The sequence below is a fragment of the Streptomyces sp. NPDC051211 genome (assembly GCF_040689505.1).
GTDB lineage: Bacteria > Actinomycetota > Actinomycetes > Streptomycetales > Streptomycetaceae > Streptomyces.
In genome coordinates this window covers 1-53,953 of record NZ_JBFBAV010000045.1, presented here as the reverse complement: position 1 = coordinate 53,953, position 53,953 = coordinate 1, and the positions used below count along the sequence as shown (strand labels likewise).

Sequence of the window (53,953 nt, the reverse complement as noted above, 5' to 3'; positions counted from 1 at the left end):
GCCCGAATCCCGTGCTGACCAGCAAGCCCGCGTCTGGCGCAAACGAGTGGCATCAGCGCCTCTACGACCGCGCCGTGTTCGGAGGCCTCATCCCCTGAACTTGACGGCATAGCAACGTGAGGTGTCTGGGTGCGCAGGCCGGTGGCCGGGGGCTCGGCGGGGGAGCGGGGGGTGAGTTCCTTGACCGCGCAGGCCAAGGCCTCGCTCTGGTGGGGGCGCAGCGGCGGGGGAGCGGTGCGGGTATCGGTCATGGGCTCGCCTTGCTCTCGGGTTCCGGGCCCTGGGGCCGGGTGGTTTTGTTCACGAGTTCCGGTTCTGGCTCTCTTTCCGTGAAGCGTGCACTGTGGGTGACGGTTGGAGGCCATCCTGGCCGCCGGGAAGTTGCCTGAAAATCATCAGTGGCGATCTTGGATGGGCTCAGAGTTCGGGTCCATGAAGGAGACGGTGCTCCGGCTGGAGGAGCTGCTGTTCCCGTCGATCGCGGATATCGCGGTGCTGTCGGTCGAGGTGAACGATGAGGCGGTACTGATAGAGGCCCGGTGCACGATGGCCGGGGCCGACTGCGTTGGGTGCAGAGGCTGGTCGGAGCGGGTTCACAGCTCCTACCTGCGGTTTCCTGCTGATGTGCCCAGTGCGGGGAAGCGGGTTCGGCTGTGTCTGCGGGTCCGCCGATTCATCTGCGGGAACGCGTTGTGCGAACGGCGGACGTTCGTTGAGCAGGTGGCCGGGCTGACCCGGCGGTACGGCCGGTGGACCGAGCGGCTGCGGTCGACACTGGCTGCGGTCGGCCTCGCACTCGCTGGCCGGGCGGGCGCCCGCATGGCCGGTGTCTTCGGAGTGGCAGTCAGCCGCAGCACTGTGCTTCGGCTGGTCGAGGACCTTCCTGATCCCGAAGCACCGGTGCCGCGGGTGGTCGGCGTCGACGAGTACGCGACGCGCAAGGGCCGCTTCTACGGGACCGTTCTGGTCGACGTCGAAACCCGGCGCCCGGTCGGCCTGCTGCCCGATCGGGAATCTTCCAGCCTGGCCGAGTGGCTGGCTGAACGCCCCAGCGTTGAGGTCGTCTGCCGCGACCGTGCTCCGTTCTTCGCGGAAGGAGCCACGATTGGGGCGCCCCAGGCGATTCAAGTCGCAGACAGGTGGCACTTGTGGCACAACCTGAGCGAGGCGGCGGAGCGTTGCGTCGCCAAGCACCGCAGTTGCCTTGGGGTCCTGGCTCGCGAGCCAGCCGAGTCCGCAGTCGCGGCTTCACCGCCCGAGACGACCGGCTCGCCATGGCCAACAGGGCATCGGTTCGCTGACCGCATTCGGGACAGGCATGCCATCGTCCACACGCTGCTGGCGGCGGGCCACAGCCGACGCTCCATCGGCCGCCAACTCCACATGACCCACCGCACCGTCAAGCGCCTCGCCGACGCCGTTGCTCCCGAAGACCTCTTCCAGGGGCAGTGGCAAAATCGCCCCACAGTCCTCGACGAGTACAAGCCCTACCTGGACGACCGCTGGAACCAGGGATGCACCAACGCCTGGGCGTTGTGGGAGGAGATCGTGCCGTTCGGCTACAAGGGCAGCTACCAGCGAGTTCGCGCCTACCTGCGGGAGAAACGCCTCTCACCTGGACCGGTTTCCGCCAGGCCGCCGACCCCTCGAACTGTCTCCGGGTGGATTCTGCGACACCCCGAAAGCCTCACGGAGAGCGAACAATTGCGGCTCAAGGCTGTGCTGGCCCACTGCAGGGAGCTGGACGCCCTCACCGGGCACGTCCGGTCCTTCGCCCAGATGCTCACCGAGCGCGAGGGCGAGCGATTGCCGGAGTGGCTCGATGCCGTCCGGCAAGACGACCTGCCCACCCTCCACACCCTCGCCGCAGGCATCGACCGCGACCGGGACGGCGTCATCGCTGGCCTCACCCTGCCCTGGAGTTCCGGCGTGGTCGAAGGACACGTCAACCGGATCAAGATGCTCAAACGCCAGATGTTCGGCCGAGCCGGCTTCGATCTCCTCCGCAAGCGTGTCCTGCTCTACACGTAGGGCAACGCTTGCGAGCCTGCCGCGGGTGCTGGCAGACGAGCCTCAGGTCGCCATGTGTCGGGTGAGCTCGCGTGACTTCTGCTGCAGTGCCGCTGTCCACTCCTTTGCATGGGGATCCGAAGCCGTCTTGAGATAGCCGCTCTCGGCGCGCTCGGCCGCCTGCCAGTTCACCTCGAAGTTCGCTTTCTCAGCCAAGGCCAGCACCGTGGCAACGAACCCTTCGGACAGGGTGGCCATGACGGCGTGCCTGGTTTTGCTATGCCAGGCGAGCAGGGCGTCGACGAACGCTGCGAATGCGATGGGGTCGATCTGACACTCGTCAGCTTCCATGGGGCCGATGCCGGATGGCACACCCACTTCGGCTTGATAGGCGGTGACCTGGCTCATGAATAGCCGAGACGCCCCGTTGGACGGGTTCCACAGGGTTTGGTCGCCCAAGTCGTAGTACTGGCTCACGTCAGCCTCTCACTGCTGGTCATAGGGGGTCGACGTTACGGTCAGCCAGCCCTCCACGGAAAGTGAGCCAGAGCCCGTTCTCGTGAACAGAGCCAGCCGGGAGGCGGTCGGGTTGGAGGAGCGGTGGGCGTGGTCGGGGCAGAGGTCGCGGCCGTCGCGCAGCCTGCGCCATCCGCGTGTGCGCAGCCAGGCGCGGAGCGCCCGGTGGTGGGGCATCGGGACCGGCGAGTGCCATTCCCGGTCGCACTCGTCGCCGGTCTCGTCGGTGAAGTCGCACCGGATGGTCGGGATGCTTCCGGCGGTCAAGGCCGTGCGTCCCTGGCGGCCCAGATGGCGTACTCCTGGCGGACGTAGCCGCGGGGGTCGGCCGTCCAGGCGGGGTCATCGGTGGTGCGGGGTCCGGTGGTCGTGCCGTTCGCGGCGTCGAAGGCGATGAGCTTGTCCACGATCGTGCGGAGCGAGGTCTGTACTTTGCCGTCGGCGGGGTCGGCGCCCAGGGTCTGCCGGTCGGTCAGGGCCGCGTGGCGCAGCAGCCAGTCGCGGACGCTGATCCTGCCCGCGCGGCGCAGGCGCAGGATCTCCTCGGTCTCCTCCTGGAGGTTGGGGGCGCTGATGTAGGCGGTGTCGGCAGAGAGCGGGGAGTCGGTCATCTACTGCTCCTTTCGGTCGGGGTTCGCGGGCGCGGTGCGGGTCAGGTGCGGGTGTTGCGTGAGCGCCGGACGACGTCGCAGGTGCAGGCGCCGCCGTGAACCATGGCGTGCAGCTCCGGCAGGGCCAGCCGTGGACCTTTTCCGGGGCCCCGCCCGTGCGGAACGCGGTGCGGGTGCTCCGCCACCGCGATTATGCATTCTCGTTGGATGCATTTCAATAGAATGCATCCAGGTTGGGTGGTGGCCTCTCGTGACTGGCGCGCCACGCCCAGCAGACAGACCTCCCCGCGCTACAGTCCTCGCGGCTGGACGCGCACCGCCCACCGCCACGGACCTGGTGACCACGCCACCGGTCAGTGAACGGCCCAGGTCTTTCGAGGCCCGCGACCCGACCCGGCGTTCTCAAGTCGGTGTTCAGCGTGGGAAGGCCGGCGACCAGGGAATCCGATGCCAAAGCACCAGAGCACGGCGCGTGCCCGCGAAACCCAGAAGGCCACAGGCGGGAAGTACACAAAGCTGCTGCGCGCGCAGTCTGCGCCCCCATCGCTCGGCGGACCGTACGCCCCGAGGAATCCGAGAGGTATGCCGAGTACCTCGCTGCACTCCGCGATCGGATCTCCCTGAACTGGCACGAGCCTGCCTCTACGAGCTGCTTGCCACCTCGGAGTACTGCCACGACGACCTGTACGCGCAGGTGGATGACTGGGCCATCGCCGACGGTGTCGGCATGCACGTCCACGCGGTGGACATCGCGCTCCTGCTCCTGGAAGAACTCGGGTGGATTCGGAAGGTTGACGGTGAGCTGCACCGGCTGGTTCTTCCGCAGGAGGACTTGGACTTCTGGGACCGGGAGCTCGCGACGTTTCAACCTGCCGTTTCCAACCCGCAGAAGTACGCCCAGAAGCTGCTCCAGCTGGAAGAGGATCCGGCCCGCTGAAGACCACGCCCCCGGAGCGGGCGCTCCGGGGGCAGGCGAAGCCCTTCTAGTCCTGGGGCTTCCAGGCTCGGATTTCCAGGCCGACGATCGGTGTGCCGGGCTCGATCTTGTGGGTGTCAACGAGCCATTTCTGCACGGCGGCCGCGACGTCGCCGCCGGCCGCGTCGACGAGGGCCTTGAACTCGGCGCCGTCGAACCCTTCCTCGCCCGAACCCGGGCCGCCGCGGTTGTCGGCGTAGGCCCGCTCTTCGGTTCCGTCGCGGCGCTGGACCACGTTGCGGCGGACGCCGGGGGAGTCAGCCCGGCGGCCAGCATCGTGCTTGAAGGCGCCCTTGCGGGCCCTGACGGTGAAGGCGATCTTCCCGCCGTTGGCGGCCGCGTCGTCCACCACCGGCCGCAGCCGGCTCGCGCCGGAGGCGATGTGCTGCTTGCCGGCCTTGGCCAGGGACGAGGACCAGGCCTTGACCGGCTTGCCGTCGGCGCCGATGACCGGCTTGCCCTTGGCGTCCTTGACCGTCCACTCGGCACGCACCCTCGTCTTGCCGCGCACGCGGGCCTTGTAGCCCTCGCGGTTGAGCCGCGGCTTCACGTGCCCGGCGGCCAAGGCCTTCAGGCTCGCGATGTCCCGCGGGCCGCCGGCCTGCACCTCCTGGACCACGGCTCGCAGCGCCTCCACCATCGACGCGCCCTTGTTCTTGGTGAAGAACTGCGAGACCAGGCTGGGGTTGCGGCCTAGGATCTCGCCGACCTGCTTCCGGCTGAACCCGGCCCGCTCCAGCTCCGAGGTCAGCCGGGCGGCCTCATTGCGCTGGGCGCCCCGGCCGCCCGCGGGCTTCCTCCTACGCGGCGTCACGCGGCCGCCTCCTCGTCCTCGTCGTCACACTCGTGGTCGGAGTACACCGGGCTGTCGTCCTCGAACAGGCCGTCGCCCTCCTCGCCACAGCCATGGCAGTGCCACTCCGCGCTCCACACCACCGCGCCCTCCCGGCCGCAGTCGTGCCCGGAGTCGACGGTGTCCTCGTCCTCCCACTGGGCCTCGCCCGAGGCACCACAGGCCGGGTGCTCCCATTGCCCGCCCCACACCACGTCGGCGCTCACATGCCCTCCGATTCGTAGGCCTGGCGGCCCAGCTCCTGAAGGACGTAGAAGTCCTCGTCCGTGCGGGGGGTGGTCTGCTCCCAGGCCATGCGGCCTTTGAGCAGGTAGTCGCCCGGCTCACCGCCATACGGCCAGTCGACCGGCGCCGAGGTGTAGATGGCGTCGGTCCGGAACGCCAGGATGCTTCCCGGCGGGAGGTGGAGTGCGCCGGCCTTTAGCGGCTTTCCGGTCTCCGGGTCCTTCGAGCTGGTGCTCACCGACAGCAGGGCCGCCCGGGCTGCCGACCACACCCCGGCCGCCCACTCCGGGTGGGCGTACTGGTCTCGCCCGAACCCCTGATTGCGCTCCCAGGTGACGTGGGTGTCCGTGATGCCCGTCAGCCGCGCACCTTCCGGCAGCTCGGGAACTTCGCCGCTGGCGCCCAGCTCCAGCGAGCCGGTCGTGATCCGTGGCCGTTGCGCGAACGTGCCGATGCCGTACAGCAGGATGCTGCGCACCGCACGGGAGGCCAGAGCGCAGGCCTTCTTCTGCTGCTCGTCGCCGTGGTGCTCGGCGATGGCCCGCAGGGAACGCCAGGCCTTCTGCAGCTTGGTGCTCCAGCTCTTGAGCGGGTCGCCGGACTCCCAGAGCAGGCCGTCGAGGATCTCGATCCGCCACGGCGCGATCGGGTTGCGGAGCGCGAGGTTGACCTCGGCGCCGCCCGCCCAGGTGGTGAAGGTCCGGCCGCCCTCGTATGGGTAGTGCCAGGACCGTTCCCCGGGCGCCGGGGCCGGGAGCAGCCCGACGTGGTTCCAGTCCTTCGGGATCGTCACCCGCACTTGCCAGTGCGACGGCGCGAACAGCGCGTTCGTCTGCTCCTTCTCGGTCATGGCCGCGAACCGGGCGGCGGTGATCCGCTGCGGCACGCCGACCCCGCTTGCCCAGGTGTGCTTGGCGTACGCGAAGGTGCGGTCGACCTCGTACCAGCCGGGCACCCGCTCCGGCACGCGCGGCGGCGTGATCAGCTCGGTGCGGCCCTGCCCGGCGGTGGCGTGCAGTAGCCCTCGGATCTCCTGCGACATGACAGGGAAGCCCTCCGCCCACTTCGCGCCGGCCTTCATCGGGATGGTCCGCGACCACAGGTCCCGCCCGGTCTGCGACGGCGACCCCATGAGGACCACGTCCTCGAAGTGCGGTCGCAGCGCCTTCCACAGCTCGACGAACGCGGCGCGCACCGTCGCCGGGTCAGCGCCCTCGGGGTCGAACCACTCGCCGACCGACCGGATCTCGATGTGCTGGTCGCCGCGCTGCCAGCGACCCACCGGGTTGCGCGGGTGGACCAGGTGGCCGGCCTGCCGGTCCTTGCCACGCGAGGACTCCACCGTCCAGCCCTCCGGGAGCGGGCCGTTCAACCACGCGGCTACGGCGTCCTTCAGGAAGTCGTGCCGCTCGCTGGACTGGTGCCACGGGTCACCCGCAGTGACGTAGATCCGCTCGACGGAGGCAGTGTTGGGCACGGCGTAGACGGCGGTCAGGATCTGCGACACCGTGGCCTGGCCCAGGTCGAGGCGGACCGTGCCGCCCTGCCACACCAGCACGCCAGTGGCGGTGTCGAGGAAGGCCATCTGCCGTACGGCCTGCCGGAAGTTCGGCCGCTTCGACGCCAGACCGGGCTCGGCGTGGAACCACCGGCCCCCCTCGGTTCCTTCGGGAATGGAGGGCAGGACGCGCTCGGCGCCTTCGGTCTCAGCGCCGGTCGGCGGCGCAGTGGCCTCGGCCTGCCCGGGTTCGCCGAGCACCTCCAGGTCGAAGGCGCCCTCGGCGGTCGCTGCGCGGAGGCGTGCAAGAGCTCCGGCCCGGTCAGCGGCCTGGGGCTCCTCCGAGGCTGATACCACAGCCGTTTCCTTGATCGGCTCTGCGGGCGTCTGAGCGGTCGGCTGGTCCACGGCGGCGGATTCGGTCACGGGGACCTCTACCGGCGCCTCAGGGGCGCCCTGAGGGGCCAGAGAGGGCACCAGCGCCACGATGTCGATCACCGCGAGACCGGCTGCCGTCGCGATCCGGTCCGAGGTGGCCTTCTCGTAGACGCCGAGTTGCCGGATTTTCTCGGCCCGGCGGTCGCGCAGCTTGCCGACCTTGGCCTGCAGCTGGGCCAGCTCGCGCTCCAGCGGCTTGAGTTCGTCACGTACGGCCCGCAGCTCACTGAGGCCGGCCGAGTACTTCTTGTTGTCCATCAGGTCCCCCTCAGGTGTTGGCCATGTCGACGAAACGCGACAGGTAGAGCTGCTGCGCCACGGTGATCGTCGCGGTCGGCCCGTTGCGGTGCTTACCCACGATGATGTCGACCTCGCCAGCCCGCGGGCTTTCCTTCTCGTACGCGTCATCGCGGTACAGCAGGATGACCATGTCCGCGTCCTGCTCGATCGAGCCGGACTCACGCAGATCCGAGACCTGGGGCCTCTTGTCCGCCCGCATCTCCGGCCCCCGGTTGAGCTGCGACAGCAGGATGATCGGCAAGTGGAGCTCCTTTGCCAGCAGCTTGAGGCTCCGCGAGATATGGCTGACCTCCTGCTCCCGGCTGTCGTGCCGCTTGCCACCGCTCTCGGTCAGCTGCAAGTAGTCGATGATGATCTCTGCTAGGTCGGGGACCCGAGCCTTGAGGCGCCGGCATTTCGCTTGGATCTCGGCCAGGGAGCGCGCGCATTCGTTGATGTACATCGGTGCCTCGCTGTACCGCTTTGCCGCGACCGCGAGCCGGCCCCATCCCGCCTCGTCGAGCGTGCCCGAGCGGATGTGGTGGAGGGCGACGTCGCCTTCAGCTGACAGGCATCGCATGTTGAGCTCGTCGATGCTCATCTCCAGCGTGATGAAGGCCGCTGGGCGGCCGGCGCCAGGGATGGGCTGGCGGTTCTTCCCGCGCGGCATCGTGCAGGCGCGCGCAAAGTCCATGGCCAGGGTGGACTTGCCCATGCCGGGACGGGCGGCCACCACGATGATCTGTCCTGGCTGGAAGCCGTTCGTCAGCGAGTCGAGGTCGCTGAAGCCGGTTGTGACGCCGCTGAGCTCGCCGCCGGACTCGGCGGCCTGGATCATGTCGAGCGTGCCTTCGAGGGTGTCGCTCGGGGTGAAGAAGTCGTCCTGGCGGTCGCGGCCTTCGGTTACTGCGGCGATTTCCGCAGCGGCGGCCGCGGTGATCTCGTCGAGCTCGCCGACGCCCTCGTAACCCATCTGGACAATCCTCGTGCCCGCGGTCACCAGCCTGCGCAGGACGGCCCTCTCGCGGACGATCTCGGCGTAGTACTCGGCGTTCGCGGCCGTCGGAACTGACTGCACCAGGGTGTGCAGGTAGGAGGCACCGCCGACTTTCGCGAGCTCGCCGGACTTCTGAAGGGCGTCGCCGAGGGTGAGGGGGTCGACCGGATCGCCCTTGGCCATCACCTCAAGGATCGCCCTGTAGATCGCCTGGTGAGCGGGGCGGTAGAAGTCGTCGGCTGCCAGCAGGTTGGACACGTCGGTGATGGCGGTCTTCGAAAGGATCATGCTGCCGAGGACCGACTGCTCCGCGTCGAGGTCCTGGGGCGGAAGTCTTTCGAAGGCCTGGCGGTCGGGCTGGCTCCGGGCGGAGCGGAAGGTGGGCTCGATGTACGGCTCGGCCTCCGCCGGCGCCGCGGGGGGTGGGACACTGGTCATGGATCTCTTCCTGTCAGGTAGTGGTCTGGAGCGGCGGCCGGTTCTTCGCGGGAGCGGCCGCCGCCGCCATGTTCGCGGTTGGGTCAGACAGCCGGCCGTCGCAGGCCGGAGAGGATCGTGGCGACCTTGTCCGGCATCGGGACCGGCACGAAGTCGGGGCCTTCGGCCACAGCCGCGCGGGGCCTGGGTACGTCCTTGCGGGCAAGTCGTCGGGGGAGGTCCTCGATGCGTGCCTTGAGCACCTTCGTGGGACGCTTCACGCCCTCGGGGTTCTGAGTGAGCTCCGCGGTCAGGAAGTCGTCCAGCTCCCAGCCCTGATCGGCAACGACTTCAGCCAGCAGGGGAGCGAGGCTTCGAGCCGTCACCCGTCCTGCGGTCCAGGGGCGCGGCAGCGTCTGCAGAAACTGCGACGCGGCCTCCACCTGCTCGGCCGAGGGGGTGGGCTTTGTCGTGGTCTCCCCCTCCTCCTCCCGCGCCGCAGGCGCCACACCATCCGCACCTGTACCGAGGGGGTAGGGGGAGGAGGTATTTACCTCCTCCGGGGGGTGTGGGGGGGAGCCCGTTCCACTTCCGGTGTTCGCGGACGTGGGCTGACCTGCGGAAACGAACGATCCTCCACGTCCGCGAACAGCGCTTCCGCGAACACCGGAAGAACCCTTGTTTCCGCGAACACCGGAAGTGGTCTGACCTGCGGGAACAGGAGTTTCCGCGAACACCGGAAGTTTGGTCCCCGGCTCCTCGGCGGAGGCCTCGGGGGAGTAGTCCGGGTTGTCCTCGAAGTGCTCGAAGACCTCGTACGAGGTCAGCCCCCGGTACCCCTTGCCCTTTGGGTTGGGGATGGTCGTGCGGCGGATGAAGCGCGCCTCGATGAGCCGGGCGAAGGACTCGTAGACGGCGTCCCGGCCCACGAGCTCGGTGCCGCTCTTCGCCGACCGCACACCGGCCTCGCGGACCGACCGGACGATCCCGGGCACCGTGACCTGGAGGCCGCTGTTGATTGCGAAGAGGACGTGAAGGAAGACGACGTAGTCCAGCTGGTGCGTCAGGCGGCCGCTGAAGGCCACGGCCCGCTGAACGGTGACCGCGCGCGCCGGGGCCTGGCCCCGGACGATGGTGGCCGCGAGGTCGAAGTCGGGGCGCTCGCTCATGCCGTCACCGACTTGCGGCGGCGGCCAGCTACAGGCAGCACGGTACGAAGGCGGACCTCCACCCACGTGGCGGCGGTCGGAGGGTAGTTCGGGTTCACTGCACTCCTCCTGAAGGATGTTGTGCCGTGAACTCTCCACATGTGGGCTTGCCCGAAGGCTTGCCCGCTGCTCGGAAGGCCCAGGTGACGGGCTTGCCCATTCCCGCGCCGCGTGGGCAGGCCTGCACCGGGCAAGCCAGAGTGCGCCGCAGCAGGCGCGGGCGGGCCGGAGGGCCGGTGGGTTGGGCGGGGTGCAGCCGCCGCGGCGGCCTTGTTCAGGTGTGACACATACGGTCCCTTGTTCAGGGAGCCGTGGATCAGCTGATCAACTGTGTGACTCAGGCCACTGGGCAAGCCTGTCTGGGCTTGCCCGGGAGTCGTTGTCTATGCTGTTGGGTAGGTGACCGACGGGCCTGATGGTCCAGGCACCCAGCGCGGTCACCGCGCTGAACCACGACTCCGGATGCTTGCCGGCTGGGGAGTCGCTTGACGGCCGTCCTGTGCAACCAGGGCGGCCGTCCTCTTTTTCTACGGTGAACGTTTTCTACGGTGAACGGCTCATCTCGGGTTCTCCTTAGGGTCTAGACCGGTGCGGACTCTGCGCCGGCCTGGGCGCTGCCGTCGCGCTCGATGTCGTAGCCGATCTCGAAGAGCTCGGCCGACATCCGGGTGTCGTTGATCTCTACCACCTGGCCGGTCGAGGACCGGGTAACGCGGACGACGCGCAGCAGCGGAACGCCGACGTCGGCCGGGAGGCCAAGCGACTCTGCCTCCTCCGGGGACGGCATCCGGGCGGACACCGCTTCCTTCCAGGCGAGCGGGGCGTGCCCCATCTCTTCGAGCCGGTCGTAGATGCCTCCCAGGCCCGTGTCGCTCTCGGTGAGCTGCGTACCTCGGGCGAGGTCGGCTGGCAGGTAGCTGGTCGCGAGCTGCATCGCGGCCCGGGTGTCAGGGTCGCCCATGATCCGGTCCCGGATGAGGACCTCCGAGCCGACGCTGAGCCCCATGGTGGCGGCAAGGTCCACGGGGACCACCCCCCACCTCACGGTGGGCGTTTCCAGCGCGACCCAGTTCTGGGCGGCGGGATCGAAGTAGTACCCGATCTCGTCCCGGTAGACCTGCCGTGACCTCGTGATTCGACGCTTCTCCGGACGCTCACGCACGATCGTCCCTCTCCGCCGGACAGCGACGACCAGCCCTTCCTGCTCCAGCAGCTGGATCGCGCTGCGGACGGTCTGGTAGCCAGCCCCGTACTGCTCCTGAAGCTCGGTCAGCATGGGCAGCTTGTCTCCCGGCTGATACCGCCCATCAGAGATCTGCTGCCGGAGCGCAGCAGCGATCTCGCGGTACGAAACGGGCATTCAGGCCGCCTTTCTAAGCATCCAACGCCATCACTATATAGCTATCTCTAATGGCGCGTCAGTCTTGACGCGCGGCATGCGGGGGTGGTCTCATCATTACCGATAGCTCTAACCGGGGGTACCGGGAGGGCTACTCATGGTTTGGCTACCCGTGCATTCAACGACGGCACCGCCATGCCAAAAACGGCCCTCCGGGTGGTCTTGGCAGAGACCCGGAGAGCCGCGCACAGGCCGTCCACGTCTGAGGAGAACGACCCGTGAACACCATCTTCGCAGCCAGCAGCCGTACGACCCACTCGCAGGGGCTGGAACAGGTCGAGGTCCTGCACCAGCTGCAGCTGCTGACCGGCGTGAGGCCGGTCGACTGGCTGGCCCCGCTGAACGAGTCGGCCGAACAGCAGTCAGAGCGCCTGGAGTTCCAGGCCGACGTGATCCTCGGCATCGCCGAGCACGACCCGAAGACCGCCGCCCACGTCGCCGAGCTGATCCGCCGGCTGACGGGCGAGCCCGAGGCGAAGAAGACCGACCGCGTCTTCGGCCCGGTCCCCGCGGACTCCGGCCCGGACCGCCCCGCCTCCATCCCCATCCCGCTCACCGTCGCGCTCGTGTCCTCCGTCCGGAAGGGCAAGTCGGTGCCGGCGGCCGTCTTCACCGCGCGGGAGGTGCAGGTCGCATGAGCACCAGCACCCCGCGCGGCCTGCCTCTGAAGGTCCAGGCCCTGGTGACGACGTGGTCCATCACCGCGTTCATCCTCTTCGGCGCCGGCTGGCTCCTGGGCCTGGAGGCGACCTGGTGGCAGCGCGTACTGCTCGCGCTCCCGGTCGCCGGACTCGCCTACCTCGACAGCCGCGGCCACACGCCCATCGTCGAGATCCGGGCCCGCCTGACCCGGCTCCTCGCCGAACTCGGCGCGATCCAGCTCCCCCTGGCTGTGGCCGGCGGCGCCTGGCTCCTCGGCCTCACCCCCGGCGTGGCCGAGCGCATCGGCGTCTGCCTGGTCATCGCCCTCGTCGCCGCCCTGTACCGCTACGCCCCGCACGCGGCCGCCCCGACCGCCGGAGGTGCCCCGTGAGCCTCACCGACTTCCGTACCGCCCGCCGCGAGGACAACGCCGCCGAGGCCGAGCAGGCCCGCCTGGCCGCAGAACTCCGGGCCCGTCTCGACCTGCAGGCCCAGCAGCAGGCCTTCGAGCAGGAACGGGCTCGCGCCGCCGATGAGCAGGAGGCCAGGGACCGCGAGGCCAAGCGCATCCGCGAGGCCAAGGAGGCCGACGCCGCCGCGAAGCTCGCGAAGGAGAAGGCCGACCAGGCCGCGAAGGCGGCGGCCGACAAGGAGAAGCGGCGGGAGAAGGCACGGCGCCGCAAGGAGGCCCGCGAGCGGTTCGCCGCCCGGCTCAACGCCGCCCCGGCGTGGCTGGCCGAACACCTCGACCTGGCCGCCGCGCTGGCCGTCATGGCCTGCAGCATCGTGCCGGCCCTTATCTCGCAGGCCGCCTCACTGACCGGCACGGGCATCCTGATCGAGATGGGCTGGGTGGGCTACCTCCTGGTCACTCTGCTCCCGGTGATGCTGGAGTGCTCCGCCTGGGCCGCCACGGCCGGCGAGGCCAAGGCCATGCAGCAGGGCCGCTCGCCGTGGCCGTACCGGATCGCGATCTACACCTTCGCGGGCCTGGCAGCCTGGATCAACTGGCTGCACGGCCAGCAGGTCGGCGGGGACAAGTACGGGACCATCCTGGGCGCCGTCCTGGCCGCGTCTTCGATCATCCCGATCGCCGTCTGGCAGCTGGTCCAGCTCGGCCGGCACCAGGAAGCCCGGGCGCGGCTGAAGGCCGAGCGGGCCCGGCGCAAGGACGTGAAGGCCACCCGCAAGCAGCGCGAGGATCTGCTGCCGAAGGTGTGGGCGACGGCGAAGACGCTGCGTGCCATCGCCGGGCACGAACTCCTCTCTGAGGACGAGGCCTGGCACGCCGCGTACGGCGTGCACGAAGGCACCGGTGCGGACCTGCCCGAGGAGCTGCTGCGGCACCTGTCGGCGGAGATGCTCGGGCTGCGTGTGGACGCGGAAGGCCGTCTCGCGGAGGTTCTGGAAGAGCTCGCGGACGCACGCCGCATGCGCCTCACCGCTTCCGCGAAGGTGTCCGCAGTGGCGGCCGAGAACGTCTCTGGCGAGCCCGTGAAGCCGGTCGCGGAAGAGCCTGTAACCCTCCCTACGCGGGTGTTTGCCGGAACCCGCGAGGGACTCGTAGAGGGCCCGGCGAACGCTTTCCGGTGGAATGGATCTTCGCAGGTCAACACGTCCGTCCCCCCGTCCACGCGCACATCCGCGCGGAAGCGCGAGGCCGCTGCTGCGGGCTCGAAGCGGCAGTCCGTGACGGCCTCCGTGCGGAGGCTCTCGCCGGCCGCCCGGCGCGCTGCCGCGGAAACCGCGAAGAACTACGACGCGACCGAGAACGCCGCGATCGAGGAGTGGATCCGCAGCGAGATCCGCGACGGCCGGAGCCCCAACGCCAAGGGGGTCACCGCGGAGACCAAGCGACGCCGTGCGGAAGTCCACGGCAGCAAGGTCATCGAGCCGGGCAAGTCCTGGGTCTACGACCGCCTCGCCAAGGCCAAGGCGAGCCGTGTCAACCCGGACGTTCCGGGGAGCCGGTGATGCCGCGCACCAGCCCCCGCTACGACGACCCGAAGGGCGAGGAGTTCGGCATACCGACCTGGCCCTGGAAGCTCGGCCCCGACCCCGAGGTCATGGCCACCTACCGACAGCTGCGGGCCCGCGGGCTGCGCCCGGGCGGCCAGCCCGTGGCCGGCCAGCTCGGGTGGACCCGCCAGGGCAACCCGAGGTTCGCCGCCCTCTACCTGGTCGAGCTGGCCAAGCCGAAGCGGCCGATGACGGAGGCGCGATGGGCCGCGATCCGCAAGGCGGTGGCAGCCCGCAGGGTCTGCCCCGAGTGCCACACCGAGAAGGACTACGAGATCCCCAAGCGCTACGGGGTCTGCAACGACTGCCCCGGCGGCGCGAACGCCGCCTGACCCGAACACCTTCCCCCAGAGCGCAGGGCGGGGCCCGCCGGTCTCAACCGACCAAAGCGATGCCCGGCTTCCCTACCCCGCGCTCACCCCCAGACAGGAGGCGTGAACAGCATGACCGAGATCGACATCAACCCGAAAGTCGACGACCCCCGGCTGTGGGCCAAGGTCGGCCAGGCCATGGACCGCAAAGTGCTGTGGGAGGCCGCCGAGCTGGTCGTCTCCACCCAGTTCGGCTCCCGGTCCATGCTCCAGCGCAAGCTGCGCATCCCGTGGGACCTGACGGGCCGGATGATGGATGCGCTGGAGGCCCTCGGCGTCGTCGGCCCCGACCAGGGAGCCCAGGCCCGCGACGTGAAGATCAAGCTCGTCGAGGACCTGGAGCCCGTCTACGAGAACCTCTACGGCGACGACGGCATCGACTTCGCTGCGCTGCTGCACCTGGACGGCCAGGCGTCGGCCTCCATCCCGGCCCAGCCGACGGACCTTTCGGACGACGACGAAGACGTTGACGACGACGCGGACGACGAGCCGGCACCAGAGCACAGCCGGCCGATCGAAGTCACCGTCTACACCCCCCAGGAGTGGGAGCTGCGCGAAGACCCGGAGGGCGACCGCCCCTGGATCAACCCGCAGCTGCGCACCAAGGAGGGCCGCAAGGCCCGCTACGCCTACCTGCGCCGGCAGGCCCGCCGCCGGGTGCGGAAGGCCGCCGCCCGCCAGCTCACAGTACACGGAGTCATTCCCCGGGCCCTGCGCGGAGAGAGGCGGGTGCGCTCATGGGTCATCGGCATGGAAGGGCGCAAGGCCGCCGCCGATGAGCGCCTGGCGCTCGCCGCCGTCAAGACCGCCGACCGCGGCGCCCGCCGCGCGCAGTTCGCGCTCCGGAACGGCGAGGCGAAGCAGGCCCAGGCGGCCAAGCTCCAGATGGAGGCCGGCAAGCAACTGGTTGTCGCGCAGAACGCGAGGAAGAGCGCCAAGCGTGCGGTCGCCTTCCGGGCCGGCGTCACCTACGGCCCGCTGGCCCTGGCCGACGCGGCCGCCTACGGCTTCGCCGACGTCTGGGGCTTCCTCGGCGCCCTGGTGCTCAACCTCGTCGGCGGCTCACTGCTGGGCCGCGACGTCGAGGTCAGCGAGGAGGAGCTGGAGCGGCTGGAGCGGATCGAAGCCGGAGCCCCGCAGCAGGTCAGCGTGGGCATGACGCCGCGCATGTTCGAGCAGATGATGCGCCAGGCCCTCACCGAGGACCTGAAGCTCACCCTCTCGGCACTGCGGGTCGACCCCCACGCGTGGGGGTTCGAGATCCACGTCTGGCTGGAGCGGATGACCCCGGAGAAGATCTCCAACGGGCTGGACACGCTGGAGGCATGCCTTCCCGGCGTGCGCACCGGCAGCGTGCTGCTCCAGCAGTCCGCGGAATCCCGGAACTACTGCGTGATCCGCGTACCGGGCCCCAGCCCCTGGCAGGCCGTTCCCGAACTGCCCGTCCGGGAACCCCAGTCCGTTTCCACCGACGACCTCCACAAAGCGCAGATCGGCGGCGACATGGCAGGGCGGCCCCTGGCCCTGCCGATGTGCCGGACCAACGTCAACGTCGTCGGCAAAAGCCGGTCGGGGAAGTCCACGATTCTGCGGGCCATCCTGGACGTGCTCACCGCGACCGAGGACCAGATCATCATCGGCATCGACCTGGGCGGCGCCGGCAGTGGCTTCGGCGGGCTCCGGCACGCCATGCACGTGGTGGCCACCACCCCCGCGGAGGCCAAGGCAGTGCTCCAGTGGGGGCTGGACATCGGGAAGGGCCGCCCCGGCCTCTTTGACCGCCTGGGCATGGGCGAGAACTGGGTCACCTCCGGCCGGCGGCCCGGCGTCAAGTTCATCGTGGACGAGTTCCCCGCGCTGGTCCGCGAGAGCCGGAAGGGCTACTACGACGAGGACCTCAAGCGGCAGGTCCCCTGGGACCTGGACGGCATGCTCGCCGAGATGGCGATTACCTGCCTCAAGAGCGACGTCACCATGGTCATCGCCGGACAGGGCGTCACGAAGGAGAAGGTCAAGGACAACACCTGGCTCACGGAGCTGGCCGTCCAGGTGCTGGCTGCCTGCGACAAGGACGACGTCGTGCAGATCCTCGGCGAAGGCATGCTCGCCCAGGGGTGGCGCGCCGACCGGCTCGTACCTGCCATGGGCAAGCAGATCAACGACGCTTCCGTGGTGTACGTGATGGCGGGCAGCGCCTACTGCGAGCCAATCCCGTACCGCGGCTGCTACGCCGACCCCGACGAGCTGCTGCGCCGCGGCCGGGCCCGGGCCCAGGCCGGGTTGGTCGATATCGACCCCGAGTCCGCGAAGCTCAGCCGCATTTCGCTGCGGAGCCTGATGGAGACCAGTGCCCAGAACTACGCCGCCGGGGGTCAGGAGCAGGGCGCCGTCCCCCAGCTGATCGCCTCCATCCGCGAGGTCTTCCGAGCGGCCGGGGACCCGAGCGGCCTCCAGCTGGAGGAGATCGCGGCCGGCCTCGCCCAGCACGACGCCGACCGCTGGGACCTGGAAGCGTTCGACGGGGAGGGCGCCGCGGACCAGGAGGCCGCCCGCGCTGTCGCGCTGAAGGCGGCGATCAAGGCGGTGCTCGCCCCCGGCGGCAAGTCCTGGACGACCGACAGCTACCGGCGCCCGGGGGAGAAGAGCACGGTCAAGGGCTACTGCCTGCGCCACCTGAAGAAGATCACCGGCGAGGACGCAAGCGCCACCTGAGCCCAGGAACACCTCAGGAACACGCAGGTCAGCGCGCCGGAACAGGATGAGAACAGGGACGGAACACCTCACGGGACCGGTGGCGGTGTTCCCCTCCCCGCGTCTGTTCCCGCCGTGTTCCGGTCCCCTGACCTGCACGTTCCTCCTCGTTCCCGGCTGTTCCCCGCCCGAAAGATCCCGAGGAGTCCGTAATGATCGACCCGTCCCGCACCCACAACCCGGACGTCGGCTACTACCGCATCACCGCCGAGCGCCGCTTCAACTACCTCCAGCGCGACCCCGACCACACCATCCGCGTCGTGTGGCAGGCCCTGCCCGTCGCCTGCCCGATGTGCGGCGCCGACACCGGCCTGACCCTCGTCCTCGAACGCAGCGCGCAGCCCGTGGTCGAGGTGCTCTGCCCGGCCCGGCACGAGTGGTCCGAGCACCTCATCGACCCTGGCCACTTCACCGCCTGGGCCGACATGCGCTGGACCACCCCCAACTGGGACATGTTCTGGATCGTGGAGGCCGGGTTCGGCGAGGAGCCGCTCCCGCCCATCGACCTCGTCGAAGAGGTCCCCAAGGCCGCGCGGATCGTCACCAAGATCCTCGTCCGCGAGGCGAAGAAGCGTGTCCGCCGCCAGGTCCGCCGCCGCGTCCGCAAGGTGAAGAAGAAGGCCCTCAACGTCGCCTACTCCCCGGTCGCGGCCCTCATCCGCACCGCATGGGCCATGCAGGCCGGCGTCCCGCAGGAGGAGCCCGCGCCGGCCGAGGAGAAGGGCAAGCAGGCCCCGGGGCCGAAGATCCCCTCCCTCGCCAAGTACCGGGCCGCGTACGGCATGCCCGCGCCGGCCAAGGGGCCGGCGTGCCTGGTCTGCGAGGACAAGGGGCGGATCGTCGCGCCGGGCCTGGACATCAGGTGCACCGAGTGCGAGGGACCGGCCGCGGCGGCCCTGGCCGCCGCCGAGCGCAAGGCGGCCCGGGCCCGCGCAGGCGGCCGTACCCCCGCGGGTTCGAAGGCCCGGCCCGGCCGTGAGGAGGCGGCCGCGGGCGCCGGGCGGCCCGCAGCGGGCAACTCCCGTCCCGACAGCGGCTTGACCAGATCTGACGCGTAGGCGGGGATCCCCGCGAATCTCTAAGTGCATTCTCTTGAAATGCATTCTGTGAGAATGCATACTTGAGTCATCGTAAGGCCCACCGGGCCCGCGAGAAAGCCTGCTCCTCCACGCCCGTAACCGGCCGGGAACGCTCGGCCCGACACGACGGAGAGACCATGACCACCATCAGCGCCGGAGACCTCGAAGGGTCGTCACGGAGGCCCGCGCCTACCAGCACTCGCACTTCACCGGCGCCTCGGCTGACCGCTTCAACCGGCTCGTCTTCACCTTCCGGCCCTTCACCGGCGCCGAGGAGGAGCCCCAGCGGCCGCTCTACGCCTGGAAGGACGAGAGTCTCACGCCCGAGTCCCGCGCGTTCATCGACGCCCAGTACGACGAGGTGATCTTCCTCTGGCGCCAGGCCGCGTTCACCGCCGCCCTCAAGCACGCCACCAGCGGCGCCGAAGCCCAGTGGGACGCCTACGCCCAGGCCCTCGCCGCCATGGAGGAGATCTTCACCTCCATGGACAGCAAGCCCGACACGTACTGGCGGGCCACCGTCTCCCAGCTGGTCACCGCCCAGAAGACGGCGCTCGACGCCGCGATCACCTGGGACCACACGGGGCGGGCCATCGCCACTGTGAACGACCAGTTCCGCTACGGCGCCTTCTCCCGCGCCGAGATGTACGAGGCCGCCGGGATCGACGCCAGCCGGTGGGTCATCGGTGACACCTACGACTACGAGGCCTTCCGCGGCGGGCCGGTCACCCGCGAGCTCCAGAAGCGCATCGACGCGCAGCGCGAGCACCTGCGGACCGCCGCCAGCCTCTTCGGTGACCGCGACCCGGCCTGACCACCCCACCCGGGGCGGCTGCCAGGTCGCCAACTCAGCCGCCCGCCCCGGGACCTCCCAACCGCCCAACACCAGCAGCCCGAAGGAGCCCTTCGTGACCCACACCCTGGTCCACCCCGCCGAGACCGCCCGTCCCAAGTCCCTGGAGCACCGCCCGGTCCGGGCCGCGCGCACCCGGCGCGCCAGCGTCAAGGCCCTGTCCGCCGTCACCCGCTACGACGGCATCGTCATGGTGGCAGGCACCTTCACCCTCGGATTCGACGCCATCGTCAACAACGACGGCCCGCTCGCAAACCTGAGCGCCCCAGGAGCCGTCCTCGCCGCGCTCGCCCTCATCGGCGCCCTCTACGTCATCGACGCCGCCGCCAACGAGCTCATCGACTGGATCAACCCGGACCGCTGGGACGGCGACAGCACCTACGCCCTGGCTGAGGAGCTCGGCCAGATCCGCGGCGACATCGACTCCGGTGCCGACCCGGAGGAGATCGAGCACAGCCTGCGCACCAGCGGACTGCTGGAGACGGTCGGCACGCTCACGCGCAGGCTCGCCGTGGCCTTCGCCGAGCAGGGGGAGGAGGACCGGGCTCAGCGCCTGTTCGCTTCCACCCTCCACCTGCGCAAGGCAGACGAGGTGCTCGGGCACGGGCAGGCCGGTGACGAGCTGGCCGGCGACGCCCGCGAGGATCTGCAGTAGAGGCGCCCCGGGGACGGCGGCCAGGTCGCCAAACTCAGCCCGCCGTCCCCGGGTCTCCCAACCCGCTCCAACCGGAGCAGGAGGGCCGGACCCATCGTCCCTCACCACCGCGAGGAGCCCAAATGACCCCCCGCCCCGACACCGACCCCAGCACCGCAGAAGACATCAAGGCCGCCGTCCAGATCGCCCAGACAGCACGCGACAACGCCGTACTCGCCGCCGAGAAGGAGTTCTGGCAGCGGATGGGCGAGCTCAGCAAGAGCTACCACGGCGCCCAGCAGGACGTCGCCGACGCGATGGGCCGCAAGCGCGACTACGTCTACAAGAACGTGCGGAAGTACGCCGCCTGATCCACCGCCTCCGGGGCCGGCCGCCAGGTCGCCAAAACTCAGCCGGCCGCCCCCGGAGCTCCCAACCTCACCGTCCCGCAGCAGGCAGGAAGGCTTCGCCATGCCCGCATCCGCAGCACCCGCCACCTTCGGCACCCAGGCTCCCGACGCGAGCACTCGCCGCCTGGCCGACGAGGTCGAAGCCTGGCTCAAGAAGATCACCCCGGCCGCGGCACCCGCCCCGGCCCCTGAACAGCCCGAACCCGCCGCCGGGTTCGACATCCCGGCCCTGGTGGCCGCCGGCCTCGCCGAGGTCGAGCGCAGCGAACGGGCCACGGCCGCCGCCCAGGCCGCCGCCCGTCCCTCCCTGCTCGACCGGATCACCCGCCGCCACCATCGGCCGGCCACCTGCGCGAGCCTGCACATCCGCCGCGCCGCGGCCGTGCTGGCCACCGGCGGCTGGTGCCGCGGGGAACTCCGCGACGCCACCGGCCGCCACTGCATCCTCGGCGCCCTCATGGCCGCGCCGGCCGACGCCGACACCACCAACCGCTCCCACATCTACATCCGTTCCGCGATGGCAGAACCGGCCGCGTACGCCCAGCCCACGGCTGCCTACCGGGCCCGCATGGAGGCGCAGTGGCGCAGCGAGGGCCGCGACCCGCGGGCCCTGAGCCGCCAGTTCGACATCGCCGTGAACAACAACATCGCGGTACCGACCGTCGGCGCTGTCCTCGACCTTCTGCAGCGAGCCGCCGAGCTCGCCGAGCGCGCCGGGGACTAACGGCAGGGGGAACCACTAGACGAAGTGATGAATAAAAGGTATAGTTTTCTTGTCGGGTTCGGGTCGTCCTCCCGCCCGCTCCCCGAACTCACTCCCCGGAAGGGACCGTCATGCTGCGCATCTCCACCCAACGCTTCCTCTTCGGAGGCGGCCGCCTCAGCAGGTACGCCAAGACCATCGCCCCCGACGCCGAGAAGCTCGTCCGCGACAAGTTCGGCTCCATGCCGGCCGTCCACCTGGTCCTCAACGGCGACACCAGCCAGCTGGACCACCTGGTGAACATCGCGGAGGCTCAGCTCCTGACCGGCATCAACCCCACGCAGGTCAACACCGTCAGCCGCTCCGACCGCCACTCCCGCCGGTCCTTCGGCCAGACCTCCATCGACCGCGGCGGAGTGCTGATCGTCCTGCAGATCCCCAACATGCGGCACGAGCGCGACGTCCGCGAAACCCTCGTGCACGAGCTCGTCCACGCCCACCAGCTCGGCGACCGCTCCGCCCGCGAGCTCCACCTCAAGTACCTCAAGCACGTCTGGGGCCGGCAGCCCATGAAGGACAACACCCTCACCGCCTACGAGCTGCTGATCGAGCAGCGCGAAGTCGAGGCCTACGGCGCCGAGGACCTGGCCGCCCAGCTCTGAACCCGACAGGAGGACCGCCATGAAGATCCGACTTCCCTGGCCCAGCCGCGCGGACCGCCGCCTCTGGCGCGCCGCCACCACCTTCTCCGACCTCGCCGAGCTGACCGCCCGCTGGCTCGAAGGCGACATCCGCTCCTGTGCCGGGAAAATGCCGAACTACGGGCCCGACGAAGAGACCCTGCCCCTCATCCCCTGCCTGGCCGCCGCGAACCGCGCCGGATTCCTCACCGACGACTCCCAGCCCGGCCACGACGCCGCCGACTACGCCGGCAACCTGTGGGAGCAGCGCGCCGCCGTCACCGGATTCGTCGCCGACCCCGAGATCCTCACCCGCCTCGTCGACTTCGCCGAGCAGGCCGGCCTCGACCTGCTCGTCCGGTTCCAGGACGACGGCCACCACCCCGGCATGGTCGTCTCCCGCGTCAACGGCCTGGACTACACCCGGTACGGCCGAACCCTCACCCGCTCCGAGCTCCGGCACTCCTGGCACGCCCGCCTCGTCGGCGACACCGCCTTCGACACCCTGGCCCGCGCCGCCCAGCTCACCATCGCCGACACCGCCTTCGAGCCCAGCGACTTCCTCTGGACCGTCCTGGACGAAGCCCTGCACCTACTGAGCACGGCCGGCCGCTGACGGCCCCCCGCGGCGCCCGGCCCCACCTCCCGAGGACCGGGCACCGCCGAGGACCGGAACAGCCGGCCCGCCACGAGACGGAGAACGAGATGATCAGCACCGTCCCCGACACCGACTTCGACGCCGTCCTCACCGCCAACCTGCGCCGTGCCGCCGCCGGCACCCTGCCGCTGACCACCGGCATCCTCCAGCTGCTCGGCACCGCCGCGCAGACCGAGGCCCGCCTGGCAGCCGCCGAGGCCGTCTTCCCCGGCATCACCCACCTCGCCGGCGACAAGCCGCCCACCCTCGCCGTTTACACCGTCACGCGCCACGGCCTCGCCCTCGGCACCTACGCCACCCGGGAGGCCGCCCGCGCCCAGGGCGAGGCCGCCCTGAAGCGGTGTTCCCTCCCGGCCGGCGCCTTCATCGGATGGGTGCCGGACAACGGCGACGAGCACGCCCCCGAGGACCTCGTGACCTTCGGCCCCGGCCCGGACGACGAGTCCGTCACCAGCATCCGGATCACCGCGCAGCCCGTCCTGGTCGACTACGACCCGGAAGCCGAGGGCTGACGGTGTACCGGGTCATGTGGGAAGTCGACGTCCCGATAGAGCGCGCCGGCACCAGCGAGCGAGGCATCCACGTCTTCACCGGCCTCGCCGAGAACGGCCGCGAGGCCCGCCAGGCCGCGCAGCGCGCCTGGGAGACGGCCCTCCTGCACACCCTGGCCGGCCAGGACGTCCCCACCGCCGCCCACCGCACCGACTGGTCCGCCCGCGGACTGCGCCCCGGCTGGAACCTGCGCTGGGACCAGGCCACGCACAAGGACATCGAGCTCTAGATCCGCCCCGGGACGGCCGTCAAGGCCTGAGAAACCGCCGGCCGCCCCGGGCCCCTCACCCGCCAGGACGAGAGAGAGACCACCATCATGCACGCCACCCGTCGCAAGCAGCACCACACCTCCACCACCCGCCGGCTGAGCACCGCCGGCCGGTTCCTGAAGTCCCTGGCCAAGGCCAACCCCCTGCTCGCCGACCGCGCGTTCGTGTGCAGCCGCTGCGCCGTCGCCTGGCAGGGCGACGAGGCCGACTGCTGGAGCTGCGGCCTCCCCGCCAGCTTCTCCTCCCACCACCACGGCTCCGCCCTCCACCATCTCCTCGCCCCCACCAAGATCACCCGCACCCTCGTTCCGACGGGAGCGGCGTCGTGACCGGCCTCGCCTCCCTGACCCGGCTGATCGGCACCCAGGCCCTCAGCGACCACATCGTGGCCCGCGTCAACGAAATGGTCGAGGCCGGAACCGAGTACGCGCAGGCCTGCACCGCGGTCACCGACGCCGCCGACGCCTGCGAGGCCTGGGCCATCGCCGCCACCCGCCAAACCTGGGAGCGTCGACCGGACACCGACGAGGACGACGCCCCCATCCGGCGCCTGTACGTTCTGGAGCGCACCGGCAACACCGTCGTGGTCGCCGACCTCGACCTCGAAGAGGACCCGCAGGCCAACAGGATCGGCGGCCTGCAACTGCGGCACTCTCGCCTCGCAGACGAGGAGCAGGGCGCCGTGATCGACGTTGACCTGCTGAACCTGTACGACCTGACGGCCTGGGAGCCCTTCGAACACCTGCTGCCCACCGCCGCCGTCCCGGCCGCCGGGACCATGGGGGTGGGGGAGTGAGCACCACCGAACTCGCCCCCTGGCCGCGGCTGACCGGCGAGGAGCCGTGCCGGGCGCCCGGGGCCGATCCCGAGGACTGGACCGGGACTCCCAAGCAGCGCGTGAACGGCCAGCTGGCCTGCCTCAGCAAGTGCCCCGAGGCCGTGCGCGAGCAGTGCCTGGCCTGGGCCCTGGACCACCCGAGCCGCGCCGGATCCGGGATCTGGGCCGGTACCACCCTCTCGGACCGCCGCCGCCTGCGCAGGGAGCGCCGCGACGCCGCCGCGGCCTGACGGCCACTACCCCGCTCACCCGTCCATCCGGTACGGCCTCTTCCCGTACCGGACGGACGGCACCCGGACCTCACTCGTACCCCGGGCGGAACCCGGCCCCGGCCGGACAGCCGCCCGCACGCTCGCAAGGGAGCCCCGATGAAGCTCCGTACGGACCTCGCCCCGCTCGCGGCCGCCGTCACCGACGCAGCCCGGGCCCTGCCCGCCCGGCCCCCCGTCCCCGTCCTCGCCGCGATCCGGCTGGAGGCCGCCACCGGCGCCCTGGCCGTCGCCGCCTTCGACTACGAGATCAGCGCCCAGGCCACCGTGGAGGCCGAGGTCACCACCCCCGGCACCGTCCTGGTCTCCGGCCGGCTCCTCGCCGACATCACCCGCACGATCAAGGGCAGCCACCCGGTCGACCTCGAACTCGACGGCACCCGCCTGATCCTGGCCTCCGGTCGTACCCGCTACACCCTGCACACTCTCCCGCTGGAGGAGTACCCCACCCTGCCCCGGCCCGCGGCCGCCAGCGGCACCGTGGCCGGGCCCGCGCTGGCCGAGGCCATCCACCAGGTCGTCACCGCCGCCGGCCGCGACGACGCCCTCCCGATCCTAACCGGCATCCAGGCCGAGATCACCGACGACACCATCACCTTCGCTGCCACCGACCGCTACCGCTTCGCCCTCCGCCCCATCCCCTGGACCCCCGCCGAGGCCACCGGCGCCACCACCCAGACCACCATCCCCGCCAAGTCCCTCGCCGAAGCCGCCAAGATCCTCGCCACCGACGACCAGGTCCACCTCACCCTCCCCGTCTCCCACGGCGTCCTCGGCCTGGCCGGCCGCACGCGGACGCTCACCCTGCGCGCCATGGACGGCCAGCTCCCCGACCACAAGGGTCTGTGGCCCACCGACTTCACGGCCACCGCCGACCTCGACGCCACCGAACTCGCCGACGCCGTCAAGCGCATGGCCCTCGTCGCCGAACGCGGCCACCCCGTCAAGCTCCACCTCACCGACGGCGCCCTGATGCTGAGCGCCGGCACCGCCGACGACGCCTCCGCCCGCGACCAGGTCACCGCCACTACCGACCTGCTCACCGGCGCCCCCGTCACCGTCGCCTTCAACCCCGGCTACCTCCTCGACGGCGTCACGGCGCTGAAGACGGACCGGATCCGCCTGCAGATCGTCAACCCGGTCAAGCCGGCGCTCCTCGTCCCCGCCGATGCGGACCCCACCGGCCTGCGCTACCTGATCATGCCGATCCGCCAGTCCGGCTAACCAGCACCCCGGGGCGGCCACCACGCAGGCCGGCCGCCCCGGCCCGCGGCGCCGACCGCCGCCCCACGTTCGGACACACCACCCCTACGCCAACCATGCGAGGAGAAGCAGATGTTCAAGGCCGGCGACGAGGTAGAGATCCTCGCCTGTGAGGACGACCCCCGGGCCAAGGGCAAGAAGGGCAGGATCGTCGATGAGGTACCGCCCGGCGAGCTCACCGAGGGCCGGTGGACGGTGAACAAGATCAGCATCTTCATCGCCCCGGTCCTGTGCCACGCTCACGAGCTGCGCGCCACGGGCCGATGACGATGGTGGACGCTGCCCAGCAGTGGATCCGCTGGCTGCAGCTGGTCCTGCTCTGCGGCGTAGGCGTCGTCGCTTTCATCGTCTTCACCTACAAAGCGCCGTACTTCGTTGCGACGCTGACCGACATCCTCCGTCCCCGACTCAGCCGCCCGGCGGTGGATGCCCGCGCCGTGCGTTGGCAGGTGATCCAACGGGACCACGACCGCATCAAGGACGAGTACGGCCGGCTCTGCATCGACCCCTTCCGCTGTGCCGAGCTTGCCATCCTCGACGACCTCAGGGTCCCCGAGGCCGCCGCCCTCATCCACGCGCTCGCCGAAGCCAACGACGCCGCCGAGAAGACCGATTACCCGACGTACGAGAAGGCCGTGCTGCACCTGGCCAAGGCCTGGCGTCACGCCCAGGCACTTACCGAAAGCGACGAACCCTGCACCGTGGTGTACCGCGCTTTTGCACCTGCGGCACCCAGCACGTCCCCCGGCGCCGAGCTCGCTTGGCGCCGGCCGCACCCGCCCATCCCGAGAGAACGAAGGACCTGTCGATGACCGAGCACCGCAACTGCGACCTCCAGGCCGTCGCCCTCATCGCGGCCGCCGCCCCCGCCACGACCGAGCAGCTGCTCAACCCGTCCGACACCTCCACCGGCCGGCCCAAGGTCGTCACCCTCTGCGGCTCCACCCGCTTCTGGCGCGAGCTTGCCGAGGCGAACTTCCGCGAGACGGTCGCCGGCCACGTCGTCCTGGCTCCCGGCTGCGACATGAAGAAGGCCCATCCGCTGTGGGAGGAGCCCGCGGCCGCCGAGGAGCTCAAGGCCGCGCTCGACGCGCTGCACCGCTGGAAGATCCGGGCCTGCGACGAGGTCCTGGTCGTCAACGTCGGCGGCTACATCGGCGACTCCACCCGCGCCGAGATCACATACTCCCACCTGCTCGGCCGCCCCGTCCGCTACACCGAGCCGGTCGGCCACGCCGTCATCCTCGACCAGCCCGGCCTGGACCCGGTGCGGATCGGCCCGTACGAACACGAGGGCCGAGCTGAGGAGATCGCCGCGTGCCTGCGCAGGCAGCTGCACCACACCTCGCACGTGGAGGGCACCGTCATCACCACCGGCACGTTCCGCCCCGACCTCGACCACCTCGACCCGCAGGTCCCGACGGACCCGTACGCCCTGGCCGACGCCATGGACGCCTACGGCGACGGCACCGGCCGCAACTTCCCCGACCTCTACGCCCGCCTGTGCGCCCAGGAGCCGGAGGCCTACGCGAGCGACCTGTGGAAGAGGGCCTGTTGGGCGTACGACCACATGCACGCCCCCGCGGACGAGTAGCCGGCGCTCCCCGACCCCAGTGCCGAGGTGCCCGAGGCAAACAGGCACCACATCTAAATGCATTCGCTAGACATGCCTTTGATGAGGATGCATTATGGGGTGTGGGGGTGCACCGCAGAACCTCACCGCCCGATGCGCTCGCCTTGAATCGGGCGAGCGCACCCATACCCCGAAGGAGCAGCAGGTGATCTCCCTGCCGACCGACAGCAGCGCGACCACTGCCCTGGCCGCGATCACCCTGGGCCTCGACCAGCTCCGTCACCTGGCGCTCGGCGACACCGCCGACGCCGACGACATGACCCACGCGCTGCGCGCCATCTACCAGCGGGACGAGACCGGCCCGAGCCTGCTCGGAACCCTCGCCGCTCTGCTTGACGACATCGCCGACCGTTTCGACGAGCACGGCCTGGAGGACGAAGCCGAGGCACTTCGCGAGGCGGCCAGGTTCGCACGAGCCCACACCGGGCCCTGTGTTGGCCTGGCGATCAAGACCATCACCGGGACAGACGGCTGAGCCAGCCGAACACAATCAGCATGGGAGCCCGCATCATGAACAAGACCACTGAGACCGTGCCCGCCGCCTTACGCTCCTGGTCGGTGAGCTGGCCGGAGTACAAGCCGGCGGACGTTACCCCGTCCGAGCTGCTGCCCGAGGCCCTGGCCCGCCAGGTGCCCGGCTGGGCCGAGGCCGCCGCGACGCCGGCGGACGTGCGCGACTGGGCGCGGCGCCAGGCCGCTGCGCTCGTGCCGTTCCAGCTCGACGCGCAGGGCTGGCCCCTGCACCCGGAGGGCCGCACCGGCCGCACCGGCCGGAACCTGGGGAAGTGGGGCGAGAACGCCGCCGCCGACCCCATCGTGGTCGCGGGCACCGGACGGGACCGCCGGCTCCTGCTGATCACCCGGGACGACATCCACGAGGAGGCCATCCCGGGGGGCATGGTCGACCCGGGCGAGACCGCCCCGGCCGCCCTGGTGCGCGAGCTGCAGGAGGAGACCGGCATCGACCTCTCCGAACACCAACCGACCATTCTCGGCTGCGACCTCGTAGACGACTGGCGCAACTCCGATCAGGCCTGGGTCGCATCCACCAGCGCGCTCTACCTGCTGCCCACCACCGTGACCGCCGTAGCGGCCGACGACGCCCTCGACGCCACCTGGTGGCCCTTCGGTTCCCTCGACGAGCTCGACAACGCGATCACCACAGCCGGACGCACCCTGTACGCCGCGCACAGGCCCCTGCTGCACCGGGCCCTGGAACACCTCGCCAAGTAGACAACACAGGCTGTGGGCGCTCGCCGACCACGGCCCCCGCCCCCAGAACCCCGCACCACAGGGCAGGCCGGACACCAGCGGGTGACCCGGCCGGCCCCCGGACCTCCAGGAGGACGATCGTGGCTCAGCACACCGTCAGCGAGACCAACCCCACCTACGTGACCGGCGCCGACCGGTACCGCATCCCCTTCGCCGGCTTCCTCACCCCCGAGAACTCGAAGTTCGCGGTGATGGAGGAGTTCGTCCTGCCCGAGCACCGCCGCCCCGAGGGCTACGGCCTGGCCTTCCTGGAGTCCGAGGAGCACTCCCTCACCTACATCAGCTCCGTACGGCAGATCGAGGAGTACCGCGCCGCCAATGCCGACGGCACCGCAGTGCTCGACCCCTCTCAGGGCGTGATGTACGCGTTCTGGCCGCAGGGCGAGGGCTGGGACGACTACCTTCCCCGCAACACCTGGAACCCGGGAGGCGAAGGCATCGTCACCGAGTTCGACCACCCCCTCGGTGGCAAGGTCGTCGTCTACGAGTACCTCCAGGATGACCCCAAGGCCGGTGGCCGGACGCCCATGATCGGCCTCCACTGCGAGCGCTGCCACCCCCGGCCGGACCTCGACTACGACAAGCACCGCCCCAACACCCGTCCGCACGACCGCCGCTGGTTGGCCCGCAAAGCCCGCGCCCACGTCCGCCGCCACGCCGAGGAGTGCCGCCCCGCTGACCCCCGCATGGCCGAGGCCGTCCAGCAGATCGTTAACGAGAAGTGCGGCGTGAACAACCCGACGGTCACCTGGGAGTCCGGCTGCGCCACCGAAGGCCCGTGCTCGCAGATCCGCCACCTGAGGGCCCGCGGATAGCCACGCGGACCCCGTCACGATGTCCGGAGGCAGCCCCGAGCCTCCGGGCATCGTGACGTCCAGGGGCCGGCGGGCCGTCGCTTCGGCGCGCAGCCCAGTTCACGGTGCGTGGGGAGGTGGTCAGGCGTCATGTCGCCGCGGACCCGCAGCACCCGCGGCCGATGACGGAATCGGCCGAACTCCAGCGGACGCTTCTGGTCGGCCTCGATCTCGACGACCACGTTCGCCAGGACGGGCCGGTAGCGGACAGGGTCGGCGCCCGGCAGGCCCCCCACCGTCCCGGGCAACTCGGCCTCGTCCTCGCCGACGGGCCGGAGCAGAGGCGCCAACTGGCGGCGGACAGCCGGGGCGAGCGGCAGGCTGACGCCTACGGCCCGCATCCGGCCGTCGCCGCGGGGAAGGCCCAGCACCAGGCACTGGGTGCCCGGGGTCCGTCCACTGACACCCATCACCGCCGCCTCGCTGGTGTGCATGCGCCGCCACTTCAGCCACCCCGATCCGCGGCCCGCCACGTAGGGCAGGTCCGGCTTCAAGACCAGCCCCTCGACGCCGTTCAGGCCTCCCACCCAGTCCAGGGCGGCGTCCAGGTCGCCGGTCGCGGGGACCGGCCGGATGGCGGGAGGGCCGTCTGCCAGCAGCTCGCGCATCTTCATGCGCCGCTGCGCGTACCGGCGCGGCCGCCAGTCCTCCTCGCCCAGGCCGAGAAGGTCGAAGACGGCCAGGTGGACGGTGAAGTCCTCACCGCGCTGCGGCCCCCGCCCGGAGCGGGACTGCAGCCGCGAGAAGGCCACGCTGCCGCTCTCCAGTACCGCCACGAGCTCCCCGTCCAGAACGCACTCCGGCAGGGCACGGGATGCGCCGGCCACGTCGGCGAACTGGGCCGTCAGGTCCGTGCCGTGCCGGCTCCACAGGCGCCCGGCGCCAGCCAGGAGCTGGCAACGCCAGCCATCGAACTTCGGTTCGAAATTCAAGCCCAGGCCCAGGCGTACGTCCTCGATGGGGCGGCACAGGGCCAGCGGGGCCGGAAGTGCAAGGCGAGTCATGGGCTAGCCATATCCCGCGTCCTCGCCGCAGTGTGCGAGCCGCGCACGCGGATAGGGAAACGCCGTGACCTCGGTGCGGTTGGGTGCGGCCTGGCCGGGCGGGTGTCCCCCGCCGTCGGCGTGAACGGCTCCGCCCTGTCCTGAAGTTGGGCACTACCCCTTGCGCGTGTACGTGATTGCGTACACTATAGACATGTACGCAATCACGTACAGCCCACCTCGAAAGGGGACCCATGGTGAACGGCGCCGCCACCGGCATGACCCTCGGCGAACTGCGCACCGCCATCACCAACTTGCCCCAGGAGGATCAGGACCGCTTCTGGCGAGAGCTCGACGAGGTCCTCTTCCCCCAGCTCCCGCTCTTCCTCCAGCGCTGGATGACCGGCGCCCAGAACGGCTACGCCCCCCGCCCCCACTGACCACCCGGAGCCATTCCATGCTCAACATCCAGCCCAGCGAGACCGAATCCGGCACCTTCACCGTCAGCTGGACCCCGGCCGACGACCCCGACGGCCACCTCTTCCAGGCCCTCACCGACGGGCACCTGGAGGGCGCTCTGGAGGCGCTCGCCGACCCGGTCAAGTTCGGCGATGCCGCCGCGACCGACGCCCAGGCCCTGGCCCGGCTCCGCTCCGTCCAGTGGATGCTCGAACGCCTGGAGCGCCGTCGCGGTGCCCTGCTCGTCGCCCTCCGCGACCGCCGCGACGCCGACCCCGCCGCAGGGGCCAGCTGGGCCGACCTGGCCAAGGCCCTCTACCCCGAAGACCCCGACCCTCAGCGCCTGCGCTCCAAGGTCCAGACCCTGCACGCCGCCGGACTCAGGAAAGCCGGCCGCCCGGTGCAGTGAGACCGGCCCCACCCCCGCCGTGCACACCGCTGTGCACACGGAACAGCGCCACCGCGCCACCATCGAAATGCCCCCGGAGCGGCCGCCAGGTCGCCAACCACTCAGCCGACCGCACCGGGGTCCTCTCAGCCGCATACCGACAGGAGACAGGCCGTGATCACCGTCGCCACGCTGTTCGTCACCGCGTTCATCGTCATGTACGCCGCCCACCTGCTTTCCGACTACCCCCTGCAGACCGACAAGCTCGCGGCCCGCAAGGCCGGATGGACCGAACTCGACTCCCGGCAGCGCACCGTCTGCCACCACCGGGGCTGGGGGGCCAACCAGGTCCACGCCGGAACCCACACCCTCGCCACCCTGCTGCTACTCCTCGTGGTCCCCGTCTGGGGGCTCGAACTGCCCGTCTCCGGCGCCGGTTTCATCTCCGGACTCGCCTGGATCCACGTTTCGCACGGCCTGATCGACCGCCGCTGGCCGATCGCCTGGTGGATGGACCACACCGGTCAGGAGTCCTTCCGCAAGAACGGCGGAGGCGCCGCACATGTCGACCAGGCCGCCCACATCACCCTCGGTCTCCTCCCCGCCGCGCTTCTCCTGGCCAAGCTGAGCTGACCCGGCCACGGTCCCCTCCCCGCGGAGAGGGGGCCGTAGGCGTGCCCAAATCCTCAGCAGAGCCAGAAGGGTTGCGTGCCGGATTCCGCAACCCCCTTGCTTCTGTACGCGATTACGTACATCATGAAGATGTACGTAATCACGTACAGCAAGGTTCGCGCCAAACCCCACCAGGAGGGCCACCATGGACAACTCGAAGGACCTCGCCCGCATCACCGCCATCCAGACCCCGTCCGTACGCGCCGACACCTCCGAGCTCGCCGACCTCGCGCCGGCCGCCGCGGCCGCGCTGCGCCTCCTCGGCGACGCCATCCGGCGCGGCGCCGACTACGAGAGCATCGTCGATGCCCTCAAGGCCGCCCGGCTCCCCGAAGCGTTCGCCGAGGTCCTCGACGCCGCGAGTCAGGCCGTCATGGCCGAGCTCGATCAGCCCGGCGTCGACCCGTACGACTTCGACGTCCGCTTGGAGCGCGACAACCTCTCCGGCGCCGCCAGCGACATCCGCAACGCCTTCCGCTGGCTGTAGCCCCTGTCGACCAGGAAGGACCCCCGCCGATGGCTCCCCGACTCACCCCCAAGCGCCTCAAGGCCCTCCGGAACGCCGTCGCCCACCCCAAAGGCCACATCGGCCAGCTCGTCGAGATCACGGACACGGGGAAGAAGATCTGGCTCGCCGCTACCGACGAGATCGCACTGGAGAAACTCGGCTACGCCGACAGCATCGACGACTGCGGCCACATCCAGGGCAGCCCGGACCCCCGCGACGTTCACCGCGGGCACCCGCACTTCTTCTCCATCACCGACGCCGGCCGCCAGGCCGTCGCCGACGCTGCCCAGACCCCGTCCACATCGGCAACGGGCAACCCCTCCCGCAGCCGCACCACGACCGACAAGGTGAAGACCATGACCGCGACTACCGGCACGATCGAGATCCTCTCCTTCGGGTACCTGCACGGCGCCCCCGACGACGCGCACCTCACCATTGACCTGCGCCACCACTTCCGCGACCCGCACGTCAGCCCCGAGCTGCGCTACATGACCGCGCACGACGCCCCCGTCCGCGCCGCCGTGATGGCCACCCCCGGTATCAAGGAACTCATCACCGCGACCGTGATGCAGATCGAGGCCTTTCTCGCCGGGCCCTCCGCCTCCGGCCGCCTCGTCCGCATCGCCACGGGGTGCGCCGGCGGCCGCCACCGCGCCGGAACGGTCGCCCTCGCCCTCCAGGCCGCCCTCACCGGCGACACGGCCACCGCCGCCGAGCTCGGCATCGCGGGCCTCGCCCAGCCGTACGCCGGCCGGCACCTGGACGTCAGCCTCGTCCACCGCGACCTCGACAAGCCCGTCGTCGAGCGCTGACCCACCCCCCCTCACACGACGAAAGGCCCACAGCCATGGACTTCAGCACCAGCGACCAGGCCTGGATCCAGATCGAGACCGGCGACACCGAAGGCCGCACCCGCGCTGTCGTCATCGGTGACGCCCTCGCGGAGATCCTCACCGCCCGCGGCATCCACACCAGCGTCGAGCACCACGGCCTCACGCCGCCCGCCCCGCAGAAGTAGCCGTGTCCGGGACTGCTCGTAACAGCCCCGGACACGAGGGACAGCACACCACACCGCTCCAGGCCCTGCCCACCGGCAGGGCCTGGACTCTTTCAGGGGAGCCTCATGCCCGACAACTGCGCCTTCTGCGACATCGCCGCCGGCCGCGCCCCGGCCACCCTCGTCCGGCGCTGGCCCCAAGTCCTCGCCATCGTCCCGCTGGACCCGCTCACCCCCGGTCACCTCCTCGTCCTGCCGTACGAGCACGTCCCCAACGCAGGAGCACACCCGCTCATCAGCGCGATCACCATGGCCGCCGCCGCTGAACTCGTCGCCGACCTGCCCAGCGCCAACATCCTCACGTCGAAGGGCCGACCGGCCACCCAGACCGTCGACCACCTCCACCTACACGTCGTGCCCCGCCAGGAGGGCGACAGCCTGCCCCTGCCATGGACCCCTCAGCACGCCGCCCGCACCGCCGCGCAGGGCACGGCCACTCCGTGACCGGCAGCACCGCCTTGCCTCCGCAGGACCCTCGAAGCTACTTGCGCGAGCCGGTGGCCGCGCGCATCGCCTCCTCCAGCTCGTCGTAGCGGAACGGGCTGTCCGCCTCCTCCACTGCGCGCACTGCGTCCAGAAACGCTTGCCACGCCTTGTCCACGCGGAGCGACGCGGGCACGAGAGAGAAGAAGGCGACCGCCAGTTCACCCATCGCCGATGCCGTACGGCATTCGTAGTTCTCCGCCCAGGCGGACAGGATGTCGCCGAGCTGCTCCGCGGTCACGTACGGGGCGCAGGCCGGCACCGACTGCTGGGCAGTGCTCTCAGCAGTACGCCAGCTCTTGGCACCCTCCAGGACGGCCGCCACATGGTCCGCCATGTACGGGCCGGGGCGATGCCTGATCACGGAGGCCTTCTGCCACGCGGACAGGCCCTGAAACTTCGGCTCCAGAGAGGGCAAGGCCGCCCGCATGTGCTTCAGCTCCACCAGCCCGAGGAAGGCGATCTGGTCCGCGGACAGCGGGTCATAGTCGCCAGGCAGGTTGATCTGGCCGACGTAGTCCTCGAACTGGGTGCGCATGGCCGCCTCGACTTCGTCCCAGAAGGCATCGAGGTCGCCGAGGCGGACCAGCGCGCGGACCTGCGCATCGAACGGCTGCTGCCCGAGGCGGCCCATGACGGTGGATATGGCCTCTTGCACGAGCGTGCGGTCTCGTTCCGCGAACGCGCGGAGGCAGGTCGCGTACCGGTCGGCCATCACCGTCTCGCTGAGTGCGCCGACGCGCGTCTGCTCCAGGAGAGCCTCCTTGGCGGCGAGGACCACGATGTTGCGTCGGGTGGCGGATTTCGCCCGGGCGAAGAAGACCTGAGCCAGGTAGTCGCTACTTCCGACGAACGACGCCTCGCCCACGTGTTCGCGGAACCGGTCCACGGCCTTCCGGCCCTGGCTCGGCGGGTGGATCAGCAGCGCTTCCACTGCCGCCGCGAGGTGTGCCCTGGCGTACTCGGTCGTGGGGGTGAAGAGCTCCCCGAGGGGGCGCAGCGACGGGTGGGCGGCCAGGTTGCGGTCCTCCTTCAGCCGCTCCAGCTCGCGCTTCTCCACGAAGTCGATCAGGTCGAGCGATGCGGCGACGTCGAGGATCGTGTTCTCGACGTTGAGCATCGTCTTGATCGCGTCCCGGTCAGGCTTCCCGCGGGCCTCGTCGATCCTCTTCACCAGCTGCTTGGCGTCGCCCTCATCGTCCTCGGCAAGCTGGTAGAGCTTGTGGATGAGATCCGTGCACACGGCGGTCCAGGTCAGGACGATGCACGCGCGGGCAGAGCCTGTTGTGTAGCAGCGGTATGCCTCGGCCACGAGTGGCCGTACCTCTTGGTGCCACACCTGGTTGATCTTTATCTCAAGGTCCATCATCAGCGCCGCCCCCTGGGATCCTGTGGCGACCTCGTGTGCCGCGTGAAATCGCAGCGTACTGAGTTCCAGCGGATCTTCAGGAGGCGGAGACCTGATTGCCCGGGGGAGCCAGGGGAGTGGTCAGTCTGCTTCGACGTAAGCGACCAGCACGAGCGTGCCCAGGGCCGTCGGCACGTACAGGATCCGGACGCCGTCCTCGCGGTGCTCACGGATCGCACCGTGCTTCGAGGGGGCGCCGATCTCGGGATTCCTGGAGATGGCCACCAGCGCGGGGTCCAGCCGGAGGCGCTCGGCCGCCGTCATCTTCTCTATCTGCTCCTGCGCCACGTCGTAGAAGACGATGCGGGCGCGCTTCGGCGAGTGCCGCCCCATCAGGCGACGTTCGAGGTGGGAGCGGAGTCGTCGAGCGGGGGCTGACCGAGGTTCTCGCGCAGGTCCTCCCAGGCGGTGACGTGGTCCAGGTCGACACCCTCGCCGGCCAGCCGCTCCAGGACGTAGGCGATCTTCGGGTCGCAGTCAGCCATTTCCCGCGCGTCGGCCCGCAGGGCCTCCTGCTCGGCCGGGTCGAAGACGATCCGCATCACGGCCTCCAAGTCATAGATGCTGCATCGAGGCTAGCGCAGGAGCACTCTGCCGGAAGCCCGAAGATGAAGAGGACCCGGAGACCTCCTCGGTGCGCGGGCCCACCCCTCGGCCCGGCAGATACGAAAGCGGCCGGCGCCCACTTCCGCCGAGGCGGGTGGCAAGGGCGCCGGCCAACCGAAAACACACACTCCGGGAGACCCGAGAGGCGTATCTCGCCTCCGAGTGTATCCGTACGACCCGCCGTTTCGGACCCACTCCGCTTGCCAACGGTGATGTAAGATGGGTAATGTTTTTTTGTCGATGGGTTGTGGCAGCCCGCCGACACCGAACACACCAACCCCTTGGAGGCTCCATGTCCTTCCTCATCACCTCCCCCGCCGACAGCTCGCCCCAGGCCGAGGCCGCCGCACGCAAGTGGCCGGCGACCGCCGACGCCGCCGAGGCCGAACTCGCTCGGCTCGCCGAGCTCCTGCTGGAGGCTGGCGTCACAGTCCTCCCCGCCGCCGGCGTCCTCGCGATGCCCGGCCTTGCCTGCGGTCCGGGCGACACCGCCGGCATCCGAGTGCGCACCACCAGCCGCGCCCCGCACGCCCTGTACGTCATCGCCGCCGGCGAACTCATCCCGCACACCAGCGCGGACAGCGCCTTCGCCGCCCTCTATCCGCTCGTCGAGGCGGCCGCCCGCCCCTGCGACGGATGCGGCGCCGACGCTGGCGAGCCGTGCAACCCGAACTGCCTGCCCGACCCCTCGAACGACTGACACGTCCCGCTGGCGGGGCGCCATGAGCGCCCCGCCACCCCGTTAAGGAGAAGAAGATGATCCGCGCCGGACGCCTGAAGTACGTCCAGACCATGTCCGACCTGGCCGACGCCCTCGGTAAGAAGCTCGTCACCGTTCGAAACCAGAAGCCGTACGCGGCGGAAGGCCACCCGGCGCCGATCAGCTCGCCCACCTCCCGAGCCTTGCTCTGGGACGCGGAGCAGACCAAGGCCTTCTACGCCGGCAAGCCCGTACCCGCGCTGCCGGCCGAAGACGACGACGAGGACCTCCTGGACCGCCACGAAGCCGCGGCGCTGCTTGGTGTCTCAGTCAAGAGCTGGAACAAGTACAAGAGCGACAAGGACGTGGCCGCCGGTATGGTCCTCGTGCCCAAAGCCTCAGACGACAGCGACAAGGACATGGCCGCCGGTGCGGGCCCCGTGCCCAAAGCAGACGGCACCGAGCACTGGCCCCGCCGCCTGGTCCTCGCGTACAAGAACCAGCGCCCCGGCCGCGGCGCCGGCGGCGGCCGCCGCGAGGGCAGCGGCGACATGATCCCCCGCGACCAGATCCTGCCGCGGATCGCCGAGCTCCTGGACGACAACCCTGCCATCACCGTGGAGGCCGTCTCCGACACCCTGGGCATCACCAAGTTCCCCACTGCCCAGACCGGCCTGGCCACCCTGCGCGGCCGGCGGATCGCCGACCTCGTCGAAGCCCAGCCCGGCCTGGACCCGAAGGACGCCGCCATCCAGCTGGGCTACCCCACTGCCACCCACCGCGGCGCCATCGCGATCGCCGAGCGCGAACTGGGCGCCCGCAGCGCCAAACCGTACCTGCAGCACACCGCCGACTTCCTGGCCGCGGCCGGCATCGCCAAGCAAGCCGAGGTGGAGATGCGCCAGCCCGACGGAGAGCACATCGCCGCCGCGGTACCGCTCGACACCGACCAGCCGGCCGCGGCCCTGGTGTGGGACTCCCGCTACGGATGGCGGACCTCGACCAGCCGCCGGCACCCCATCGGCAAGGCCACCGACACCCCGCCCGAGGGCGAGGGGATCCGCTACCTGGGCAGCGGGCTGCGGCCCGAGCCCGAAGAGCTCCTTGCCGCCCTGCGCGACGGTCGCAAGGGCAGTAAGCGCCCCAAAGCCGGCATGGAGCACAGCGGCAGCGAGGACTGAGGAAAAGACATGGCACACGAAGAAGAACCCGAGCCCGTCTACTGGTTCTGCAACTCGTGCGGTGACGAGGCCGACGAGGCAGACGAGTGCTGCCCCGACGGTGAAGTCGAACCGGCCTACGACGACTGAACGGAGCCGCCAGCAGGGGCGCAACCGCATCTCTGAGCCCAACCCCCGCACAGCCGAGACAGAAGGAGAACGCAGACATGAACACGCTGTCGAGCTTCACCGCAGGGCGCCCCTCCACGGGCAAGAACCCGATCCCGGACGACGCCGGCACCGATGAGTGGATGGGCCACCTGCGCCGCACCGTGCAAGAGATCGAAATGCGCGAGCAGAACCCCGAGCTGGTCGACCCCGCACGGTACGTGCTCTACGCGGACCCGCAACTGCAGCGCCGCCGACACGCCGACAACCCGGGCCTCCTCCAGCTCCTGGAGATCGTGGAGAGCCGCGGGCCCGCGGTCGACGTGGTGCTGATCCAGCCCCCCGGCGCCAGCTGAAGACCTGGCGGACATCAGGCAGTGGCGGCCGCGCCCGCGCGACACCCTGCGACGCGGAAGGTACTCGACGACTTCAGGTGCTGACCGTCCGCTCGGTGCGGCTCCTGCTCGGACCTCCTGGCACCCGCTCCGAGGACGTCAGCCGGCCTGCCGGTAGCTAGCTGCCGGCCCCACCGTGCCGGAACCGAACCGGGCGTTGAGCAGGTCGATGGCCTTCTCCGCCCGCAGCCGCCGCTCGCGGCCCTGGTCGAAGGAGAGCTGCTCGGCGACGGCGGCCGCGTCGACCAGCTGCTCGCAGCGGAGCGCGATGCCGCGCACCCGCGCCCGCTGGAAGCCGAGCGCTCGGTACATCTCGTAGGCGGTGTCGCGGAGGTCCTCGGTGTGTGCGGTCGGGCCGCCGGGCAGCTGGCGGCTGCGGTGGACCTGGGAACGGTCGGCCAGGGTGACGGTCATCGTGATCGTCCTGGCCGCCTGCCGCCGGTTTCGCAGCCGGTCGCCGAGCTCGACCGCCAGCGAGAGCAGCGCGGCACGGACCGCGTCGGGGGACAGGGTGTCGAGGGCGAACCGCCGTTGCGCGGCCGTGCTGTGCGGCAGCTCCGTCGGTACCACCGCCCTGCGGTCGATGCCGCGGGCCACCTCGCGCAGCTGCCGGCCTGCCCGCCCGCCGAGCACCCGCTGCACGGTCGCCTCCGGCAGCTGTGCCAGCAGGCCGATCGTGTGCACGCCGAACTGGACCAGGCGCTGCTCCTGGGCGCGCCCGATGCCGTAGAGCTCCCCGACCGGCCGGTGGTGCAGGAACGCGGCCACCTGCTCCGGCGCGGAGCCGACGGCGACCAGGCCGCCGCGCGCGGCATCGTGGGAGGCCATCGCGGCCACTGACCAGGTCGGGCCGACGCCGATCACCACCGGCAGTCCGTACAGCGCCAGCGCCCGGGCCCGGATCATCAGCCCCAGGTCGGCCGGATCCCGGTCGAAGAATCTGATGCTGCCTGAGACGTCGGCGACCAGGACCGACGGCGGGACGGCCTGCACCACCGGTGTCACGTCCGCGACCAGGCCGAGGAGCAGCCGGTACAGCACAGGGTCCACGTCCACGGGGCAGCGCAGATGCAGGATCGGGGAGCCGGCGCCCACCGGATCCCTCTGCTCGTCGTCCATGGCGACACCTCCCACACCCACCGTATCGAAAACTTATTCGAACAGGCACGCCGGAAAGCGGAACGGAGGATTCGAACAGAGATACGATGCTGAGGTGATCTACAGACCCCTGCCCCGGCCACGCCACCTCGGACGCGCACAGGGCCGCACGGAGCTGCCGGCCAGGGCGGCCGGCACCGCCGCAGGCGATCCCCAGCCGCGCAGGAAGGCGTAGGCGATGCCTGCCGGACGCGACATCGACTGGCTCCTCCCGCCCGACGTCGAGCGACTGCGGACGCTGGAACGGTGGTGCCTGGTGCTGCTGGAGCTGATCCGCGGCCGCATCGCGGAGATCGAGCGCCGGGACCGCGTCACCGAAGCCGCCCGGAGCGGGCCGGCCGTCACCCCGCTGAACGAATGGAAACTGGAGTACCCCATCGGCGAAGGCCAGTCGCGCACGCTCGTCCACACCGCAGACTGCCGCCTCGCCTCAGGACGTACACGGCCCACCACCCGGGAGCAGGCACTCGACGCCCTCCGCCAACCCCACGTCGAAGTCTGCTCGATCTGCCCCGCCGCCCGCGAGCTCGGCATCATCGACCCCTGAGCCCGTCACACCCGCCGGTCAAGCCTGCCGGGCCCCGAACTCACCGGCTTGCCCAGCCTGCTGAACCTGGCTTGCCCACGGTGCACGCAGGCTTGCCCAGGCCGGTGCACCCAAGGCTTACCCAGAGGTGGCGAGGCTTGCCCAGGCTGCAAAATACCAGCTCAGGAGGCTTGCCCACGGCTGCGAGGTTCGGCCCTGGCCGCAGTCGGCGAACGCACCGCCGGCATCCGAAGGAGCGGTAGGCCAGGGCGGCAGGACGGTCAGGCGCTGTGCGGGTCGTGCAGCACCGTCGCCCAGCCGGCCACGTCCTGCGGTACGCCGAATCCCATGTCGACGTTGCCGAGGAAGCCGGTGGACACGCGCATGTCCCGCAGGGCCATTTGGTACCGGCCGGGCCAGCACGTCGCCGACCCACACCGGCATGTCGCTCCGCGATGCCCTCCTGGACGGGGGCGAAACTGGTGGCGATGTCGCCGGGCAGGGGCTCCCGCAGCAGCAGCGACCTTGGCCTGGGTGTCGAAGTCGCCGACGGCCGCGGTCGCGCGGATTCAGGTGTCCGAGACCGGAATCGGGACCTCCCGGCCTTCCCCAGCACCAGGACCTCCACGCCGCTCCCGGCAACCTGTCCCACCCCCAACGTCGACCACTGCGGGAACTGCGGGACGACCGTCGCGATCGGGGGCTGGATGATCGCCTCGCTCGGGCTGTCCTGCCCCGACTGCTACGACGTGATGTCCGGCGAGCCCGGCCGCCACGACCTTCGGTACCACCGGCAAAGGTAGTCAGGAGCCGGCCGTCCGGTGCATGGCACTGAGGATGTGGTGTGCCGGGACACGGTGGTTGCCACTGGGCGGCCCCGACGGCCTGGTGCTCGACGACGCGCGGGCCACGCTTGTTGTCACCGACGGGACAGTGTTCTGGGCACCACGACACCGTGGACAGAGCATCTGTCACCGGTCCCACGGCGCCGACCGGCAAGGACGGCTCGGCCGAACCTATGGCGCCGCTCGCGGTGACAGAAATCGTGTCCAGGTGGCAACTGCCGTGTCCCGGCACATGTGGGCAAGCCCATGTGGACGTGGCCCCGCGACAGTTGCACCGGAAGGGGGCTGGAGGGTTGCACGTAGAGGTGCACTAGGAGGTGCACCGGAGGTGTGACCGGGAGTGGGACCCTCCCTTTTGCGATCTTGAGCATCGTGCCTGGTCAGGCCCTGTGGGCAAGCCCCATCGCCACGACGACACCTCTTTCTCCGCGATAGCCGGAGGAAGAGGCCTGCTTCTTTTCAGGGGCCGGGCCGGCCTTCACCACCACGGTCCAGCCCAGCTCAGCTCAGGCCAGCACGGACCGGCCCCGACAGCCCGGTCCGCAGCCCGGCCCGTTCCCCGGGCACCGCCCCGAGCCTGACGCCCCCTGCCGCGCGGCCTGGCCCGGAACACCGCGTTCGCCCGCGCGCGAAGACGTGCCCGGACATGCCGAAGCGGCCCCGCCGGAAGGCGAGGCCGCTTCGAGTGGAGCTGACTCAGTGCATGTCCCAGTCGACGCGACGACGCTGGGGGAGGGGCGGCTCGACGCCGAGTCGCAGCGCCAGCCGGACCGCCATGCGGTCCCGCTTGTGTGCCGCCCGCTGGAGCGGGCTCCTGCTGCCGTCCTTCAGGAAGGGGGACAGCCACGGCCGCTCCTGGTACTGCATGTGCGCGGGGCGGTCGTTGTAGGTACGGGCCATCTCGGGGCTCCTCGCTGTGGATTTGTCGTGGTGCGTGTTTCGCGGTCGCTGACCGGCTGCCACAGCCGATCAACTGAGATAACTATACCCATCATTCATCACTCACGTCAAGCAGGGGTGATGTGTCGCCGTCGCGCGTCGCGGCATGGGTGGCCGGATGGGTGAACGTGAAATCGGGGCGAGAAAAAAACGGTTCCATCTCGCGAAAAGTGATGTATGTGAGTTATAGTTGTCTCGTTGGTCGGCAGTGGCAGTCGGTCAGCACCCCACCGAACACACACGCTCCAGGGAGAAACCCGTGTCGAACTCCATGAAGATCACCGCCGGTCAGACCTCCACCCGCACCCTGACCGACCTGATCCGCGCCATGGACGGCCAGCGGGCCGCGACCATCACCTACGTCGACAGCAAGGGCGAGGAGTCGGTGCGCACCATCGAGATCCACAACATCCTCACCACCAGCAAGGGCGGCATCATCGTTCGCGCGATGTGCCGCACCCGGGGCGAGATGCGCACTTTCAGCCTGGAGCAGATCAAGGCGTACACCGTCCACCGCATCCGCTTCGTGCTCGCCCTCCCGGAGGGGGAGACGGTCTCCGTCGCGCACTTCGCGTCCAGCGTCGAGCAGATGATCGACCTGGAGCTGGAGCGCGACTACCCGTGGCCCAAGGTGTCGCTCGCCGCGTAGGCGAGCGGGGCCCGCCCCGCCGGGCGGGCCCCCGCCGCGCCCCTCCTCCGGGGGCCGAGCCCCGGCCCCCGGTCACCTACTCGCAGGAAAGAACCGAGGATGACCCAGCGCGACGCACAGCACGAGACGCCCGTCTGCCCCGGATGGGGCGAGCCGTGCGGCAACGAGACCGCCGAGACCACCGACCTCTGCCCCGACTGCCACATGGCGCGCCTGGACGCGGAATCCCCCAGGATCCCCCTCTAGCCCTGGCTGGGCGGGCGGGTGGAACCGTCCCGCCCGCATGCCCAGCCCCCGACCCGGCGCCTATCCCGCTGCGCCCCTATGCCACGTCACCGGCCCACCCTGCGCCCTCCCCGGGGCGATCCACCCTCTCCGACCCTGGAGTCCCCATGCCCGCTGCCGACTCGTACGAATGACGAACCGCCCCTTGCTCCGAGTGCGCGGATCCCGCCGCCCGCCTCGTGCCCGGTGACAGCGACCGCGCCGACATCCTGCTGTGCACCCGCTGTCTTGTGCACGGGCGGCTTCCGTACCGCGATCCTGCCGATATCCGCGCGTGCTCGCCGTTCGGCGTGGCGCTCGCCATGCGTGGCGAGGTGCTGCACATCGGAGTGCCCGCCGCGCCCCAGGGTCTCAACGCGTACACGCGGTCGGTGGTGGCTCTGGCCACGGAACGCGGGTTCCTCCCCGTGTGGCGCCCCTCCATCCGGCGCCACCATGTGACTCTGGGCGCGGCGGGCCCCGATGGCGCGTGGGGCCGGGATCGAGGTGGGCGCCCGCTCCGGGAGGATCCTGCGCGCTGCGGTCCACCCGCACGGGCGCGGTGGGCCCAGGATGCGCGCCGCCGGTCCGCACAATGTCCGCCAACTGGTGGCCTGCCTCCCCGCCCTCGGCTCGACCGCCAGTCCCGAGGCCGCCGCGCGGAAGGCGGCGGCCGGACCCCGCTGACCCGTTCCGGCCGCCGCCGGGCCGCGACTTGGCCGCGTGGCCCTCCGGCCGCCGGGTGGCCGCCGGCCGGGACTTCGGTCCCCACAAATCTGACTATGCGTCAGATATTGACGTAACCGTGATGAGGTTGCGAGAGTGATGAATAGTAGTTATAGTTTTCTCATTGGGGTTCGGTAGGGCCCCGCGGCGGCAGTGGCAGCCGCACACCGAAAACGCACCATCCCAAGGAGAGCCCCGTGAACACCTCCCGCGCCGCGTTCGCCGTCATCGTCACCGCCCGCCGCCTGTACCCCGAGGCCACGACCGTGGACGTCTACAACTACGGCGGGACCACGCGCCTGGACGTGTTCAAGGCCGACACCGAGGGGGACCGGACGCTCCCGGGCTTCACCGTCCGCGCCGTCGGTGCGGCCCTGGACGCCGCCGCCGAGACGTACGCGGCTCTGGCCTTCGGCCCCCGCTCTGCCTGGCCCAAGCACTTCACCATCACCCACACCGGGACCCTCGATGTCGCCGACGCCGACCGCACCGCCGGGGACCACGTCTTCAACGGACGCGTCTGGACCGGCATTGGCGAGCAGGCCATCCAGGCAGCACACGACATGCTCGACTACCGCCGCGAGATGAGCCGATCCGAGACCCTGCGCGTGGTCTTCGGGTTCCAGTACGACAAGGCGGTCCGGAACCTGGAGCTGGCCACCGGCGCCCCGAAGGGGTACCGCCTCTTCTCCCTGGCCCGCTCCATCGTCAAGCACAACCCGGCGAGCCCCCGTTCCGCCTGGGTCGCGGCTGGCGCCGCCGCCCGATAGCCGGTCCCCTCTGGCCCGGGCCCCGATCCACGCGGGCCTGGGCCCCTCTCGGGCGGGCACCCTTCCCTGGGCCGGCCCCCGTCGGCGCGCGCAGGGCGGCCGTCCCGAGCGGCGGGCCGGGCGTGAGGCCGCGGCCCTCGCTCGACTCTGACCGCTTTCCAGTGTCGCGACCCGCGCGGGTCCTGCAGATCCCCGGCGCGCACCCTTTGCCGACAGTGATGAGTAGTGTGTATGGTTGTCTCGTTGGTTGGGGGTGGCACCCGGCCAACACCGAAAGCGCAGAGACCGGCGGACTGCCGCATGCAGCCCGAGACCAGGAGAGTGCAATGACCACCACCCTCATCACCCGCGTGATCCTCGAATGTGACCGCTGCTCCGAGCCGCTCCGCGAGCTCCCGCCGGTCAGTGCCTACGACCCGCCGCGCTACGAGCACACGGGAACCCCCTGCACCATCACGCGCCCCGGCTCCCGCCCTTCCTCCGACCTCCCTGCTTCCCCCGTGACCAGGCCCCAGCCGCGCAGGGTCTGCGCCGCCGACGGAGGCGAGCAGCGCGACATCTCCGACTCCTGGGCCATCGCCTTTGAGTGCACGATCTGCGGCGCCTCCTGGCGTATGAGCCTGGGGGACTGACCCGGGCTGTGTCCCGCCCCGGTGATGCGGGGCGGGACCACCCCGACGATGGCGAACCGTCGGGATTGACGCGCCGACACATGCCGGTGCGGCCGACGAGACACATCAGATCCGCCCCTGCGGCAGTGGCAGCCGCGCACCCGAACACGCACCCCGCCTGAGGAGACCTATGCCCCTGCCTGCCCATACCCGGACGGCCGTCCACACCGCCCAGCTCGCACGCCCCGCCGCCCGACGCAAGCGCCCGACCGTCCTCACCTGGGGCCTGGGTGCGGACTCGACGGCCGAGATCCTCATGTTCCTCAACGACCCGGTCGCCCACGGCCTGGAGCCGGACCTGTCCGACCTCGTGATCGTGCATGCCGTCACGGGCGACGAGTTCAGCGACTCCCTGTCCTACGCCGACCGCCTGGTCCTGCCGCTCCTGCGGGCCTGGCGGATCCGCCTCGTCCAGGTCTGCCGCGGCGGCCCGCGCGACGCCGACGGCGTCCTGGTCCTCGACGACTCCCGCGCGCCCCGCCGGATCCACGCGGCCGGCCCCTGGCGCCTGTCGGACGAGCTGCGCACCGCTGGCACCGTCCCGATGCTCGCGTCGGGACATCGGCTCTGCAGCCAACGGTTCAAGGGCTGGGTACTCGACACCTGGGCCGCGCACGAATTCGGCAGCGAGACGTTCCGCCGCGTGATCGGCTACCACGCCGACGAGACCGGCCGCGCACAGAAGGACTCCGCCATTCAGGACCAGCTGAACGCCGCCGCCGGCCGGATCATCTGCGAGCCGGACTATCCCCTCATTCGCGCAGGCATGGCTCGGGCCGCCGTCGAGCAGTACGTCCTGGACTGCCTCGGCGAAATGATCTTGAAGAGCCACTGCACCATGTGTCCCTTCACCGGGGTCTGTTCCTCCCGTGACCGCTACGAGGAGCGGCTGCGCGCCCACCCGGTCGAGGCCGCGCAGGTCCTGCGAATGGAGTACATCTCGCTCGCCCTGAACGAGCTGATGTCCCTCTACGGGCCCGCAGGATCGCTCCACCGGCGCCTGGCCGAGGACGACCGCAACCGCCCGGTCCTGAACGCCTTCCAGGCCGACCTGGAGCAGGCGCCGTACGCGGTGTACGAGGTGCGCCGCCTCACCGGCCTCGGCCGAACGAAGGACTGCCGGCGCTGGCACGGCAAGGACTGTGCGGAACCGAAGTGGTGGTGCAGCCAGCAGCGCAAGCCCCGCTGCCGCCGCATCCACGCGACCGTCGACCAGAACGGCGCGCCGGTCGACGACGAACCGCAGTGCTTCGGCGACGACGAGCGGTGCCGCGGCGCACAGCAGAAAGGGCCGACCTGGCGATCGGTGCGCACCGTGTACGAGGGCCCCCGCGAGCGGGCCGAGGAACTCGTAACCCGGTTCGCCGGGCGATTCCCCGAACGCGTCCGCCTGGTCACCGGAGAGGACTCCGGCATCCGGCGCGCCCACTACCTGGCCGACTCCGAAGGCCTGCCGCACGCCGAGGCGTTCATCGTGGCCGCACCTGCGGGCGTCGCCGACAAGCAGCGGCCGGGGTTCGAGAAGCGCTGGAAGGAGCACACCGGGGGAAGGCCGGTCTTCCGGCCGCTGCGCGATCTGCCCGAGCCGGCACCGCGCAGGCGGTCGGCCGGCGGCCCGGCGCCGCTGCACCGGGCCAAGGTCATCGGGGACGTGTTCCTGATTGCGTGACTGCACCCCCTTGCGAAGTGATGAATAATGGGTATAGTTGTCTCGGTGGTCGGCAGTGGCAGCCGACCACCCGGAAACGCCCAACTCGGAGGCATCTCATGAGCACTCGCACCCTCAGCACGACCCGGCTCGACGCCGTCATGGCCGAAGGAACCGACCACGGCTTCACCCGCATCCGCCTGGCCGACGGCCACGCGCTCTTCATCAAGGCCCGGCCCGGCGCCCGCGCCGCGGAAGAGGTGCTCGTCTCCCCGGGCCTCTCCGCCCCCGACACCGAAGCCTGGGCGGGCGAGGACTCGTGGGAGGAGTGGCTGACCGGCGGCAACCTCGGCGCCGACACCGGGACGTTCCTGGACGTGCCCACCGAGGCACTGCGCGACCTGATCGGCGAGCACGGCGGCGAACACGAGGACCAGGAGGGCGAGGACCCCGCGCCGAGCGCCGAGGGCGCCGCCGGAGAGGCCGCCCAGGACCTGTCGGCCGAGCTCGCCGACCTGCACGGGGCGTTCGAGCACGGCTACGGCGCCGACGACATCCGGCGCGTCTTCGGTCGCATCAGCGACGCGGGCGGACCGTACCTGGTCTGCGTGTGGGACATCGCCGACGACTACGGATTCGGCGGCAACTCCGAGTTCTACGCCGAGGACGAGGACGGCAACCTCTTCGAACTCCAGCCGGACGTCCACCTCTGGCTCACCGGCGAGCAGGAGACCCCCGGCCCGGTGGACACCTGGGTCTGTGCGCGCGTCCGCGAACTGGCCGAGTTCGCCGCCACCGACGACCGCCACAACTACGCCCGGACGGAGCGCTGACCCGCCGCGCACGGCAGCGAGGGCGGGGCGACCCGCCCTCGCTGCCGTGCGCGGGCCTGCCGAACCCTCAGCATCGAAGGGATCCGCATGAACGAGACCCGCAGCGCTGCCGGCCAGCAGCCGGCGGAGCGGCACATCACTCACCCGGTCATACGCCGTCCGCAGCGCACCCTCACGCCGGAGGAGTGCGAGATCGTACGGGGGATCTCCAACCTGAACTTCCAGGGCGCCCTGATCATGGGCATCGTGGACCCGGTCCCCAACCCGTCGCCGATGAACGAGATGGAGGGCGCCTGGGTGCGCGAGCAGGCGTGGCCCGCCTACCTCCAGGCGATCGAGCGCAAGTACCCCTTGCTTCGCCCGGTGGGCCATGTGCGAACGGGGCACCTGCTGGAACTGCCTGGCCGGCCGCTGTGACCTGTGCGTCCACCGGCAGGAAGGCGGGCCGCACGTGGACGACAACACCGACTGGGTGCGAGACGGATGCGGCCGGTGCGTCGCCAAGCTGATCCTGCGGCCCGGCGGAGAGCCGTGCGTGTGGTGGTGCCGGTGCGCGTGCCCCAAGAGCGACACGCCCCCGGCGGAGCCCACGGCTGCGGCCGAGAGCGGGCGCGCACCGGGGGGAGGCTGTCGCGCCGCCAGGTGACGCCGCGCCGAGGGGCCGCCGGGGTGGGAGCCGCCGTGCGGCCGACGACGGAGCGCAGTACGCCCTCTTCTGACGGCGATCCGCGCGCCGAGGGCGGGGCGCCCTTGCGTAAGTGATGAATGGTAGGTATAGTTGTCTTGTCGGCGGGGGATTCCCGCCGCCACCCCCACCCCTCTTCAAAGGAGTCCACATGACCGTCGCCACCGCCTCCGCCACCCAGACCGTTCTGGAGCCGGGCACGGTCGTGCGCACCCCCCGCTACGAAGAGGGCAAGAACACCGGCGTTCGCCGGGCCATCGTCCTCGGCCTCTGGGACGAGAAGGAGCCGAAGGACGGATACAAGGTGTGGTTCTACACGCTCGGCGCCCCCTCCTTCGCGCCCAAGACCCTCGGCATGGCCTTCGCCAAGGAGCCCATCGTGGTGGGCACGGTCGAGGAGATGTCGGAGCGCACCCTGGTCCGGCTCTACCTCCAGCTCCGGGACTACAACCTCCGGAGCCTCGCTGGGTACGGCGCCGTCGAGTACCGGATCCAGAAGGCGGGCTTGCGGCTCCGCGCGCTCCGCCGGGGCCAGTAGGCCCGATGCCGGGGGCGGCACCACCGCCCCCGGCCCCGCCCCCTGGTCGGCCGTGGCAGCCGACCAGCACCGACAACACACCCCACGCTCAAGGAGTCCCGTCATGGCCCGAACCACCTTCATCGCGTCGACCGGCTGCACCCGCACAAGCGAGACCCGTCACTACACCCACGCCGTCACCGTCGACCGCCGCGAGGGCGAGGGCCGCATCGTGCACACCTGGTCGATGTCCGCGGCCAACGTCGCCAAGGCGGCCCGGACCGCCGAGCGCGCGGGCTGGAAGAACGTCGCGATCGAGGAAGTCGCCGTCCAGGAGAAGCCGGTCCGCACCCGCAAGACGACCCCCGCCCAGGCGTCCGCCGAGGCGCAGCCGGCCCCGGCCGAGGAGCGCGCGCCGCTCGCCCTGTACTCCGTACGCCCGGCCTCGGGCGGGGGCTTCGACGTCGTCAACAACTCCGGCCTGGTCGTCTCGGGCGACTGGCAGACCGAGGCCGGCGCCCAGGAGCGCGCCGAGTTCCTGAACACCCAGGAGAACCGCAAGCGCGCCGAGGACGCCCTGACCGAACCGCAGCGGCGCGTGTATTCCGTCGTCAAGCGCGACGGCGCGATCGGCGCCGGATACGGGCACAACCTCACCGCCGTCCGGAGCCTGCACGCCGCAGGCCTCGTCAAGCTCACCGAGTACGGCCCGGGCTCCTGGAACGCCGTCCACGTTCCGCCGCCCGCCGCCGGTCCGGCCGAGCCCGCTCCGGCGTCCGGTACGGGCGTGCTGCCCCAGGACGCCGAACACCCGGCGGCCGCCGCCGCGGTGACCGCCCTGTCCGGACAGCCGCTCGCCGACGTCACCGGCCCCGACACCCTCGGCGAGGTGGCCGGCTACTGGGTCCGGCCGGACGGCTCCAGCGGCCGCCTGGCCGTCGGCTGGGTCGAGGAGGGCAGACTGGCCACCGGCGTCGACGGGCGGCCGCCCCTGGCCGCGCTGAGCGTCGCGAAGGAGCTGTTCGAACGCACCGAAGGCTGGATCGTCGAGCCCGGTGACCACTCGTCCCTGTTCGTCTGGCACGTGCCGACCCTGGAGGCAGCGGCCACGCAGGGCGCGGAATGAACCCACCGAAGGCGACCTGCTGCTCGCCGAACTGGCGGCCCTGGGCCGCCATGCCTTCCCCGGAGAGGAGGGCGGCATGACCTTCCTGCTCATGGCCGCCGACCCGGGCGCCCCGCACGACGAGGACGCCGCCTACGGCGTCCAGCACGTCCTGATGTACGCCGGCGAGCGCGCCGACCGGCCCGCGGCCGACCACCGTGAACCCTGGTCCGCGCACCTGCACGCCGCCGACGGCACCTACCTCACCACCCTCGTCGACGGTTCCCCCACGCCGCTCGACGCGGCCGCGGACGCCGCCCGGTGCGCCCGCCAGGTGGCCTGGCAGCTCAACCGGCGCCGCCGCAGCAACATCCCGCCGGTCGCACGCCGGTACTGCACCTTCTGATCCACCCCCGGCCGGGCGGCAGTGGCAGCCGCCCGGCGCCGAACTCACCCGCGAGGAGACCCATGGACATGAGCACCCGCCGCCGGCTGCTGGAGGCAATCCGGCGCGCCCACCAGGCCGACGCCGCGTACACCGCCGCCGACCGCGCCCGCGCCCGGGCGACCAAGGCAGCCGCTGCCGCGCACACCCGCATCACCTACGACCCGCAGCTGCAGGACGACGCCGCCGAGCTGGCGGCCGCGCAGGCCGCGCACGCCGGCCTCGTCCACCGCGAGCAGGAGGCCCGCGCCAAGGTCCGCCGGACCTTCACCGCGGCCCGCGCGGCCAACCGCACCCTCGCAGCGCTCTACACCCCGCACGCCCCCGGCCGCGGAACCGGCGGCTGGCGCCGGTCCGGCGTCGCGGCCAGCCTCCTCGGCGAGCTCGCCGAAACGCCCCGCGAGCTCATCCTGGCCGCGGACAAAATCGTCGTCTCGACAAGTGCCGGCAAGGACTCGCTCGTCTGCGGGCAGCGCGTGGTCACCCTGGCCGCCGAGGCCGGCTGCCTGGACAAGGTGGTCATGGTCCACGCGGACCTGGGGGAGGAGTCCGAATGGCCGGGCGTCCGCGAGCTCGCCCAGCGCCAGGCCGAGCGCTGGGGCGTCGAGTTCATCGTCGTCCAGGCCGACCGCGGCCTGCTCGGCCTCGTCGAGAAGCGCGGCATGTGGCCCGACGCGGCCCGCCGGCTGTGCACAGCGACCCTGAAGCGGGACCAGATCGCCCCGCTGTTCAAGCAGATCACCGACGCCCTCGGCCTGGACGAGCAGGCCCTGATCCTCTCCGCCCTCGGCATCCGGGCCGCCGAATCCCCCGCCCGAGCCCGGAAGCTGCCGCTCGCCATCGACATGCGCGCGAGCACCGGCCAGCGCATGGTCCTGACCTGGCACCCGATCCTGGAGCTCTCCGAGGCCGACGTCTGGCAGCAGATCGCCGACGCCGCCCTGGAGTACCACCCCGTCTACGACGCGGTCATCCCCCGCCTGTCCTGCGTCTTCTGCGTCCTGGCCGGCCGGGACGTCCTGGTGCGCGCCGTACGGCTGTGCTGGGCCCTGGGGCTGGACCTGCCCACCCGGTACGTCGCCCTGGAAGAGCACATCGGCCATAAGTTCCGGGAGAAGCTCAGCGTCGCCGAGATCGTCGCCGAGGCCGCCCGCGTCGAGGCGGAGGAAGGCCCTCTGGTCTGGGCGCGCGGGGACGTGCTGCGGCGCCACCTCGGCGAGGAGGCCGCGGCCGACTACCTCCGCCGGCTGGCCCTGGCCTTGGCTGCCTGACCGCCGAGACGACGCGCGAGAGGAGGAGGCGCGCCCCACTAGCGGAAGTGATGTGTTGTAGGTATAGTTATCTCGCCGGTCGGGAGTGGCACCCGACCGGCGACCGAAGGCACAGCACGCGGCCGCCGAACCGGCCGACCCGAGGGGAGCAGCCCATGACGGACGCTCAGACCGCCGAGCGCAGCGCCGAACCCATCCGAGTCACCGGGTTCGGCACCGACGCCCAGGGCCTGGTGCACCTCCTGCCCGACCACGGCGACACCACCGCCCGCTGCGGCTTCACCGACTGGCACAGTTACATCACCTGCGTCGACTGGTTCGAGGAGCGCACCTGCCCCGTATGCCTCGCCGACCTCGCGCTCGACCTCGGCGCCGACATCCCCACCGACGTCCTCGCCGAGCTGGACGAGATCGCCGCGCCCTGGCCGGGCCGCTGGCTCCTGCGCCCCCGCGAGGGCGACGCGAGCGCGTCGTCGGCGTCTGCGCCGGCCCCGGCGGCTGGGACGAAAGCCTCGCCGCCCTCGGCGCCCAGTACGACGCCGTCGGCCTGGACCTCTCCGGCGACGCCTGCGCCACCGCCGAGCGCGCCGGACACCGCCGCATCGTCATCGACATCACCCTGCTCGACCCCGAGCACCCCGCGCTGCGCTGGACCGTCGACGTCATCATCTCCCCGCCCTGCCCGGCCTGGTCGACCGCGGGCAAGCGAGCCGGACTCACCGCGCAGTCCCTCCAGGTCCTCACCGCCATGCTGCGCGCCGCCGGGGAGGCGGCCGGACACGGCGGGTACCGCGAGCGCTCCGCGGCGACCTGGGCCGAGGTGCGCGCCGTGGCGGCCGCCCTGCCGGACCCGGAAGCCGGACTCGTCGCCGAGGTGCTGATCTGGGCACTCGGCCTCCAGCTCCACGGCGAGACCCTGCGGTGGGTCGCCATGGAGCAGTCCGCGAACCTTCCCGAAGACGTGCGGGAAGCGGTCAGTTTCGAGCTGGCCCTGGCCGGCTGGTCCCAGCAGCAGTGGGTCGAGCTGGACGCAGCCGACTACGGGGTGGCGACCCACCGGCGCCGGGTGTTCTTCATGGCGGTGCGCTACGGCCGCATCCCCGGCTCTGTGCGGCCCGGCATGCCGTTCGCCAGAGCAGACCCTGGCCGCCGCCCTCGGGTGGGCCGCGGGGGAGCGGGTCAACACCCGGGGCGTGCGAGGAGTGGACGCGAACGGACGGCCCAAGGGCGGGAACACCTTCTCCGCGGACAGGCCGGATGGTGCCTCACGGGCAAGGCCCGGACCTGGTACCGGGAGTCGGACGGCTACCGGCTGACCGAGGCCGAAGCCGGGCAACTCGTCGGGTTCCTGCCGTCCTACCCCTGGCGGGCCTCGGAGCCGACGGCCCGTAAGGACTCGCGCACGAGCGCGTTCCAGCGGATCGGGGACGTGGTGTGCCCGCCCGTCGGCGCGGTCGTCCTGGGCGCCCTGACCGGCCGCCCGTGGCACCGGCCGGTCGAGGACTACCTCGGCCGGGTCTACGGCGGAGCCGAGGCCCTGGCGCCGGTCGAGGTGCCGCAGCAGCGCGGCCGGTGCGCCCCGGCGGACCTGGTAGCGCTGGCCGCGTAGTCCAGTCCGGGAGGGCGGCGGAGCCGCGTAACTGCGCCGACGGCGGCCGGACCGCCACCGCCGAGCAGGGCGACCACGGATGTGGTGGCCGACTACACCGGGCGCTGCTGAACTGCGGGAATCCGGGATTGAGGGTGCGCATCAGCCATGCAAGTGATGTACAGGTGATATAGTTGTCTCAGGTCGGTGGTGGCAGCCGACCAACCCAACCGAACACACACCCAGGAGAGTCATGACCCGATCGCCCTCCCCGAAGACCGGCTCCGTCCGCACTCGCGTCACGATCGACGGCACCCCCGACTACCCGGCCGTCGTCGACCCGGCCAACCGATGGAACGGCTTCGTCAGCCCGTACTTCACCCTCGACACCGTCCGCCAGCTCGCCGCCGAAACCCTCGACGTGGCCACCAAGCACGGCTACGACTGCTCCGACACCATCCACGTCATCGACGGCGGAACGGACAGCAACGGCGCCCCGCGCGCAGTCGTCCTCCACATCCGCTGGATGTACCTCGAAGACGAGGGCCCGGCCCAGGTCACCTCCGTCATCAACCCCCGGACGGAGGACGGCCTCTACGGCATCGGCGGCTGGGAGTGGACGTGGTCCATCTCCACCTGGGACTGCGAGTGCAGCAGCTGGTACTACCACGAGACCGACCCCTGCCCGAACTGCGGCGGCGAACGCCCCAGCCGCTTCGAGCTGGCGGCCTGAGCCATGGCCATCAACACCGCGCCCCAGCCCTCCACCTGCCTGGTCCTCGACCCGGACGGCCGTGGCACCGTCCTCCAGGTCACCTCCGTGCACAACCTCGACGGCGAGAACCTCGCCGAGCGCCTCTACGAGGCCTACGCCATGACCACCGAGAACAACAGGGAACTGCCCGAGGAGATCACCGCCGAGACCCTCATGGCCGCGCTCGGCGAACAGATCGCCAACTGCGCGGAAGGCTGGCACACCTGGGCCAACGAGCCGACACAGCAGGCCTGGGACACCGTCCGGCCCTGGGCCGAACGGCAGGTCCGCCGCCTGTTCCCGGGCCTGACCTGGCGCGTCGAGCCGGACCGGCAGTTCCTGCCGCCCACCAGCTGAGTCACCCCACCGGCGGGGCGGCGGCACGACACCGGCCG

At 70.9% G+C, this 53,953-nt stretch carries 65 protein-coding genes and 2 pseudogenes (1 of these 67 cut by a window edge); 52 read left to right on the top strand and 15 right to left on the bottom strand.

Annotation, left to right across the window (positions count from 1 at the left end; all coding sequences use genetic code 11):
* Both AB0447_RS30625 and AB0447_RS30620 read left to right on the top strand, forming a co-directional pair.
* On the top strand, window positions 1–98 hold the end of the coding sequence (locus AB0447_RS30625) for a hypothetical protein (RefSeq protein WP_366480097.1). The gene continues 232 nt to the left of window position 1, outside the view; only the last 98 of its 330 coding nucleotides appear in the window; its start codon lies beyond the left edge, outside the window; it ends in the stop codon at window positions 96–98.
* Window positions 99–432: 334 nt separating this feature from the next.
* Window positions 433–2,031, top strand: a complete 1,599-nt coding sequence (locus tag AB0447_RS30620) for an ISL3 family transposase (RefSeq protein ID WP_366480095.1) — start codon at window positions 433–435, stop codon at window positions 2,029–2,031.
* Between the two features lie 42 nt (window positions 2,032–2,073).
* Here the strand turns inward: AB0447_RS30620 and AB0447_RS30615 are convergent, their stop codons facing one another.
* From AB0447_RS30615 to AB0447_RS30605, 3 genes are read right to left on the bottom strand one after another with little or no spacing between them, the layout of a single operon-like run.
* Window positions 2,074–2,487, bottom strand: a complete 414-nt coding sequence (locus tag AB0447_RS30615; protein WP_366480094.1) for a DUF6086 family protein — start codon at window positions 2,485–2,487, stop codon at window positions 2,074–2,076.
* Between the two features lie 9 nt (window positions 2,488–2,496).
* Complete coding sequence (locus AB0447_RS30610) at window positions 2,497–2,793, bottom strand: hypothetical protein (RefSeq protein ID WP_366480093.1); 297 nt, start codon at window positions 2,791–2,793, stop codon at window positions 2,497–2,499.
* Window positions 2,790–3,137, bottom strand: coding sequence for a hypothetical protein (locus tag AB0447_RS30605; protein ID WP_366480092.1), 348 nt, complete (start codon window positions 3,135–3,137; stop codon window positions 2,790–2,792). The genes AB0447_RS30610 and AB0447_RS30605 overlap by 4 nt, the downstream gene beginning before the upstream one ends.
* A 727-nt stretch (window positions 3,138–3,864) precedes the next feature.
* Here AB0447_RS30605 and AB0447_RS30600 point away from each other — a divergent pair.
* Complete coding sequence (locus tag AB0447_RS30600; RefSeq protein ID WP_366480091.1) at window positions 3,865–4,074, top strand: hypothetical protein; 210 nt, start codon at window positions 3,865–3,867, stop codon at window positions 4,072–4,074.
* A gap of 46 nt (window positions 4,075–4,120) precedes the next feature.
* On the opposite strand, the gene AB0447_RS30595 is transcribed toward AB0447_RS30600, so the two are convergent.
* From AB0447_RS30595 to AB0447_RS30570, 6 genes are all read right to left on the bottom strand, one after another.
* The gene (locus AB0447_RS30595) at window positions 4,121–4,927 is read right to left on the bottom strand and encodes a hypothetical protein (RefSeq protein ID WP_366480090.1); all 807 of its coding nucleotides are present in this window, start codon (window positions 4,925–4,927) and stop codon (window positions 4,121–4,123) included.
* Complete coding sequence (locus AB0447_RS30590) at window positions 4,924–5,172, bottom strand: hypothetical protein (protein ID WP_344330330.1); 249 nt, start codon at window positions 5,170–5,172, stop codon at window positions 4,924–4,926. Before AB0447_RS30590 ends, AB0447_RS30595 begins: the two co-directional genes overlap by 4 nt.
* Window positions 5,169–7,385 carry a Mucin-19 gene (locus AB0447_RS30585; RefSeq protein WP_366480089.1) on the bottom strand — a complete coding sequence of 739 codons (2,217 nt, stop codon included), beginning with the start codon at window positions 7,383–7,385 and terminating at the stop codon, window positions 5,169–5,171. Before AB0447_RS30585 ends, AB0447_RS30590 begins: the two co-directional genes overlap by 4 nt.
* A 10-nt stretch (window positions 7,386–7,395) precedes the next feature.
* Window positions 7,396–8,841, bottom strand: coding sequence for a replicative DNA helicase (gene dnaB / locus AB0447_RS30580; RefSeq protein ID WP_366480088.1), 1,446 nt, complete (start codon window positions 8,839–8,841; stop codon window positions 7,396–7,398).
* An 83-nt stretch (window positions 8,842–8,924) separates the two neighbouring features.
* Window positions 8,925–9,989 (bottom strand): hypothetical protein, encoded by a 1,065-nt coding sequence (locus AB0447_RS30575; RefSeq protein WP_366480087.1) that lies wholly within the window; start codon window positions 9,987–9,989, stop codon window positions 8,925–8,927.
* A 619-nt stretch (window positions 9,990–10,608) separates the two neighbouring features.
* On the bottom strand, window positions 10,609–11,388 hold the full coding sequence (locus AB0447_RS30570) for a GntR family transcriptional regulator (RefSeq protein ID WP_366480086.1): 780 nt from the start codon (window positions 11,386–11,388) through the stop codon (window positions 10,609–10,611).
* Window positions 11,389–11,645: 257 nt separating this feature from the next.
* Between AB0447_RS30570 and AB0447_RS30565 the strand changes: the two genes are divergently transcribed.
* From AB0447_RS30565 to AB0447_RS30450, 24 genes and pseudogenes are all read left to right on the top strand, one after another.
* On the top strand, window positions 11,646–12,065 hold the full coding sequence (locus AB0447_RS30565; protein ID WP_366480085.1) for a hypothetical protein: 420 nt from the start codon (window positions 11,646–11,648) through the stop codon (window positions 12,063–12,065).
* Window positions 12,062–12,460 carry a hypothetical protein gene (locus AB0447_RS30560; protein WP_366480084.1) on the top strand — a complete coding sequence of 133 codons (399 nt, stop codon included), beginning with the start codon at window positions 12,062–12,064 and terminating at the stop codon, window positions 12,458–12,460. Before AB0447_RS30565 ends, AB0447_RS30560 begins: the two co-directional genes overlap by 4 nt.
* Window positions 12,457–14,043, top strand: coding sequence for a hypothetical protein (locus AB0447_RS30555; RefSeq protein WP_366480083.1), 1,587 nt, complete (start codon window positions 12,457–12,459; stop codon window positions 14,041–14,043). The genes AB0447_RS30560 and AB0447_RS30555 overlap by 4 nt, the downstream gene beginning before the upstream one ends.
* On the top strand, window positions 14,043–14,420 hold the full coding sequence (locus AB0447_RS30550) for an RRQRL motif-containing zinc-binding protein (RefSeq protein WP_366480082.1): 378 nt from the start codon (window positions 14,043–14,045) through the stop codon (window positions 14,418–14,420). The genes AB0447_RS30555 and AB0447_RS30550 overlap by 1 nt, the downstream gene beginning before the upstream one ends.
* Window positions 14,421–14,531: 111 nt before the next feature.
* The gene (locus tag AB0447_RS30545) at window positions 14,532–17,171 is read left to right on the top strand and encodes a DNA translocase FtsK (protein WP_366480081.1); all 2,640 of its coding nucleotides are present in this window, start codon (window positions 14,532–14,534) and stop codon (window positions 17,169–17,171) included.
* Window positions 17,172–17,362: 191 nt separating this feature from the next.
* Complete coding sequence (locus AB0447_RS30540) at window positions 17,363–18,268, top strand: hypothetical protein (protein ID WP_366480080.1); 906 nt, start codon at window positions 17,363–17,365, stop codon at window positions 18,266–18,268.
* 382 nt (window positions 18,269–18,650) lie between these two features.
* Complete coding sequence (locus AB0447_RS30535; protein ID WP_366480079.1) at window positions 18,651–19,103, top strand: hypothetical protein; 453 nt, start codon at window positions 18,651–18,653, stop codon at window positions 19,101–19,103.
* 94 nt (window positions 19,104–19,197) lie between these two features.
* Window positions 19,198–19,797: a hypothetical protein gene (locus AB0447_RS30530; RefSeq protein WP_366480078.1), complete on the top strand. Its 600-nt coding sequence runs from the start codon at window positions 19,198–19,200 to the stop codon at window positions 19,795–19,797.
* Window positions 19,798–19,919: 122 nt separating this feature from the next.
* Window positions 19,920–20,147, top strand: a complete 228-nt coding sequence (locus AB0447_RS30525; protein WP_366480077.1) for a hypothetical protein — start codon at window positions 19,920–19,922, stop codon at window positions 20,145–20,147.
* Window positions 20,148–20,247: 100 nt separating this feature from the next.
* Window positions 20,248–20,910, top strand: a complete 663-nt coding sequence (locus tag AB0447_RS30520; RefSeq protein ID WP_366480076.1) for a hypothetical protein — start codon at window positions 20,248–20,250, stop codon at window positions 20,908–20,910.
* A gap of 110 nt (window positions 20,911–21,020) precedes the next feature.
* Window positions 21,021–21,551: a hypothetical protein gene (locus AB0447_RS30515; RefSeq protein WP_366480075.1), complete on the top strand. Its 531-nt coding sequence runs from the start codon at window positions 21,021–21,023 to the stop codon at window positions 21,549–21,551.
* Window positions 21,552–21,570: 19 nt separating this feature from the next.
* The gene (locus AB0447_RS30510) at window positions 21,571–22,185 is read left to right on the top strand and encodes a hypothetical protein (protein ID WP_366480074.1); all 615 of its coding nucleotides are present in this window, start codon (window positions 21,571–21,573) and stop codon (window positions 22,183–22,185) included.
* An 89-nt stretch (window positions 22,186–22,274) separates the two neighbouring features.
* Complete coding sequence (locus AB0447_RS30505) at window positions 22,275–22,739, top strand: hypothetical protein (RefSeq protein ID WP_366480073.1); 465 nt, start codon at window positions 22,275–22,277, stop codon at window positions 22,737–22,739.
* A 14-nt stretch (window positions 22,740–22,753) separates the two neighbouring features.
* Complete coding sequence (locus AB0447_RS30500) at window positions 22,754–23,008, top strand: hypothetical protein (protein WP_366480071.1); 255 nt, start codon at window positions 22,754–22,756, stop codon at window positions 23,006–23,008.
* Between the two features lie 87 nt (window positions 23,009–23,095).
* Entirely contained in the window at window positions 23,096–23,377 is a 282-nt protein-coding gene (locus AB0447_RS30495; RefSeq protein ID WP_366480070.1) for a hypothetical protein, read from the top strand.
* Window positions 23,374–23,844: a hypothetical protein gene (locus AB0447_RS30490; protein ID WP_366480069.1), complete on the top strand. Its 471-nt coding sequence runs from the start codon at window positions 23,374–23,376 to the stop codon at window positions 23,842–23,844. The genes AB0447_RS30495 and AB0447_RS30490 overlap by 4 nt, the downstream gene beginning before the upstream one ends.
* On the top strand, window positions 23,841–24,116 hold the full coding sequence (locus AB0447_RS30485) for a WhiB family transcriptional regulator (protein ID WP_366480068.1): 276 nt from the start codon (window positions 23,841–23,843) through the stop codon (window positions 24,114–24,116). Before AB0447_RS30490 ends, AB0447_RS30485 begins: the two co-directional genes overlap by 4 nt.
* A 138-nt stretch (window positions 24,117–24,254) precedes the next feature.
* A complete protein-coding gene (gene dnaN / locus AB0447_RS30480) occupies window positions 24,255–25,379 on the top strand; it encodes a DNA polymerase III subunit beta (protein ID WP_366480067.1) in 1,125 nt (374 codons plus the stop codon).
* A gap of 111 nt (window positions 25,380–25,490) precedes the next feature.
* Window positions 25,491–25,685 carry a hypothetical protein gene (locus tag AB0447_RS30475; RefSeq protein WP_366480066.1) on the top strand — a complete coding sequence of 65 codons (195 nt, stop codon included), beginning with the start codon at window positions 25,491–25,493 and terminating at the stop codon, window positions 25,683–25,685.
* Window positions 25,682–26,230 carry a hypothetical protein gene (locus tag AB0447_RS30470; RefSeq protein ID WP_366480065.1) on the top strand — a complete coding sequence of 183 codons (549 nt, stop codon included), beginning with the start codon at window positions 25,682–25,684 and terminating at the stop codon, window positions 26,228–26,230. The genes AB0447_RS30475 and AB0447_RS30470 overlap by 4 nt, the downstream gene beginning before the upstream one ends.
* 71 nt (window positions 26,231–26,301) lie before the next feature.
* Window positions 26,302–26,643: pseudogene (locus AB0447_RS30465) on the top strand (hypothetical protein); the annotation flags it as partial.
* A 553-nt stretch (window positions 26,644–27,196) separates the two neighbouring features.
* On the top strand, window positions 27,197–27,526 hold the full coding sequence (locus tag AB0447_RS30460) for a hypothetical protein (RefSeq protein ID WP_366480064.1): 330 nt from the start codon (window positions 27,197–27,199) through the stop codon (window positions 27,524–27,526).
* Window positions 27,527–27,561: 35 nt separating this feature from the next.
* Window positions 27,562–28,284 (top strand): NUDIX domain-containing protein, encoded by a 723-nt coding sequence (locus tag AB0447_RS30455; protein ID WP_366480062.1) that lies wholly within the window; start codon window positions 27,562–27,564, stop codon window positions 28,282–28,284.
* A gap of 119 nt (window positions 28,285–28,403) precedes the next feature.
* Window positions 28,404–29,138: a hypothetical protein gene (locus tag AB0447_RS30450; protein WP_366480061.1), complete on the top strand. Its 735-nt coding sequence runs from the start codon at window positions 28,404–28,406 to the stop codon at window positions 29,136–29,138.
* 14 nt (window positions 29,139–29,152) lie between these two features.
* On the opposite strand, the gene AB0447_RS30445 is transcribed toward AB0447_RS30450, so the two are convergent.
* Window positions 29,153–30,181 carry a hypothetical protein gene (locus AB0447_RS30445; protein WP_366480060.1) on the bottom strand — a complete coding sequence of 343 codons (1,029 nt, stop codon included), beginning with the start codon at window positions 30,179–30,181 and terminating at the stop codon, window positions 29,153–29,155.
* Window positions 30,182–30,414: 233 nt separating this feature from the next.
* Here AB0447_RS30445 and AB0447_RS30440 point away from each other — a divergent pair, with 233 nt between their 5' ends.
* The 7 genes from AB0447_RS30440 (at window position 30,415) to AB0447_RS30410 (ending at window position 33,688) form a co-directional block, all read left to right on the top strand.
* Window positions 30,415–30,600: a hypothetical protein gene (locus tag AB0447_RS30440; RefSeq protein WP_366480059.1), complete on the top strand. Its 186-nt coding sequence runs from the start codon at window positions 30,415–30,417 to the stop codon at window positions 30,598–30,600.
* Between the two features lie 17 nt (window positions 30,601–30,617).
* Complete coding sequence (locus AB0447_RS30435) at window positions 30,618–31,028, top strand: hypothetical protein (RefSeq protein WP_366480058.1); 411 nt, start codon at window positions 30,618–30,620, stop codon at window positions 31,026–31,028.
* A gap of 153 nt (window positions 31,029–31,181) precedes the next feature.
* Complete coding sequence (locus tag AB0447_RS30430) at window positions 31,182–31,640, top strand: DUF3307 domain-containing protein (protein WP_366480057.1); 459 nt, start codon at window positions 31,182–31,184, stop codon at window positions 31,638–31,640.
* A gap of 184 nt (window positions 31,641–31,824) precedes the next feature.
* The gene (locus AB0447_RS30425) at window positions 31,825–32,166 is read left to right on the top strand and encodes a hypothetical protein (RefSeq protein WP_366480056.1); all 342 of its coding nucleotides are present in this window, start codon (window positions 31,825–31,827) and stop codon (window positions 32,164–32,166) included.
* 29 nt (window positions 32,167–32,195) lie between these two features.
* A complete protein-coding gene (locus AB0447_RS30420; RefSeq protein WP_366480055.1) occupies window positions 32,196–32,999 on the top strand; it encodes an RNase adapter RapZ in 804 nt (267 codons plus the stop codon).
* Window positions 33,000–33,034: 35 nt separating this feature from the next.
* A complete protein-coding gene (locus AB0447_RS30415) occupies window positions 33,035–33,205 on the top strand; it encodes a hypothetical protein (RefSeq protein WP_366480053.1) in 171 nt (56 codons plus the stop codon).
* Between the two features lie 105 nt (window positions 33,206–33,310).
* Window positions 33,311–33,688 (top strand): HIT family protein, encoded by a 378-nt coding sequence (locus AB0447_RS30410; RefSeq protein ID WP_366480052.1) that lies wholly within the window; start codon window positions 33,311–33,313, stop codon window positions 33,686–33,688.
* A 37-nt stretch (window positions 33,689–33,725) separates the two neighbouring features.
* On the opposite strand, the gene AB0447_RS30405 is transcribed toward AB0447_RS30410, so the two are convergent.
* The 3 genes from AB0447_RS30405 to AB0447_RS30395 all read right to left on the bottom strand — a co-directional run bounded on the left by AB0447_RS30405 (window position 33,726) and on the right by AB0447_RS30395 (window position 35,689).
* A complete protein-coding gene (locus AB0447_RS30405; protein WP_366480051.1) occupies window positions 33,726–35,096 on the bottom strand; it encodes a hypothetical protein in 1,371 nt (456 codons plus the stop codon).
* A gap of 120 nt (window positions 35,097–35,216) precedes the next feature.
* A complete protein-coding gene (locus tag AB0447_RS30400) occupies window positions 35,217–35,468 on the bottom strand; it encodes a hypothetical protein (protein ID WP_366480050.1) in 252 nt (83 codons plus the stop codon).
* Window positions 35,468–35,689 (bottom strand): hypothetical protein, encoded by a 222-nt coding sequence (locus AB0447_RS30395; RefSeq protein ID WP_366480049.1) that lies wholly within the window; start codon window positions 35,687–35,689, stop codon window positions 35,468–35,470. Before AB0447_RS30395 ends, AB0447_RS30400 begins: the two co-directional genes overlap by 1 nt.
* Window positions 35,690–36,033: 344 nt before the next feature.
* Here AB0447_RS30395 and AB0447_RS30390 point away from each other — a divergent pair, with 344 nt between their 5' ends.
* The 3 genes from AB0447_RS30390 to AB0447_RS30380 all read left to right on the top strand — a co-directional run bounded on the left by AB0447_RS30390 (window position 36,034) and on the right by AB0447_RS30380 (window position 38,125).
* Window positions 36,034–36,441, top strand: a complete 408-nt coding sequence (locus AB0447_RS30390; protein ID WP_366480048.1) for a hypothetical protein — start codon at window positions 36,034–36,036, stop codon at window positions 36,439–36,441.
* 56 nt (window positions 36,442–36,497) lie between these two features.
* Window positions 36,498–37,622, top strand: coding sequence for a DUF6292 family protein (locus AB0447_RS30385; protein ID WP_366480047.1), 1,125 nt, complete (start codon window positions 36,498–36,500; stop codon window positions 37,620–37,622).
* Window positions 37,623–37,828: 206 nt separating this feature from the next.
* Window positions 37,829–38,125, top strand: coding sequence for a hypothetical protein (locus AB0447_RS30380; RefSeq protein WP_366480046.1), 297 nt, complete (start codon window positions 37,829–37,831; stop codon window positions 38,123–38,125).
* Window positions 38,126–38,263: 138 nt separating this feature from the next.
* Here the strand turns inward: AB0447_RS30380 and AB0447_RS30375 are convergent, their stop codons facing one another.
* Entirely contained in the window at window positions 38,264–39,283 is a 1,020-nt protein-coding gene (locus AB0447_RS30375) for a hypothetical protein (protein ID WP_366480045.1), read from the bottom strand.
* Window positions 39,284–39,500: 217 nt separating this feature from the next.
* Between AB0447_RS30375 and AB0447_RS30370 the strand changes: the two genes are divergently transcribed.
* On the top strand, window positions 39,501–39,869 hold the full coding sequence (locus AB0447_RS30370) for a DUF6233 domain-containing protein (protein WP_366480043.1): 369 nt from the start codon (window positions 39,501–39,503) through the stop codon (window positions 39,867–39,869).
* A gap of 1,520 nt (window positions 39,870–41,389) precedes the next feature.
* Here AB0447_RS30370 and AB0447_RS30365 read toward each other — a convergent pair.
* Window positions 41,390–41,593, bottom strand: coding sequence for a hypothetical protein (locus tag AB0447_RS30365; RefSeq protein ID WP_366480042.1), 204 nt, complete (start codon window positions 41,591–41,593; stop codon window positions 41,390–41,392).
* 298 nt (window positions 41,594–41,891) lie between these two features.
* On the opposite strand from AB0447_RS30365, the gene AB0447_RS30360 reads away from it, so the two are divergent.
* The 14 genes and pseudogenes from AB0447_RS30360 (at window position 41,892) to AB0447_RS30295 (ending at window position 53,915) form a co-directional block, all read left to right on the top strand.
* The gene (locus AB0447_RS30360) at window positions 41,892–42,281 is read left to right on the top strand and encodes a WYL domain-containing protein (protein WP_366480041.1); all 390 of its coding nucleotides are present in this window, start codon (window positions 41,892–41,894) and stop codon (window positions 42,279–42,281) included.
* Between the two features lie 99 nt (window positions 42,282–42,380).
* Window positions 42,381–42,527: a hypothetical protein gene (locus tag AB0447_RS30355; RefSeq protein WP_366480040.1), complete on the top strand. Its 147-nt coding sequence runs from the start codon at window positions 42,381–42,383 to the stop codon at window positions 42,525–42,527.
* Window positions 42,528–43,468: 941 nt separating this feature from the next.
* Window positions 43,469–44,041: a hypothetical protein gene (locus tag AB0447_RS30350; RefSeq protein ID WP_366480039.1), complete on the top strand. Its 573-nt coding sequence runs from the start codon at window positions 43,469–43,471 to the stop codon at window positions 44,039–44,041.
* Window positions 44,042–44,367: 326 nt separating this feature from the next.
* Window positions 44,368–44,673: a hypothetical protein gene (locus AB0447_RS30345; protein ID WP_366480038.1), complete on the top strand. Its 306-nt coding sequence runs from the start codon at window positions 44,368–44,370 to the stop codon at window positions 44,671–44,673.
* Between the two features lie 169 nt (window positions 44,674–44,842).
* On the top strand, window positions 44,843–46,381 hold the full coding sequence (locus AB0447_RS30340; protein ID WP_366480037.1) for a hypothetical protein: 1,539 nt from the start codon (window positions 44,843–44,845) through the stop codon (window positions 46,379–46,381).
* A 98-nt stretch (window positions 46,382–46,479) separates the two neighbouring features.
* Window positions 46,480–47,193, top strand: a complete 714-nt coding sequence (locus tag AB0447_RS30335; RefSeq protein WP_366480036.1) for a hypothetical protein — start codon at window positions 46,480–46,482, stop codon at window positions 47,191–47,193.
* A gap of 87 nt (window positions 47,194–47,280) precedes the next feature.
* Window positions 47,281–47,839, top strand: a pseudogene (locus AB0447_RS30330) (DUF6248 family natural product biosynthesis protein).
* A 190-nt stretch (window positions 47,840–48,029) separates the two neighbouring features.
* Entirely contained in the window at window positions 48,030–48,416 is a 387-nt protein-coding gene (locus AB0447_RS30325) for a DUF6409 family protein (protein ID WP_366480035.1), read from the top strand.
* Window positions 48,417–48,519: 103 nt separating this feature from the next.
* A complete protein-coding gene (locus AB0447_RS30320) occupies window positions 48,520–49,521 on the top strand; it encodes a hypothetical protein (protein ID WP_366480034.1) in 1,002 nt (333 codons plus the stop codon).
* A gap of 76 nt (window positions 49,522–49,597) precedes the next feature.
* On the top strand, window positions 49,598–49,906 hold the full coding sequence (locus tag AB0447_RS30315) for a hypothetical protein (RefSeq protein WP_366480033.1): 309 nt from the start codon (window positions 49,598–49,600) through the stop codon (window positions 49,904–49,906).
* 68 nt (window positions 49,907–49,974) lie between these two features.
* On the top strand, window positions 49,975–51,216 hold the full coding sequence (locus AB0447_RS30310; protein WP_366480032.1) for a phosphoadenosine phosphosulfate reductase family protein: 1,242 nt from the start codon (window positions 49,975–49,977) through the stop codon (window positions 51,214–51,216).
* A 340-nt stretch (window positions 51,217–51,556) separates the two neighbouring features.
* Complete coding sequence (locus tag AB0447_RS30305) at window positions 51,557–52,825, top strand: hypothetical protein (protein WP_366480031.1); 1,269 nt, start codon at window positions 51,557–51,559, stop codon at window positions 52,823–52,825.
* Window positions 52,826–53,057: 232 nt separating this feature from the next.
* Complete coding sequence (locus AB0447_RS30300; RefSeq protein WP_366480030.1) at window positions 53,058–53,537, top strand: hypothetical protein; 480 nt, start codon at window positions 53,058–53,060, stop codon at window positions 53,535–53,537.
* 3 nt (window positions 53,538–53,540) lie between these two features.
* Window positions 53,541–53,915 (top strand): hypothetical protein, encoded by a 375-nt coding sequence (locus AB0447_RS30295; RefSeq protein ID WP_366480029.1) that lies wholly within the window; start codon window positions 53,541–53,543, stop codon window positions 53,913–53,915.
* The last annotated feature ends 38 nt before the right edge of the window (window positions 53,916–53,953 follow it).

What these genes read in the sequence shown, in the direction of transcription:
- AB0447_RS30315 (WP_366480033.1), top strand. Translation starts at nt 49,598, where the DNA reads ATGACCTTCCTGCTCATGGCCGCCGACCCGGGCGCCCCGCACGACGAG.
- AB0447_RS30560 (WP_366480084.1), top strand. Translation starts at nt 12,062, where the DNA reads ATGAGCACCAGCACCCCGCGCGGCCTGCCTCTGAAGGTCCAGGCCCTG.
- AB0447_RS30600 (WP_366480091.1), top strand. Translation starts at nt 3,865, where the DNA reads ATGCACGTCCACGCGGTGGACATCGCGCTCCTGCTCCTGGAAGAACTC.
- dnaB (WP_366480088.1), bottom strand. Translation starts at nt 8,841, where the DNA reads ATGACCAGTGTCCCACCCCCCGCGGCGCCGGCGGAGGCCGAGCCGTAC.
- AB0447_RS30585 (WP_366480089.1), bottom strand. Translation starts at nt 7,385, where the DNA reads ATGGACAACAAGAAGTACTCGGCCGGCCTCAGTGAGCTGCGGGCCGTA.
- AB0447_RS30370 (WP_366480043.1), top strand. Translation starts at nt 39,501, where the DNA reads ATGCCTGCCGGACGCGACATCGACTGGCTCCTCCCGCCCGACGTCGAG.
- AB0447_RS30415 (WP_366480053.1), top strand. Translation starts at nt 33,035, where the DNA reads ATGGACTTCAGCACCAGCGACCAGGCCTGGATCCAGATCGAGACCGGC.
- AB0447_RS30310 (WP_366480032.1), top strand. Translation starts at nt 49,975, where the DNA reads ATGAGCACCCGCCGCCGGCTGCTGGAGGCAATCCGGCGCGCCCACCAG.
- AB0447_RS30550 (WP_366480082.1), top strand. Translation starts at nt 14,043, where the DNA reads ATGCCGCGCACCAGCCCCCGCTACGACGACCCGAAGGGCGAGGAGTTC.
- AB0447_RS30325 (WP_366480035.1), top strand. Translation starts at nt 48,030, where the DNA reads ATGACCGTCGCCACCGCCTCCGCCACCCAGACCGTTCTGGAGCCGGGC.
- AB0447_RS30380 (WP_366480046.1), top strand. Translation starts at nt 37,829, where the DNA reads ATGAACACGCTGTCGAGCTTCACCGCAGGGCGCCCCTCCACGGGCAAG.
- AB0447_RS30400 (WP_366480050.1), bottom strand. Translation starts at nt 35,468, where the DNA reads ATGGGGCGGCACTCGCCGAAGCGCGCCCGCATCGTCTTCTACGACGTG.
- AB0447_RS30545 (WP_366480081.1), top strand. Translation starts at nt 14,532, where the DNA reads ATGACCGAGATCGACATCAACCCGAAAGTCGACGACCCCCGGCTGTGG.
- AB0447_RS30500 (WP_366480071.1), top strand. Translation starts at nt 22,754, where the DNA reads ATGTGGGAAGTCGACGTCCCGATAGAGCGCGCCGGCACCAGCGAGCGA.
- AB0447_RS30520 (WP_366480076.1), top strand. Translation starts at nt 20,248, where the DNA reads ATGCCCGCATCCGCAGCACCCGCCACCTTCGGCACCCAGGCTCCCGAC.
- AB0447_RS30425 (WP_366480056.1), top strand. Translation starts at nt 31,825, where the DNA reads ATGGACAACTCGAAGGACCTCGCCCGCATCACCGCCATCCAGACCCCG.
- AB0447_RS30495 (WP_366480070.1), top strand. Translation starts at nt 23,096, where the DNA reads ATGCACGCCACCCGTCGCAAGCAGCACCACACCTCCACCACCCGCCGG.
- dnaN (WP_366480067.1), top strand. Translation starts at nt 24,255, where the DNA reads ATGAAGCTCCGTACGGACCTCGCCCCGCTCGCGGCCGCCGTCACCGAC.
- AB0447_RS30455 (WP_366480062.1), top strand. Translation starts at nt 27,562, where the DNA reads ATGAACAAGACCACTGAGACCGTGCCCGCCGCCTTACGCTCCTGGTCG.
- AB0447_RS30510 (WP_366480074.1), top strand. Translation starts at nt 21,571, where the DNA reads ATGAAGATCCGACTTCCCTGGCCCAGCCGCGCGGACCGCCGCCTCTGG.
- AB0447_RS30620 (WP_366480095.1), top strand. Translation starts at nt 433, where the DNA reads ATGAAGGAGACGGTGCTCCGGCTGGAGGAGCTGCTGTTCCCGTCGATC.
- AB0447_RS30505 (WP_366480073.1), top strand. Translation starts at nt 22,275, where the DNA reads ATGATCAGCACCGTCCCCGACACCGACTTCGACGCCGTCCTCACCGCC.
- AB0447_RS30375 (WP_366480045.1), bottom strand. Translation starts at nt 39,283, where the DNA reads ATGGACGACGAGCAGAGGGATCCGGTGGGCGCCGGCTCCCCGATCCTG.
- AB0447_RS30305 (WP_366480031.1), top strand. Translation starts at nt 51,557, where the DNA reads ATGCCTCGCCGACCTCGCGCTCGACCTCGGCGCCGACATCCCCACCGA.
- AB0447_RS30525 (WP_366480077.1), top strand. Translation starts at nt 19,920, where the DNA reads ATGACCCCCCGCCCCGACACCGACCCCAGCACCGCAGAAGACATCAAG.
- AB0447_RS30475 (WP_366480066.1), top strand. Translation starts at nt 25,491, where the DNA reads ATGTTCAAGGCCGGCGACGAGGTAGAGATCCTCGCCTGTGAGGACGAC.
- AB0447_RS30605 (WP_366480092.1), bottom strand. Translation starts at nt 3,137, where the DNA reads ATGACCGACTCCCCGCTCTCTGCCGACACCGCCTACATCAGCGCCCCC.
- AB0447_RS30575 (WP_366480087.1), bottom strand. Translation starts at nt 9,989, where the DNA reads ATGAGCGAGCGCCCCGACTTCGACCTCGCGGCCACCATCGTCCGGGGC.
- AB0447_RS30570 (WP_366480086.1), bottom strand. Translation starts at nt 11,388, where the DNA reads ATGCCCGTTTCGTACCGCGAGATCGCTGCTGCGCTCCGGCAGCAGATC.
- AB0447_RS30355 (WP_366480040.1), top strand. Translation starts at nt 42,381, where the DNA reads ATGACCCAGCGCGACGCACAGCACGAGACGCCCGTCTGCCCCGGATGG.
- AB0447_RS30335 (WP_366480036.1), top strand. Translation starts at nt 46,480, where the DNA reads ATGAGCACTCGCACCCTCAGCACGACCCGGCTCGACGCCGTCATGGCC.
- AB0447_RS30420 (WP_366480055.1), top strand. Translation starts at nt 32,196, where the DNA reads ATGGCTCCCCGACTCACCCCCAAGCGCCTCAAGGCCCTCCGGAACGCC.
- AB0447_RS30390 (WP_366480048.1), top strand. Translation starts at nt 36,034, where the DNA reads ATGTCCTTCCTCATCACCTCCCCCGCCGACAGCTCGCCCCAGGCCGAG.
- AB0447_RS30410 (WP_366480052.1), top strand. Translation starts at nt 33,311, where the DNA reads ATGCCCGACAACTGCGCCTTCTGCGACATCGCCGCCGGCCGCGCCCCG.
- AB0447_RS30470 (WP_366480065.1), top strand. Translation starts at nt 25,682, where the DNA reads ATGACGATGGTGGACGCTGCCCAGCAGTGGATCCGCTGGCTGCAGCTG.
- AB0447_RS30440 (WP_366480059.1), top strand. Translation starts at nt 30,415, where the DNA reads ATGGTGAACGGCGCCGCCACCGGCATGACCCTCGGCGAACTGCGCACC.
- AB0447_RS30340 (WP_366480037.1), top strand. Translation starts at nt 44,843, where the DNA reads ATGCCCCTGCCTGCCCATACCCGGACGGCCGTCCACACCGCCCAGCTC.
- AB0447_RS30385 (WP_366480047.1), top strand. Translation starts at nt 36,498, where the DNA reads ATGATCCGCGCCGGACGCCTGAAGTACGTCCAGACCATGTCCGACCTG.
- AB0447_RS30540 (WP_366480080.1), top strand. Translation starts at nt 17,363, where the DNA reads ATGATCGACCCGTCCCGCACCCACAACCCGGACGTCGGCTACTACCGC.
- AB0447_RS30405 (WP_366480051.1), bottom strand. Translation starts at nt 35,096, where the DNA reads ATGATGGACCTTGAGATAAAGATCAACCAGGTGTGGCACCAAGAGGTA.
- AB0447_RS30445 (WP_366480060.1), bottom strand. Translation starts at nt 30,181, where the DNA reads ATGACTCGCCTTGCACTTCCGGCCCCGCTGGCCCTGTGCCGCCCCATC.
- AB0447_RS30515 (WP_366480075.1), top strand. Translation starts at nt 21,021, where the DNA reads ATGCTGCGCATCTCCACCCAACGCTTCCTCTTCGGAGGCGGCCGCCTC.
- AB0447_RS30345 (WP_366480038.1), top strand. Translation starts at nt 44,368, where the DNA reads ATGACCACCACCCTCATCACCCGCGTGATCCTCGAATGTGACCGCTGC.
- AB0447_RS30365 (WP_366480042.1), bottom strand. Translation starts at nt 41,593, where the DNA reads ATGGCCCGTACCTACAACGACCGCCCCGCGCACATGCAGTACCAGGAG.
- AB0447_RS30320 (WP_366480034.1), top strand. Translation starts at nt 48,520, where the DNA reads ATGGCCCGAACCACCTTCATCGCGTCGACCGGCTGCACCCGCACAAGC.
- AB0447_RS30295 (WP_366480029.1), top strand. Translation starts at nt 53,541, where the DNA reads ATGGCCATCAACACCGCGCCCCAGCCCTCCACCTGCCTGGTCCTCGAC.
- AB0447_RS30435 (WP_366480058.1), top strand. Translation starts at nt 30,618, where the DNA reads ATGCTCAACATCCAGCCCAGCGAGACCGAATCCGGCACCTTCACCGTC.
- AB0447_RS30300 (WP_366480030.1), top strand. Translation starts at nt 53,058, where the DNA reads ATGACCCGATCGCCCTCCCCGAAGACCGGCTCCGTCCGCACTCGCGTC.